Genomic DNA, 57,671 nt, shown 5'->3' on the forward strand with positions numbered 1-57,671 from the left:
GATCCAGAACCATTTAAACCACAAGGTGTACTTGTTTATGCTTTTGGCGCCTATGAGCTATATTGGGATAACATTCTTATTGGTACTAATGGGACGCCTGGTAAAGAAAACAATATTGATAAGATAGGCGAGGTTGATAGGTCCTTTATCATTCCTCATCATTTAGCAAAAAAAGGAGAACATAGCGTAGCATTTAGAGTATCACAAAAATATCATCCAGATAAAGACAGAGGATTTGGCTTGGTTTTCTCAAATTACAAGAACTTAATTCAAGCACCACTTGTATTAACATCAATTACATATATTCTAGCAGGTGCTTTTTTCCTTACTGCTATTTACTTTTTTATACTTTATTTCAATAATCGAAAGTTTTTTCCTGTTCTATTATTTAGCATTTGCTCATTTCTCTTCTTTCTTTTAATCATTATAGAATATGTCAAATTCTATCTCCCCATACATTACAGTGATTTTTATATTAGATTAGAAATTATAGGAGTATTGACCTTTTTGATATCATTTTTGATACCTGTTTATTTTTCTATTCAGTTTTCACTTCCAAAAAGAAAAATACTAGTCCCATTATACTTTCTTTTTTTGATTTTACTTTACTTTCTAAATAGAGGTCATTATGATTTTACTACCAAATTACTAATCGTTAGTATGTGGATAGCATCGGCGGGTATTGTTGGGCATGCTGTTTTTAGAAAAAAATCACAGGCTATCGTTGTACTTACTACTCTATTAATCAATGTTCTATTATACAATTTCTTAGCATATGACATGAGTTTGATACTAAGTTTTACGCTTCTTTTACTTTGTATGTTCTATCTTCTTGCACTACAAATACGAGAACAACGTAAATCGTATGAGCATTCATTACTACAAACCAGTCGATTAAAAAACGAGTTGCTAAAGAAAAAAATACAACCTCATTTTTTAATGAATACACTTACCTCACTAATAGATTGGGTAGAAGAATCACCTGCCAAAGGGGTTAATTTTATAGAGGCTTTGGCAGAAGAATTTAATTTATTAAACCAAATCGAAGACAAAAAACTAATCCCGATCACCCAGGAAATACAACTTTGTAAGAGTTTTTTAAATATCATGAAATATAGAAAAGAAATCGTTTACTCGTGGGATGAAAAGAACATTGATCAAACCAAAAAAATTCCTCCGGCTATAATTCACACTTTAGTCGAAAATGGCATCACACACGGTCTCCCTAATGAACATAATGAAATAAGGTATCGATTTAGTCATGAATCAGATTCTGATAGCACCAAATACATTTTACAAACCATCGCTTCTCTAAGAAAACCTGATAAAAAAATACAAGATGGAACAGGTAATGCGTATATAAAAGCTCGATTAACTGAAAGTTATGATGAAAAATGGCACTTTACCTCCCAAAAAACAACCAATGGGTGGGAAAACACAATAACAATATATCACTAGTTTATGAATATTTTAGTCATTGAAGATGAATCAAGAATAGCTAAAAGAATTTTGAGAATGACTCGAGAATTCTTTTTAAATACGTTAAATGAAATAACACATATAGAGTCATTACAAGAAGGTATAACTTATATACAACATCATAAGGTTGACCTGGTACTCCTAGATCTTAATCTTAATGGAGATAACGGCTTTGATCTTTTAAAAAATACAGTTTCTGAGTCTTTTCATACCATTATTATATCGGCATATAAAGAACAGGCTTTAAAAGCTTTTGAACACGGTGTTTTGGATTTTGTTCCCAAACCTTTTAATAAAGAAAGGTTAGATCTTGCATTTAATCGCGTACTTAATAAGGAAGATATACATACAAAAAACATTAAGTTTTTAGCCGTAAAAAAGCGTGGAGAAATTCAACTCGTTACTATAGAAAACATTATTTATATCAAGGGTGCTGGTATGTATTCAGAACTTGTGCTTACTAATGGAAAAAGCTTTTTACACGACAAATCTCTAGAAAAACTAGAGCAATTGCTTCCAGATACTTTTATTAGATCACATAAATCTTATATTCTAAAAATTGAAGAAATTAATGCTATTAAAATCAGTTCGGGTAGTAAGTACTTTGCAGAGTTAAAAAATGAAGAATTATTACCTATTGGGCGAACGCGATATAAATACTTAAAAGAAAGAATGTTTAAATAAAAAAAGCCTCTTCTGTAGTATAGAAGAGGCTTTATAATATGATTTAAAATAATTAGTTATTCAATGCTTCTGCACCACCAACGATCTCTAAGATCTCATTAGTAATTGCAGCTTGTCTTGCTTTGTTATAAGACAATTTAAGTGCATCTCTAAGCTCTGTAGCATTATCGGTAGCCTTATGCATCGCTGTCATACGCGCACCGTGCTCAGAAGCAAAAGAATCTCTTATAGCCTTATACAATTGTGTCTTTAATGACTTTGGAATTAATTGTTCTACAATTTCTTCTTTAGACGGCTCAAAAATATAGTCAACATTAGTGGCAGTACCACCTTCTATAGGAACAATTGGTAAAAACTGTTCTGTAGTTACCTCTTGCGTTGCAGCATTTTTGAACTTATTATATACGATTACAATCTTATCGTAAGAACCGTTTGTAAAGAACTCCATTAATTCTTCGGCAATAGCAGCTACATTAGCAAAAGTAAGATCATCATACACCTCACTTTTATTAGCTACTACTGTGTGTGTTTTAGAAACTACATCGTTGATTTTTTTACCTATAGTAACAAAATCTACTTGTTTTCCTGCATAGTCATTTTCATACAATCCTTTAACACCTTTAGCAATATTAGTATTAAAAGCACCTGCTAGTCCACGATTAGAAGCAATCCCTACAACCAATACTTTATTTACTTCGCGTTGCTCTGCATAAACACTAGCACTATCTCCTTCTAGAGAAGCACTTAAGCTTTGTAGAAGCTCTGTAAGTTTATCTGCATATGGTCTCATAGCAGTAATCGCCTGCTGTGCCTTGTTCAACTTTGCGGCAGATACCATTTTCATGGCACTTGTGATTTGCATCGTTGAAGATACAGAGGTAATTCTACTACGTAATTCTTTTAAATTAGCCATTTCTTATAATTATGAATTCTGAATTCAGAATTATGAATTTTTATTAAGCTTTATATTTAGCTGAAATCTCCTTACAAGCTGATAATAACACATCTGTTACCTCATCTGTTAATTTTCCAGCTTTTAAAGTATCTAGTGTATCTCTATGCTTAGCATTAAGGTACTCGATAAAATCACCTTCAAATTCTTTGATCTTATTTACAGGAACATCTCTTAATAAGTTCTTAGATCCTGCATAAATAATTGCGATCTGATCTTCTACAGTGTATGGATCATTTTGCGCTTGCTTTAAGATCTCAACATTACGCTTACCTTTTTCAATTACATTCAAGGTAGCTGCATCAAGGTCAGAACCAAACTTAGCAAAAGCTTCTAGTTCACGAAACTGTGCTTGATCCAGTTTTAGCGTACCCGCAACTTTCTTCATTGATTTTATCTGTGCAGATCCTCCAACACGTGATACCGAGATACCTACGTTAATTGCCGGACGTACACCAGAGTTAAATAAATCAGAAGTTAAGAATATCTGACCATCGGTAATCGAAATTACATTGGTTGGGATATATGCAGATACATCACCAGCTTGTGTTTCGATAATTGGTAATGCTGTTAATGATCCACCACCTTTTACTTTATCTTTTAAAGTATCTGGTAAGTCATTCATATCTTTTGCGATACTATCATCAGCAATCACTTTTGCAGCACGCTCTAATAATCTTGAGTGAAGGTAGAAAACATCTCCAGGATACGCCTCACGTCCTGGTGGACGACGTAATAATAAAGATACCTCACGGTATGCTACAGCTTGCTTAGATAAATCATCATAAATGATTAATGCTGGACGACCTGTATCACGGAAATATTCTCCGATCGCAGCTCCTGCAAATGGTGCATATACTTGCATTGGTGCAGGATCAGAAGCGTTTGCTGCTACTATCGTAGTATATGCCATTGCTCCTTTATCTTCTAAAACCTTAGCAATAAGTGCTACTGTAGAAGCTTTTTGCCCTATAGCAACATATATACAATATACTGGCTCACCAGCATCGTAAAATTCTTTTTGATTAAGAATCGTATCAATACAAACTGTTGTTTTACCTGTTTGACGGTCACCGATTACCAACTCACGTTGTCCTCTACCGATAGGTACCATTGCATCGATTGATTTGATCCCTGTTTGAAGAGGTTCTGTTACCGGCTGACGGAAAACTACACCAGGAGCCTTACGCTCTAATGGCATTTCAAAAGTTTCACCTTCAATAGGTCCTTTACCATCGATAGGGTTACCTAAAGTATCCACTACACGACCAACGATTCCTTCTCCTACATTGATAGATGCAATACGTTGTGTACGTTTTACTGTTGCACCCTCTTTAATTTCTGTTGAAGAACCTAAAAGTACTACCCCAACATTATCTTCTTCAAGGTTAAGTACAATACCCTCTAAACCAGATTCAAATTCAACTAACTCTCCATATTGAGCGTTAGACAATCCGTAAACTCTGGCGATACCATCACCTACTTGTAATACAGTACCTACCTCTTCTAATGAAGCTGTTGCCTCAAATCCAGATAATTGTTGTTTTAATATTGCTGAAACTTCAGCAGGATTCACTTCTGCCATTTTATAATAGTTTGTAAGAACAAGTATTAACTACTCTTTCTCTTATTATTAAATTTATATAATTGGTGTAATTATTAATTACTCAACTCTCTTTTTAAATTCGTAAGCTTATTTGCTATACTAGCGTTGTATTGTAAATCTCCTACTCTAAGAATAAATCCACCGATAATACTTTCATCGATTACATTCTCTATAGTAGCCTCATTACCTGTTAACTCTTTTACTTTTGCTTGTACTTTTGCACTTAATCCTTTATCTAAAGGGATGGCCGTAGTCACTGTAGCTACCTGAGTGTTATTTGACTTATCTAATAAAACAATATACTGTTTTGCAACATCACCTAACAGATCAACTCTTTTATTTTCAATCAAAACATCAAAAAGGTTTTGCGTAAGTTCTCCAGTACTTTTAAATATCTCTTTTAAAGAAGCTAGTTTTATTTCACTTTTTATAAGAGGGCTATTTAATACCATTTTGAGCTCTGCGCTATCACTAACGGTAGTGATAATACTTTGCATATCCTTCTGAACATCTTCAGTAGTTTTTTTGTCCTGAGCCAAACTCAAAACTGCTTTAGCATAACGTATTGCTGCTCTACTCATGTTATGATTAGTTTAAAGTAACATCTCCTAACATAGACTCGACTAATTCTAATTGCTTGTCTTTGTTATCTAATTCCTTTCTTACTACTTTCTCTGCAATTTCTACAGAAATTCCCGCTACTTGACTTTTTAGGTCAGCAATCGCGGCTTTCTTTTCGCTTTCGATAGTAGCCTGTGCTTGTGCAACGATTTTATCAGCTTCTGTTTGCGCTTCAGCTTTTGCATCAGCGATTATATTTTCTTTAAGCTGCTTTGCTTCTTTAAGCATACCATCACGTTCTGCTCTTGCTTCATTTAAGATGCGCTCATTATCAGCTTGAAGGTTTTGCATTTCTTTTCTTGCAGACTCTGCAGACTCTAATGCATTTTTAATTCCTTCTTCTCTGTTGTTTACAGCTTCTAAGATAGGTTTCCAAGCAAATTTTCTTAATAATAAAAGTAATCCTACAAAAAGTAGTATCTGCCAGAAAAAAAGACCGAATGAAAAATCGTTTATTAACTTATCCATAATTAATTTATGTTATTTTCTTTATGGTTTAATCTTTAAAAATATAAAACAACAACTGTAACCAACCGTTACAGTTGTTATCATTTGTAATAATGAATTAAGATGCGAATAACGCAGCAAATCCAATACCTTCAATAAGAGCGGCTGCAATAAGCATAGCTGTTTGGATTTTACCAGAAGCTTCTGGTTGACGTGCGATAGCTTCCATCGCTTGTCCACCAATTCTACCGATACCAACTCCAGCACCTATAACAATTAAACCTGCTCCAACAATTCTTGGGATATCCATGATTATATAATTAAAAATTAAACTTCAAATTAACTATTAATGATGTGCCTCTTCATTTGCCATACCAAAGTATAGTGCAGACAACATCGTAAATATATATGCTTGTAATGCAGCTACCAATAATTCTAATATTGATAACGCAAATGCTAAACCAAATGATAATGGACTACCAATCCAACTTTTGAAAATAAATATTAACCCAACAATACTCATAAGTACAACGTGACCTGCAGTCATGTTGGCATACAAACGAATCATTAATGAAAATGGCTTAATGAAAATACCTAGTAATTCTATCGGCGCCAAAACTATCTTCATAAATGTAGGTACACCAGGCATCCAGAAAATATGACCCCAGTAATTTTTATTCGCTGTAAAGTTTGTGATCAAAAAAGTAAGCAATGCCAAACCTAAAGTAACAGCTATGTTACCTGTAACATTAACTGCCAAAGGAGTCATTCCTAATAGATTTAACAACCAAATAAAGAAGAATGTTGTAAGCAAAAAGCTCATATACTTCTTATATTTTTTCTCTCCGATATTTGGGATTGCAATATCATCCCTAACAAAAAGCACTAAAGGCTCTAAGAAACGACCTACTCCTGTAGGGATCCCATTATTTTTCTTGTATGATTTAGCTAAACGACTAAACATAAAAAACATTAGTAAGCCAATTAGTAACATGCTTACTACATTTTTAGTAATCGAAAAGTCTAATGGTTTTGCATTTGTTGCATGATGATGGTCATCATAATTAATAGTACCCGCTGCATCTGTTTTGTAGATTTTAGAATGGTACAATTTGTAGAAGTTACCATCTACTTCAGCAACAGTTTCTCCATGATGAAATTTTGAAGAAGAAAACACCTTTACCCCATTATCCCAAAGAATTACTGGCAAAGGAAAACCATAATGTTTATTTGCTTCTTTATCAGAAAATAATGTAAAATCGTGAGAGTCTTGAAGGTGATGATCTATAAATTCTTTGATCTCAGTTTTTAAATCTCCATTACCTTCTTTTTCAGATTCTTTTGCGGATAAATTTGCAGTGGTAAAAACCAAAGCAAATATCAATAAAATTCTAACTACAGTACGGTTTTGCATTTTCACGGAAAATTTCGGTTCCTAAATTTCGGTGCAAATGTACATAATTATGTTATAATCTTAAACTATATTTAACTAAATAAGTTTGATATTATTAGTTGTTATTTAATTTGTTGATTATCAGTGTATTGTGTATTCTTCAGGATTTTGGAAATATAATAGACTTCTAAGACCACTGAAATCACATACGGAATAAAAAAATCCAGAAAGATCGTTTTATCAATTTCTACTCCTCCCATTTTTGTAATAGCTGCAAAAATCCCAAGTTTAATAAGACTTCCTGCCATAAAAATAAAACCTATTTGGTCTTTAAACTTTTTTCTAAACACAATGATTATAAGAAAAAGTACAATTGTAAAGGCTCCATTAAAAAGATAAGACAGATCTAATATATAGGTATTACTATGAAACGAGAAGTATTGTATAGTTTGGGTATGTATAAAATAACCTACTACTAAAATTCCTATAAATAGTATTAAAAAGCGGGATAAACTCTGAAGTGTTTTACTATCAAAAACGTTGTTCATGTTTCAAAAAAAATACGGGATTAAAGTCGATTTATTTTTTAGAATTATTAATTCTATCGAGTTGTTTAATCACCAAATATAATGAAGCAGCAACCCCAAATAGCACTAACCCCATAGTAAACCATTTTTTTTCTAATTGGTAATATAAATCGAGGTTTTTTCCAGCATAGGCGCACAGAAAAATTGTAGCTCCCATTTGGAATGCTATTCCTGTTAAGGCTATGTACTTTTTAAGCTGATTTTCCTTGCCCTTGTGGTTGTCCTGGTTGTCCTGTTTTTTCACCTGGTTTGCTTAAAGATTTTACACCACCTTTCATAGAACATGATGCATTAAAGTTTGCTCCCGGCTCTACAGCTAACTTACCTACGGTAACTTCGCCTTCTATATGTGCTGTTGGTTTTAAAGATAGTGTGTTTGCAACATTAAGAGTTCCTGAAAATTTACCTTCAAAATCTGCATCTGAACATTCTAACGTTCCTTTTATAAACCCTGAGGATCCTACTACTACTTTTCCTGTAGTTTTAAATGTACCCTCAATGGTGCCTTCTATTCTAAAACCTCCTTCAGAAACAATATCACCTACGATTTTTGTTCCTTCTGAAATTTTGTTTTGATTACGAGAAAAGTCAGTCATATTGCCGTGATCTCTTCCTTTTTTATTGTCTGAAAACATATTCTTAAGGGGGATTAAGTTAATTACTCGGTTTCTTCTGTTTGTGGTTGTTTGTTATATCCTTCAAGATTTTTATGAATCTGAAGTATGCGATAATTAGGAGATGCTACCGTAAAATATTCAGCTTCTACCTTTTTATAATATTTTTTTCTTCTATTCCATTTAGTTAAATCAACACCTCTACTATCTTCGGTTTTTCCTAAACTTAGTAATTCTCCTAGACCTTCAGCTCCTAATCTATCTCTTCTAGTATGTACAACTAAAAATTGTTGATCTTTAGTATATGCATCTAAAGAAACTTTCATTTTATCATATCGAAGTTCTTTGATAATATTCTCTAAATGTTCTTTTAATGCAAGAGCTTGCTCGTTTTCTGCAGTAGAAAAAGTGTACATTAATTTGTGGTTCTTTTCCTCATCTACACCTTCTACAAATACATTATTTTCTATTTGGGGTATTGTTACTTGATAGATTATTTGTGCCTGCTTACCTTCTGGGCTCTGAGGATAATTTAATGCAACATAATTTAAAGCTTCTTTATATGCTTCAAACCCTCTATATCTTCCTATAGCTTGCGCTTTCAATAATTCAAATTTTGGCAAAAATTCATCTTCACCACCATATTTTGTAATTAACTCATCGCTTTTACTAATTACCAGGGCATACTTTTGGTCTCTAAAGTCTTTATACAATCTATTATACACAGCATTAGGACTACTACTATCATCTTGTAGTTCCTCTTCAGGATTCAGCAAAATCTTTGCATATCTAGAATCGCTATGATTTGTAATGATGTTATTTTTAAACTCATCGGCCTTGCTAGTATTACCTTGTAATTGGTAAATCTTGTATAGATTATATTTTGCAGGAATAATCAAACGTTGTTCTGGATCATTTTGTAGTAAATCTTCTAATTTACTTGTTGCCAATCCATATTCTTGGAACTTTTCTTTATAGATTACTCCTAATTGATAATATGCAAAATTAAACTCTGTCTTTAAGCTATCTAACACATTTTGGTCTGTAGGGATTTGTGCTATATATGTCTGCGGATCAAACGCTGGATCACTTTCTATAGAATATTCTTCTTTTCTCTCTTGATCGATATCTGCCACTGCGGCTGGATTAGTAATACTTGAAACTCTCCAGTTATCTTGTAATTCTCGATTTCCAAAAGTTCTTTTAAAAGCCGTTTTACCGTAAGCTACTACAGTTTGATTGTAAAAATAAAATTTAGCTCCTTTACTTGTTTCTTTACCTCTTCTAGCCCCAGTTCCGTTTTGATTAAAACGTTGCTCTGTTGGTAATTGGTTTTTAATCTTAGCAATCTCTTCTGCTTTTTCTGCAGCGATTGCTTCTGCTTTCAAGGCTTCGGTAAATTCTGAGTAGTATGCTATTCTTTCATCTGGTGACATTGCTGCTACAGTAAGAATACTATCGTTTGTTTTTGCAATACCTTCATACAAAATAACGTCATCAAGGTTAACGCGTTTTTTCTTTAATACTCGATATCGTTTAGAATCGACAGTCATACGTTGTAATGTACTGTCATAATATGCTCCAGAAATAGCATACTCCTTATTATCAAAATTAATATTACCTAGCGTATAATAATTTATGGATTCTAAATATTTGTCTTCAGAATTTGTACGCAGTGATTTATTATAATATTCTACCGCTAAATCCATTGAATCTAACGTTTTAAAATAAACTGCTTTTTGATTGTAGATTCTGTCTAAAAAAGGTCTGTTTTCTCGATTTTCTTCAAGATCTGTTAATAGTTCTAAAAACTCTTCTTTATTACCACTATCGTAATCAAAGTTTCGGGATTTAGCCATATGTGCATTGATCAAATATCTTCTAGGTGTTCTTCTGTTAAGATCTATTACTTGATCAAATGCCCAATTTGCACTATCCTTATGTCCTAACTCATTTAACAACTGTCCTTTTATATATAAATAACGACCTTTTTCCTCAAAATTTTTGGTATGAATCGCAGCTTTATTAATAAATGTTACGGCAGAGTCTTTTTGTTTTAAATTAATATATGCTTGTGCCATCATTGATACAGCATCTGCATAATCTTGAGGTTTCATATACTCTTGCTCGATCATCCTGGTAAGATCTTCAATAGCCTTCTCGTTGTTATCTAAACGAAGATTTGCCTTTGCTCTCCATACTTTAGCATGATTGATTGTGTTACTTGTAGGGTATTTATATAGAATATAATTAAAGGCCTCTAGCGCAGGAATAAAACGTTGTTCAAAGTACCTTGATTTTCCTAGAAGTAAGAATGCTTCATCGATTTTAGGGTTACGTTCCCTGTCATCGATCAACATACTATGTTTTTGAATTGCTTTTACTGCTTTTTCTTCTGCCTTGTCAAAATTTTGGTTTAAAACTTCGCTTGGTAATCGAACATCTTCACTAACGATCATTCTTTCTATCGGCAGTACTTCCCAAAAATTATCCTTGTACGTATCAACAATATCTTGCCGACCAAGATCATAGGCTATCCGACCATTATAAAGTGTGTTGTTCTTTGTTGTAACATCATGCCAAGCACGATTTACAAATTTGTCTTTTTTACGAGAACAAGCAAGTGCAACGATTGCTAAAAGCAATACCAACGTGATTTGTGATATTTTTTTCCCCAAAGCCAGATAATTTATATAGTGTGATAACTAAAAAACAAGTTTTTTAGTGTATTTGACCCACAAAAATATTGTGTGAAACGTAAAAATACATTTCTTTCGTTAAAAAACAGGTTGTTAACATCTTTTTCTAAGTTTAAATATGATTTTTATTACGCTTTTTAAAGTTGTTAACAACAACGTCATCACAAAGAATTTCTTTGTTTCCTATTATTTATTACTGGTTCTAAGAAAATATTTAAATTCTAAAACGGTAATATATTACTTATTAAAATGTGCTTCAAGTTCTTTTAGTGTTTGCTCTGAAGTAGTAATATCTTTCACTACTTCACCTTTATCCAAAACGACTATACGTTCGCAAACCTCGGTAACATGCATCAAGTCATGACTAGATACCAGTACAGTAACCTCTGGGTTAGCGGCCAAGTCCTTTATAATCTTTTTTAATCGTATTTGTGTCGTTGGATCTAAATTAGCAAAGGGTTCATCAAGAATAATTACCTCTGGGGTACCAATCAAGGCGGCGATAATCCCTACCTTTTTTTGATTTCCTTTAGAAAGGTCTCTCAAGTACTTTTTTTGTCCTAAAATTTCTCCGTGAAAAAAGTCCTCAAAATCTGATAACAAACCATCAACATCTGCCTTGTTTTGCCCTCTTAATTCTCCTATAAAATAAAAGTATTCCTCTGCTGTTAAATACCCTATCAAAAAAGTTTCATCAATAAATGCAGCAGTAATAGATTTCCAGTCTTCACTCTTGCTCACATTAAATCCGTTATTTTCTATATGCCCTGTACTTGGGTTAATAAGATCTAAAAGTGCACTAAACAAGGTTGTTTTACCCGCACCATTATTGCCTACAAGTCCAAAGCTATTTCCTTTTTGTATTTCTAGGTGCTCTATATTTAGAACTGTATTTCCTGTGTATGTTTTTGTAAGATTATGTACTGTTATCATTATGCTTAGTTTTTTTGTTTATAGGCCGCTATGGTCTTGTACTTTTCTGATCTATAGATTCTTTCGATTTTATTAAAAACTGCATCCTTAAATGCAAATCCTGCCAGGCCGGCAATAGCTACCAGAGCATATCCGGCATAGGGACTATATGCATAATATCCAATAGCATAAAGAATCATAGGCAATGCCATTTTAGGTAAGGATAATAATAGTGTTTTGGTATTAAATGCTTGTTTATCGCCAAATGCCTTCTTGTTACTTGTAAGGTCTATCGGCGTTTTAACATAGGCTCCTGCCCATAATACCACATGAGAATTAACTCCAATATTGTACAACGCTGCTACCAATATTGCCAGATACACATCCCACCCAAAATATAAATATCCTGAGGCTAAAATTGTAGATATCAAGGTTGCAATTACCATTAACCACCATTTAGAAGATAGATATTCTTTGTATCTAATATTTTGACTCATCATTAACGGGTAGTATGAGCTATCCCAACTGGGAACAAATTGTCCAAAACTGAGCAAAAAGCCTCCTGTCACAAAAATTGCCGCAAAGATTTGCCACACTGGACCTTTGTACGTTTCTACGGTACCTGTAAAAAACAGCAATCCATAAAACAAAAACAAAACACTAACCAGGACTGTAGATCTTGCTCTTTTGTTTCTCTTAATAAGCTTAATATCATTTTTAAGAAATGTTGCTGTTTTACCAAATCGATCCAACCAATCCAGGTTCTCTGTTTTTATAGTTTTTGCCTTTGTAGCCAAACCGGCATCTAAATACAAATCTTTTACAAAAGATCTGAAAGAAACCCATAGCAATCCAACAGTAATTACAATCGGTATTGCTACAAAAAATGAAGTATCGTATAAGCCTTGAAAAAATGGTGCGGTATACGTAGTTATATTAAAATAGTCATAGTAGTGCAATCCCCCAAGTACTATCATTATCCCGCCTATAATAAAAATAAGGTTGTCTTTTTTATTAAGAATAATATTTAGAAAGTTATTACCATAAATCAACGCTATTAAACCTAAGTTCCACAACAGTACATTTATGACTGGATATCCGTTACTAATCAATACTATAGAAAACGGTATAAAAAAGAAGGCATGAATTACATTAAAAAACGAAAACACTGTTTTTCCAAATGCAAAAGAAACAATCTTATTTTTTTGAAAAGGCAGTAATAGAAGTGGTTTTATATTAATCACCGGCATTTTTTGAAGCGCATATCTAAACACTAAATCAAATACCAACCAGTATATTAAAAATTTATTTATAGTTTCTAATGGCTCTAAATGAAGCTTTTCTTTAATTAATTTAAAGATAGCGGCACCACCAACTGCAGACATAAAAGCAATCCATAATGCCCAGAATCCCATAAAAAGCTTCATGAAAAGTCCAGAGGTTAAAGATGCAGATCTCCAAAAGGATTTCCATTGTAAAACGATAAAATGCTTGAACATAGTAGAAGGTATTTATACTATTTAGTAATCAAAAGTGAAGTTTTGTTACAAAATAGATTCAGATAAATTTTTCTTAAACGCCTTTTGCTGTTCGCGCATTTACTATTTTTGCAACAAAAAGTAGAACATTCTATATGTTGAATTAATTTCAAAGAAAGTATAGAATACATTAACCTTCTAGTTCAAGAAATTTATACGATAATCAGAATTAGAATTTCATTAATAATTGCATGTCAGATTTTCATAAACTTACCATAAACAAGATTACAAGAGAAACGTCAAAAGCGGTTTCAATAACATTCGAAGTACCATCAAACCTAAAGAATATTTTTTCTTTTTCTGCAGGACAGTATATCACTATTAAGACTGAAATAGCAGGAAAAGAAATCCGTAGAGCTTACTCTATCTGTAGTACTCCTAATAGCGGAGTTCTTAAGGTTGCTGTAAAAGAAATCCCTAATGGTACTTTTTCTTCTATTGCTAATAACCAATTAAAAGAAGGAGATGCCCTAGAAGTACACATTCCAGAGGGTAATTTTTTATTAAACACTTCTCCTGAGGCGAATAAAACTTATGCGGCATTTGCTGCTGGAAGTGGTATTACTCCTGTAATGAGTATGATCAAGGCTGTACTTGAAGAAGAGGAAAATAGTCGTTTTGTTTTAGTTTATGGAAACCAAAATCCAGAAGAAACGATCTTTCTTAATGAACTCTCTAATTTACAAACGAGCTATCCCGATCGCTTCTTTTTAGAGATGGTCTATAGTAGAACCCGAGAAGAAAACGCTCATTTTGGTAGAATCGAAAAGTCTACGATAAACTATGTTATAAAGAATAAATACAAAGATATTTCCTTTTCTGATTTCTATTTATGTGGTCCAGAAGAAATGATCAACACAGTTACCGAAATTTTAATTGAAAATAATATTCAAAAAGACCATATCCATTTTGAATTATTTACCAGTAGTACAGAAACTGTTGAAATTGACGCCGATCTCGACGGAAAAACTCAAATTACTATTTTGGTAGATGATGAGGAGTTTAATTTTGTTATGGATCAGAAAAAAACAATTCTTGATGCTGCTTTGGATGAAGATATAGATGCCCCTTATTCTTGTCAAGGTGGTGTGTGTAGTTCTTGTATATGTAAAGTTACTGCGGGTAGTGCGGTAATGGAAAAAAACAGCATTCTAACCGATGGTGAGATTGCCGAAGGACTAATCCTAGCTTGCCAAGCACATCCTACAAGTGCATCGCTTAAAATTGATTTTGACGACGTATAATTGATTGGTTATATCAATGCATTAATAGTATTAATAACTGTTTCGGGTTTTATACTATCCATTACTTTTTCATATCCCGGCGGAAATTTATTGCCATAAATTGAAGTAGGAATTTGATCATACTTTGCAAGATTAGGTAAGATTGCATTTTCTATCGGCTGCCCAAAAGGCATAAAACCTGCAAAAGGATGTGTAACTCCCCAAAGCGTGATTGTTGGTACACCATACATTGATGCTAAATGTGCATTACCACTATCCATAGATAGCATTGTATCCAAATTACCTATCAATTTTAGCTCTTCTTCAAAAGATAGTTTGCCCACTATATTGGTTACATTTTTGTATTTACTATCGATATTATTAAGGATGTCTGCTTCTTTTTTTCCGCCACCAAATAGGAAAATTTCAAACTGATCCCCTTTGTCCAAGGCATCTATAACCTCAACCATATATTCTAAAGGATATGTTTTACTTTCATATTGCGCAAAGGGAGCAATACCCAACCATTTTTTTGTAGATTGTTGGGTTAGTTCTATAATATTAGAAGTAAGTGATTGCTTTTTAGGAAACTCATGATCATTAAGATCGATAGGATATCCTAATTCTTTAAAAACATCGGCATAGCGCTGGTGTGTGGTTTTTAATTGCTTAAATGCTTTATTTACTGGCCTGGTTAATGCTTTTTTTTCTGATCTTCCTTTATCAACCTGAACAACTTTTATTCCTTTAAAAGAAAACAATGTTTTTAATACGTTTGATCGCAACACATTATGTAAGTCCGCAACAGCAGTAATACCAAGCTTTTGAAGTTCGTTTTGCAATCGTGTAAGTCCAAAAATTCCCTTATGTTTCCCTTCAACATCCGAATGATATACCTCTAGATTATCTATATCCGCAAATATTGGTGCAAAAAACTTTCTGGTGAGTACTGTTAATTTTACATCAGGGTATGCCGCCCTAAAAACTCGTAATACAGGAACGGCCATTGCAACATCACCCATGGCCGATAAACGAATTACAAGAACGTTCGTTTCAGATGTTTCAGAATTACTTTTCGCCACGCAATACGGGGTTTAGTTCATCATCATTATACATTTTCATCTGTTTATAAACTTTCATATACTTATCACCTTTCTCTATATCACTTAACAGTGTATCAATAGCAGTAGAAAGATCAACTCTTTGTTCTAATAATACATTAAGTTTTGTCTGACAAGTAGCTTTATGTTCTTCACTTGCCCCTTCTCTAACTGTTTCCTCATGCATATGATATACTTTTAGGGCTAAAATAGAAAGTCTATCTACTCCCCAAGCTGGGCTCTCTGTATTGATAGTCGCATTGGCTTTCGCTTCTACATCCTTATATTGTTCTAAAAAATAACTATCAATATACTCAACCATATCTGTTCGATCCTGATTAGAAGCATCAATTTTTCTCTTTAAAGTTAGTGCAGCTACAGGGTCAATTTCTGGATCACGAATGATATCTTCATAGTGCCATTGTACCGTATCTATCCAACATTTTCGATACAATAAATGTTCTAATACCTGAGATTTTTGATCATATGGGTTGGTAAATTCCTGATCTACGCTATCAATTACATGATATGTATCTATAACTTCTTTAAAAATAATATTTGCTTTATCGGTAAACATGCATGTTGTTTTTAATATGTACTTCTATTTTCTTTACTATATCTTTCAAAACGATTTCAAGCTCATTTTCTGATTCTAATTCTAGAAACTAATGACTATATAGTATTACTTAAGGGCTACAAAGGTATTATATTTTGTATTAGTAAAGGCATCTAATTAGTATCGCTTTTTCAAATCAAAATCAGAACAATAAAATTGTAAACGGAAGTAATGCAAATACCCAAATATTAATTTCTTTGGCAAGCCAATGATACTCCATCTCCAGATATGTCGATCCCATGATAGCAAGCGGTACAGTAATAAAAAACAATTCTGAAGTATTCTTTTGTTCTGAAATCATCATCACAGCAATGGCAATTACCAGATAGGCTATAATTAACTTTAGTATTGGTTTGACGTTCGTCTTTCTTCGACTAAATTTAATAATATAAATCCCTAGAAAAAAAACAACGCATATTGTCAATATTCCTACAGAAAACAATTGACTTTTGCCAATATAACTCTGAAATGATAATGAAAAAGGTGCTATATAATCCCATATTGAAAAAAAAGAATCATATACCAACAAGGTGTAACAGTTTGCAAAAACAAAGACTGTGCATAACCCAAGCCCTGGAATCATCCAGTTTCGATAGTTTTTAGGTTCAAAATAGAATATTGCTAAAAATAATAGAAGTATAAATCCGATACTCCAAAAATGCGCTACAGAGGCAATCCCTATACACAGTGAAGCATTAAACAAGTTTGCTTTTATAAATTTTCCGTTTCTAAGTTCTAACAAACTTCTTAATCCAAGCAGAATAAATGCACTGGACACAAGCATATGAATATTTGTTAGCCCATTAGGCAACATACTCGTAAAGAATGCATACAATACTATTGTGTACGTTCCTTTTTCTGTGAGCCCCCCTGTTTGAGTAATAAAATTAAGCATAATCATGGGTAATACATAGAACAAAATCCCAATCGAAAACAAAATTATGCTATAAATTTCTGAATCAAAACCTCGCACATAATGCGCCAAAGTATATAGTAAACTCATATACAGAGCTACAACAATATAATTAATAGGTTTAGATTTACTAAAAAAGCTTGATAACACTAGTATTTTTTATATTTTTGCAACAAACTATACCATCGTATGGTTTTGTTATATTGAAGAACTAATTTATATAAGGGTTTAAGATACTATTTTTAAGCTTTTTATAACCCAATCATATCGTGAAATTATGAAAGAATTTTTTGAAGCTATACAATCTCTTTTTGTAGATGGATTATTTTTACCGTTTGATGCATTAAGAGCATTAGAATTAGAAAGCTGGACAATGGCTAATGTTATTAACTGGTTATTTATGGCTATTGGTTTTGTAGCCTTTTTATATTGGATGAAAGAATTGAAAAAGTTTAATGATAATAATGAAGAAAATAGAGATCCTAAGGCACACTCTTTTTTAAAGCCTGACTAAATTTTTATTTCTTTTTATATAAAATTATAAAAACCACATATTAAAAAATATGTGGCTTTTATTATACTTTACTTTTAAAGTATTACAAATCAAAACCAAGATCTTTTCTGTAATACATTTTATCAAAGTGTAGTTTTTTAATATTATCGTATGATTTTTTTAAAGCGTCTTTAAAATTATCATCAAATGAAGTTACCGCTATTACCCTGCCGCCGTTTGTTACTACTTTATCTCCATCTAGTTTTGTTCCTGCATGAAAAACTATAGATTCTGTAATAGTATCAACACCCGTGATTTCTTTTCCTTTTTCATATGCTTCAGGATATCCACCAGAAACTGTCATTACTGTTGTAGCTGTTCTAGGATCAATTTCGAGATTGGCTTTATCCAAAGTTTGCTCAGCAACATGCTTGAATAATGTTACCAAATCAGTTTTTACTCTTGGTAACACTGCTTCTGTTTCTGGATCACCCATACGCACATTATATTCAATAACTTTTGGATCATCTCCTACTTTTATTAATCCGATAAAAATAAAGCCTTTATAATCGATATTTTCTTTTGCCAAACCTTCTACAGTTGGTTTAACAATTTGATTTTCGATCTTATCCATAAAGACGTTATCTGCAAATGGCACTGGTGAGATTGCTCCCATACCTCCTGTGTTAAGACCAGTATCTCCTTCACCAATACGCTTATAATCTTTGGCCGTAGGTAAGGTTAAGTAATTTTCACCATCGGTTAACACAAATACACTAAGCTCGATACCATCAAGAAACTCTTCGATTACAACTTTTTCACTTGCTGCACCAAATTTCTTATTGGTGAGCATATTTTCAAGTTCAGTCTTAGCTTCGTTGATATCTTGTAAAATCAAAACTCCTTTTCCGGCAGCTAAACCATCTGCTTTAAGTACATATGGTGCAGAAAGTGTTTCTAAGAATTTTTTTCCTTGGTCTACTGTTTCTGCCGTAAAACTTTGATATGCTGCTGTGGGTATATTATGTCTAATTAAGAATTCTTTTGCATATTCTTTGCTTCCTTCTAATCTAGCGCCTTCTTTTGAAGGTCCTATCACTGCAATGTTTGTTAATTCCTCGTCTTTTGCAAAGTAATCACTAATCCCTTGCACCAAAGGATCTTCGGGCCCTACAACGACCATTTCTATATTTTTGCTAAGTACTAGTTCTTTAATGGCATCAAAATCGGTAACCGATATAGGCACATTGGTTGCTATAGCAGCAGTACCCGCATTACCAGGTGCTACAAATAGTTGATCACAAAGTTCACTTTCTACAATTTTATAGGCAAATGTATGTTCTCTTCCTCCAGATCCGAGTACTAAAATATTCATGATTGAGTATTGCTTAAATTTTTATGGCATCAAAAATAGTGTATTCGTTTTGGTATCACTACTTCTTTGTCTTAAAAACTTGAGTTCTAACGTAACATTTTCAGAATTGATAGTATAATACCATGACCACATCTACTTCTTGTAGTATTAATCCAGATACTCGTAGTGAGGTTTTACAGAGTTCTTAAACAAAAAACAGCCAGATCTTTATGACCTAACTGTTTTAAATCTATACTCCTGTTATACCTTATTAGCCAAGGTTTAACAAATAATATATCCTTCTATAAATGTTATTGTATTACAGATAAAAACGTAATCCTGCTGAGATATTGATTCTTGACAAGCCTTCTCTATCTCCCGTAGTGTCGACTAGGTCAATAGTAGTAACAACACCATTTTCTTCTACTTCTAATTCATCTAAAGCACCTGTTGTCCACGACGTCAAAAATTCGAGAGCCATATAGTCGGTAAGACCTATATCATATCCTAAATCAACCGACACTCCTATGGTATTTCCTGTGGTTTTAGATAAACGATTTCCGATTGTTTGTTCGTCTTTATAACTAATATAACCAGCTGCGGTACTAAGTAAAAGAGTGTGTTTTTTATTTTTAGATAGGAGTCTTGTCATTAGTGATGGGCCGATAAAATTAATGGAAATTTTATTTTCAAGCCCTCGTCCTACGTCGCCATTGGGAAAAGAAGCTACTAAATTATTTTCTTTTGCAGTACTATAAAAAGAGTTAAATTTTAAACCTAGACCTAAACGTTCTTTTAGAAAGTAATGTGCATCTAATCCAAAGTTTACTCCTGATTTTAATTTTTTAACATGTTTTTTTAAGGTTTCATCCTGAATCCCTGATATTTTGGCCGTTCTAAAAGCAAAACCTGCATTTGCTCCAACATGTAATCGTTTACCTTTATAATTTGATTCTAATTTTGCTTTTGAAGGTATCCCTGAAGTTTTGTAAAAATTCTTCTCGTAAACTTCTATTTCTGAAAGCGGAAGCAATGTTTTTTTAAGGTTTCCATTTTTCATATATCGAAAGTTCACTTTACCTTCTTTAATTTTAGTGATTTTGGCATTGATACTGTCGTTTTGTGAAGTAACAATTAAATCTTGCGCATTAATATGCTGCATAAACACAATTATCATTGTGCTAATCATAATTTTTCTCATAGGTTTTAAGTAAGGTTGTTATTTATTCTTAAGACACAAACCTATTCAATTGTAGTTTCATTTTTTGAAACTGGAATAATAAATGTTTTAGTAATTTTACAATGTTTTCAAAACAAAAAACAGCCAGATCTTAATGACCTAGCTGTTTCAAATTTATAATCTTGTTTATAGTTAAATATCTGATTTAAAATCCAACCACTCTTTTGGAACTTTATGCTTTACATAATAATACCAAGTACGAAACCCTTTATTACTACCATGTTTAACAATAAGTGTATCCCCTTTAACTTCAAATTCTTGTTTACTAAAAGACCCACAATTTATTGTAGAATAACTCATAAAATGATACTTATCTTTTCTATTGAGTACAAATCCTATAATCCCAATATCTGGATTAAATGAACCAGCATTTAATATTCTATTTTGGCCTTTTTTAATAAACGTATAGTATGTCCCATTTGCATGAAATTTATGATAAACATCAGTATTTAAGGATAATGAGTCCGTTTCTGGGCCAAATTTTTCATTTCCTTCGGTATATTTATGATGAATATCCTTATAGATAACATTTGTATCAATACCTACAATGGCGGGATTTATCCTTTTCTTTATATATGATTTATATTTGTTTTTACTTCGTAAACCACCTTCTTGTGTCCCTGTATAATCACACAGAAAAGAACCACAGGAACTAGTAATTATTATTAATAAAATGCTAAAAAATATTCTTACCATAATGTATATGGGTTTGGTGACTGATATTGAAAATAACCCTGCGGTTGTATATCCAATACCTTAAACCACGGTTGATACGAAATAGCTGTATGTGCTACCTTATTTTGTATTGTATGCCTGATTCCTTCAGAATTACGACCAAATCTAAAACCTTTATACGAAACATAGGCAGCTCCCAATCGATATTTGCTAGCACTTTCACCAGAATATTGTCCTCCTGTAAACTCTCCTATTTTCTTTAACTTGTCGCCTTTCCATTTATACTTTGTAAAATCACCGTGTCCAGGTACATCTTTCGTAATACCTTTATCTTTATCACCATTTGGATCTCCTGTAAATAGATTAAAGCCTACAGAATAGTCCTTGTAACTCAAACTCATGGCCGCGGTTCTATATCGATCACTATCTTCTCCTACAAGTGGTTTACCAAGCCCTAGCTTGTTTAACCTATCAAAAGGACTACCATCATTTTCATATCTCAAATTAAAGTCACCATGCCCAATATTTATCCCCGCTACTCTTTGCGAGGTTTCTCCACTTGCAAAAGAAGTAGAGTAAACAGATACTCTAAATTTACCATCATCATACCCTACAGAATATGATCCTCTGTATTCCCAGCCACTATCTCCTGTGCCTTGCGCAGAACCGGCATAGCTTACTCCGAAACCTACAGAAGCATTAAAACTACCGTCTCTATACCCTACTCTAAAATTAGCTCCAAGGCTTACGGCATTTCCAAATGCTATAGAAGGACTTAAACTAAATGAAAAGTCTCCTATCGGAATGGTAATACTAGGCAGAAAGCTTGACAAGACTCCACCTATGAGGGTGAGCCCAAAATTTCCTGCTGCGGTCAACACCGATGCGGGGGCAATAATACCTCCAATTGCTCCTGTGAGGGCTCCTCCTAGAACAGACAAGGCAAAAGAACCCCAGTTCCAGTTCCCTGTTCTTATGGCTTGTACGGCATAACTAATTGCAGCGGTAGCAGCTCCTATAATCGCGCCAATAGCTACTGCAATCCAAACAATTTCACCTGTTGGATCACTTAAAGATAGTGGGTTATTCCATACATATCCGTATCTATTATAACTTTGTGAATTATAAGGGTCTTGCACATAATTATCCGGAGACAAAAACCTTCCCAAATTAGCGTCATACATTCTTCCGTTCATGTGGATAAGCCCCACACTCACAAAGTGTTCATGACCCGTAAACCCACGTCCTAATAATGATTCATATCCAAAATTGGTAGCGCCACTACTAGAAGTATATTTCTCTATATTACCCCAGGCTCCATAGTGAGTTTGTTCTATGATATTGGCATTACTATCTGTTATTGCCATGATACTTCCCAGATGATCTCTATGCAGATAATGATAGGAGTTTATATTTGAAGAACTTCCTTGTTTTTTAACATGTGCCACAGGTGCGGTATATGCATCTCCGGCAATATACGTGATGATTTTTGTACTATTATCATCCTTATTATGTACAATTTCTACAGGAAGTATTGAAGAATATAACTTTTTATAGGTGCGTTGTTCTTTATCTTCATCTAGACCACCATAGTAGGCAACACTTCTTTCCATTGAAGGATTATACTCAAACGTCACCCTTCCTTTATTTTCCTCTAAAACATCAACCGGCTTTTTAAAAGAATTGTAACTTATTTGTTGTAATGCTCTATCTAAATAGTGAGCATCACCTTGATTATTTAATGTTACTTCTTTTAGATTATAACTGCTTGAGTTGGCATATCCATATTTCCCTATATTAGAATTTACATCAATTCTACCTCGAGTATCATAGGATTGCGTATGTTGAATTGCACCACTTATACTAGTAAGACGATCAAAGCTATCGTAGGTAAAATTTTCTTTGCCTGTAAATGCTTTGTTATGTCTATTTAGCAAATTACCTCTTTGCGCATCAAATGTATAATCTATCTCCAGAGCCACGACACCACCTGTTTTATCCTCAAAATCTTTAAATTTTGAAGGTAAACCGTACGCATCATAACTTCTTGTCTTAATAAGACCATTACCCAAACTCATTTGTGTAAATTGCCCACGACCATTAATGGCATCACCTTTCCAGATCAAATCACCAGAATTATAATCGGTAATCATGTACAGCCCTCCCGAGCTAGAATGGTAATGGTTTTTTATTTTTACTTTACTTTCTACACCACTATGTAGGCTTCTGGAGATGTATTCTTCAAAATTAGTTCTACCTTTTGTATCGTAGTTTAAGTTCTTACGATAAATAGCATCATTATTAGTTTCAATTAAACTTGTTAATCGCTTATTACTATCATATTCATATGCATAGATATAACTTTTATTATTTATCAGATCTGTACTATTTACCTTTTTAACTAATTTAGAAGTATTGTCATACTCATAATTAAGTTTTAAATCTGTATTTTCTCCTTTTACATGTTTTTCTAAGGTTTTTCCGAAGGTATCATAACTATAAGTAGTAATTCCCTTTGGAGTTGTTTCTTCTAGAAGCTCACCAAATATATTATGTTTGTATGTATATGTTCCTGATGATGGATCTGAAAGTTTAATTTTTCTACCCCATTCATCGATATCTATTGTTGTAATATACCCCTGATAATTGGTTTGTTTAATTTCCCCATTGGCATGATACGTATAATTTATTGTACCTCCTAAATCAGTAACTTTAACTATATTACCAATCACATCTTTTGTTGAAGTAACAGATTTTACCCCATCATCTACTGTTCGAGATAATTTATTGTAAGTAGATGTAATTACTCTACCTGTTGGTAATTTTTTATTGATTTCTCTTCCGTATCGATCGTATGTATAGCTAGTCCATTGAGATGCTCCACCGCCAATAAAAGGTTCACTTTCTCTTTTCTTTTTTCCGGTTAGATCATATTCTATTACAGTGCTCACCCATTGATTCATTAGGTTTCGCACCCTACCTTGAATTTTCCAACCCAAGCGATTGATATAGGTTTCTTCTCCACCTCCAGAAGAGGTAATCACTTCTCGTTTTGTTCCTCCTCCATAATAACTACTATATTTGGTAGTAATTGTGTTGCCAAGGTAGTCGGTTTCTTTAGTTAATCTATTCCACTTGTCATATTCGAATGCTGTCTTTTGCCCATATGGATTTGTGGTATTTAGCAAATGACCATTTGTATTATCATATGCATGTTTAGTAACCAATCCTTCTACATTGGTTTGCTCAATAATAAAACGCCCACTTACGTCATATTTAAACAATTCTTTACGTGACGCGATCCCTGGACCACTTAGTACTTTCTCGATGATATTTCCAAAGTCATCGTGCTTAAACTTTTCGGTTAGGACACTACTATTATTGGCCTTACTTTGCGTTTCAACTACTAAATTATTTTGATAAATATATTTTTTTTCTGCGCTAAAACGCTCACTCTTCAATGTGGCTGTTTCTTTTTTCTTAACCGGTCTTCCTATATGAAAGTTTTCATTTGCGGCACTTGGATTATTAGCATACTCGACTGTAATTAAATTCGAACCTCCTGGATATGAATTTAAGGTAGAAACAGTATTAAAATACGAATCATGTTCTAATGTTTGCGTAGTAGTTACTCCAGTTAATCCATCAGAGGTAACTATTCGTGTTGGTATGTTTACAAATACTTTTCTATTATTTAATTCTGTACGATAAGTATATAGAGATTTGTTGACAAAACCACTTGACGGTAAAGAAGTTTGTAAACTTTCTGTAGTCCACTGCTGAATTAACGCATTTCGTTTCTTTGGGTCACTAACTGTAGTGGTCCATAATGTACCTACATCTGTGCCCGTCCAATTGGTTCTTGATACTCTTTTAAACCCAATAAATCCTAATCCTTCTGTATTAGAAACTGCTCCATGATATCTAAAACGTTGTGTTTTGGCCATGGGTATACCAGGAACTAATTCGCCTATTTCTTTAACCAGCATAAATGAAGGTGCATTAGCAATATCGACATATGGATACTGGGCGGTTGTACTTTTCGAGTAAATTCCAGAAGAAGTATTACTGTCTAATTTCTCATACGTGATTGAACTGATTAATCCATTATTATTAACTAAATTAAGACTTACATCTGATCGATGATCTTTTTTGATATCGTATGCTTGCACTTTTGATCCACAAATAAATGCATATTCTGAACCTTTTCTGCTACTAGTAATATCAGTATAAACAGGAATTCCGTACTTAGTAATACCATCATTATCTGCCTCGAGATAGTTCGTAAATCTGAAATTAATAGTGTTTGAAGAGGTCATTCCATAATTGGCCACAATACCAACAGCTTGATGTGAATGGCTATCAGAATTTAAAGGAGTAATTGTTTTATGATATATGATATCGGTTTTACCATCATTATTAAAATCTATTGGGGTAAAATTATACTCAAATATTGATCTATCCCCAGGACTTGTTGTAGGGCCATAATTATAGTTTTTCCCTTTATATTTATAATACGATCCACCACCACTAAATTTACTATAGGTTACTTGTATATCTTCATCAAAAATCACATAGTTGTTTCCTGTGGCAATAAAAAACTTCCAAATGCTACTATTGTCTGCTGTAGGAATTACAAAATCGGATTTTCCATCCCCATTATAGTCTCCAGGTAATATAGGGTAATCAAGATCTATGCTAGGATTGCTTTTCTCTAGTATTAATTTTAAAGTGTTATTCTTTAAAAGCTTGTATACATATACTTTTCCTTTCTTATAATGTAAAATATCTGTTTTCCCATCCCCATCAAAATCAGCCGTTGTGAGTCTATCTTTTCTGTCAACTGGATATTTTAACCTCCCAGATTCATGAGAGAAATTACTAGTAACTCTTCTATCTAGATTAATAAAATAAGCATCAGAATAATTATATCTATAATCATCACAAACTGTTTCATACTCATCATATTGTTCATAAGGATCACTAATGTCTTCTTCTCGACAATTTCTAAAATATGTATATGGTTTGCTTATTGCCAAAATATCTGTAATCCCGTCGCCATTAAAATCTCCGCTCAAATAATTCATGGGTACTGCTCTTCCACTATTATAATTTGTAGTTCCTTTAAAGTTAACTCCTCTTTTAGCATGAAATCCAGGTTTTAATAATAGATAATCAAATCCGCTGTAATCTACCGTTGCACTATTTGATATTACATTTTGAGCATTTACTTTAATACCCGATTTTGATTGACTACCTCCATTTACAGGTCTAGTTATTGTTAAATTTTCTGGCTCTTCACTTTCTGATACATATCTAGGGGCATCACTCCAGGTTTTGGTATACTCTAAATTTGCACTATTTCCTAGGCTGAACACTTTAAAATTTATTCCTTTTCGAGTAAGAATTCCTTGATTATTTTTTATTCGATTATTAGCGTCCATTAAAACACTTGTATAAATATCATCAAAATCATCTATTGCCATTTTCCTACCTGTAGCATTAGAGGAACTAAAAATTTTACGAAATACATTTATTTTCTTATCCTCTGTGGTGTGTCTATATTTTTTATAAACAAGAATATCTATTTTACCATCACCATCAAAGTCACCATTAACCATACGATCATCTTCTGCAGAAATGCCGGGAGATATATTAAAAGTTTGATTGATTTTTTCTAAATCGTCTGCTGTACTTTGATAGAAAAATTTAATTGGGGGTAAAGAGACGTAGGACCCATTCTGTTCGATAATACTGCTTAGTCTTTCATAATCCAAAGAGCTATAACTATATACTAAATCATATTTTCGATATAGTTTACCTCCAGATTTAATTTCCACTCTATCTAATATATTATCATTTTTAAATCCAAATCCGCCAACGTATGCTAATTCTCCTCTTTTTTTATCCTTATAAAAAAACTGAATTACATTTGGGGCTGTTTGGTTGACTTGCCCACCATAGGTAATGGTATTTGTCAAAAGTACCCCATTACTACTAGTATATGTATAATTTATGGTGTTTCCTTGAGTATCTTGTGTCTTGGAGATAGACCATTCTAATTTACTATGTGATCCATTATTACCATACCAAAATCTCGAACCATCCGGATTATGTACTACAAAATATGCGGGGCCATATTGAGCTCCGAAAGGCGATGTACCATGAGCAATAATCTTTACATTAGAGTAATTTTCTGTTTCATAAACAGATCCTGCTTTTCCATAGACACCGCTCTTTAAAATTAAACGTTGTCCGTTTAAAACATACCTGTCGTCACTATTGAAATCTACCGGGCCAATAAACGTATCATGAAATACGGTAGAAGAGGTTCTAGTGATAGCAGATAATCCTGTAATATTCCATCCCCAACCGGCAATCCCATCAGAGGATTGATTGCTATAGACTAATCCGACAGAGGGTAGGCTTTCTCCAATTCCAGGAGGCAACTTAAATGGCACTTGATAATTTGCTGCACCTGACAGTGAGACAGATAAACCACCAGTTGATGACAATCCTTGAGCAGAAGAAGTAGCAGTCGATATGTTTTTGTTAGCAACTTCATCAGGACTAGTCTCTAATTTACTTTCATGTAATTCTGTACTTGAATTTTTAAGATTGATGTTCTGTCCAAAAACACTTAAAGCACCTGTTAAAAAGAAGGTTGCGAGTAATAAAATGTACTTTTTCATCTATATAGCGCTGTTATTTTTTAATAATTTTTTTGGTAAGAGAGTTTCCGTCGGTAAGAAAAAATCTTACCACATAAAGGCCGTCTGGCCATGAGGACAAGTCTATTTTAGCCTGGTGGTTTCCCGGTGTATATTTTACATTATATACCTTAGAAGCCACATCAATCAATATGATTTCTTTGATTGTACTACTATATTCTTGATTCCAATTGATTGTTAAAAGTCCTTTGGTAGGATTTGGAAACACCGCTATACTTTTGTCAAATTCTGTAAGCTCGCTTATCTCCTCTTGGATCTCTTCTTTGATTTCTTCCTCTGGAGCTGTTTGTCTTTTGGTATTACAATCTCCATCTTTACAATATTCTCTCTTTACTTGATTACCTGCCATATCATAAGTAAACACTAACTTAGATTGCGAAAATCCGAGTGTTGTAATTAGAAAAATTGATATCCTAAGTATGTTATTCTTCATTTGTTGATGTGTTAAGTAAATTCTCAATTATTTTTTCAAGATCTTTAACTCTTTGAGTCAATGCTGTATTTTGCTGTTGTTCTTTAAGTGTTTTTATTTCTTTTTCTTGTGCTATAGTGTATAAGGTTAACTCTTCTATTTTTTCAAGTAGTTTCATATTCATCGCTCCTAGTTCGATACCATTATTCTCCATAACTTCTGCAGACGGAATATTTGGCAAATGACCTTTTTCTTTGATGTGCTGTTGAACCTCATCGATCGTTAATAACTCATATTCTTTTTTGAACACATAATCTGGTGCAGGCACGCTTAGATCTATCTTTACCTCCTCGGCATGAATTTTTCCTTTTACAGTAAGTCTAGCATCTGGAGTTGCAGTACCAATACCTACATTACCATTAGCGATAATTCTCATGCGCTCATAAAACCCGCTATCATTTCCTTGATTATGAAGCCTAGTTTTAAATACTAAACCTCCTTGATATGTACTTGAATTATTACTTCTTTCATCAACTCCAAGAATTTTGGCTAAACCTATATTGGTAGAAAATTCGATACTAGGACCGCTATTTTTCTTAAAAACAGCACCTTGATTCTTTAGTTTTAACATAGCTGCATTTCCTAAATCTTCGGATTTACTTAGTTCTAATAATACATTAGGATTGTTTGTTCCAATACCAATATTACCATTGGAGGTAATTCTCATGCGTTCATAAAATCCACTATCATTTCCTTGGGTATGAAGTCTCGTTTTAAATACTAAACCTCCTTGATATGTACTTGAATTATTACTTCTTTCATCAACTCCAGCGATCTTTCCTAATCCGATATTGGTTGCAAACTCAATAGCAGGACCATTATTTCCGTCATAAACACCATTATTTGTTTTCAATTTTAATAGTGAATAAGGTTTTTGGGGTTGTGATATATTTTTATTAATAGTTAATATTCCATTAACCGTTTCATCTTGTGCCTTTGCAGTAAGTACAATTGTGAATACAATAATTACTAATATTACTTTTTTCATTTTCTTAATATAGTTTATGAATATTATGCTATCTAGACTCAAGTATTTCAAGTCTTGATTGTAACTCAAGAAGTTTTTTATTTAATAGTTTTAATTCCTTAATCTCTGTTTCCTGCTGAATGGTATACAGGGTTAGCTCTTCAATTTTTTCAAGAAGTTTCATGTTCATAACACCTAGTGCTACTCCATCATTTTCCATAACTTCTGCAGATGGAATATTAGGCAAATGTCCTTTCTCCTGAATGTGTTGTTTAACTTCCTCTATTGACAATAGATTGTAATCGTTTTTGAATACATAATCTGGTGCAGGTACACTTAAATCTATCTTTACTTCTTCGGCATGTATTTGTCCTTTAACAGTAAGTTTAGCGTCTGGAGTTGTAGTACCTATTCCAACTTTACCAGCATTAAAGAAAGTTGGATGTGTTTTGCTAGACGTAATTCTTACTCTTTCTTCTTGAACATTTTCTCCTAAGGCCTGATATAACTCTAAGGTGGATATTAGTTCTCCTTGAGACGATCCACCAGGCTTCATTTCAATTTTATTATGAGCATACGTTCCTGCTGGTGTACCCATTATTAGAGAATGTCTTCTCCAATAGAAATAAGTCTTACCCCACCCTGAATCATATGATTCATTGCTGTATAAATAAAAATCTCCATTTACCTGTAATTTTGAAATCGGGTTTGTAGTTCCTATACCCACATTACCACCATTAAGAAATGAATTACCCGAAGAATGTAGCCTTATTTTTTCTGTATGGCTACTTTCAGAATTTGCAGTATACATTTGAAGTACGGATTGCAATACTCCCCTTGAGGAGCCTCCTGGTTTTAAACGAAAATTGTTATGATTATAACTGCCAGGAATAGTTCCCATAGTCATATTATGGCGTGCCCAATAGATCCCATCATCATCGGGGCCAGAATTAAGGAATATTTTTCCTTTGACTTCTAGTTTTTCTCTAGGAACGGTCGTTCCTATTCCTACATTTCCAACATCATTAATAATCATTCTTGGTGTTGGATTGATAACTTGATTAGCCGTTGTGTTTCTTTTTTCAGTGTAAAAAAGAATTTTACTCCAACTTGCTTGTACACCTGCAAAACCATAGTTATTACTATGCCCAAATGGGGTATACAATTTATTGTGATTAGCCCCTCCTTGTAATAATGCTAAATTAGTTCCAAAAATAGCATTACCTCCAGTAGTACCAGATATACTAGCTCCAAAATTAGAACCAATCGTTACATTCCCTGTGGGAGGATATGTATTTTGAGCGTAAATACTAATCGATGCGATGGATAGAACGATGAGTAAAGATTTCTTCATGTGATTTGTTTCGTTAATTCTTTTCTAATAATTCGTTTAGTATTTTTTCTAATACTTCAATTTTCAAATTTTGGTTTTTAAGAAGTTCTATTTCTTTTTGTTGCGCAATGGTATACAAGGTGAGTTCTTCAATTTTCTCAAGAAGCTTCATATTCATTATACCAAGTTCTACTCCATCATTTTCCATCGTTTTAGCAGATGGGATGTTTGGTAAATGCCCATTTTCTTTGATGTGCTTTTCTACTTCTTTTATTGATAGTAAGCTGTAATCTTTCTTAAATACATAATCTGGTGCAGGAACACTTAAGTCTATTTTTACTTCTTCGGCATGGATGCTTCCTTTTACAGCAAGTCTTGCATCGGGTATAGTCGTTCCGATACCTACATTTCCATTAGTTTTAATAGTAATTTGATCCTTACCGTATCCTGCCATTAAACGTAAATCATGATTACTTTCTGTCCCTAATCTTCCTACTACACCCTTCCAGTTAGCACCGTGCGAAAAGATCCCTGTTTTTACTCCAGCGGTATTACTTGTAGCAAGAATCTTTGAATGACTTGCTCCTCTTACATCTAATGCTCCATGCCAACCCTGAGCATTGCTAGGAGTCTTAGTCCCAATACCAACATTTCCTTTATTATTAATACTAAATAGAGCTTTTGTGACCTTATTACCTGTATTATGAGATAGGCTAGAGGTTAACACATCATGATTTGTAATATTATCTCTTCGATATATCACAAATGTATCTGAGCCACTATAGGGTCTACCTGCAAACCATTCGTTTTGCCCTCCTGTATCGTACATAAACATTCCGAGACCTCTTTGATTAACACTACTTCGTGCTTTAAGTACTAGTCCTGCATTGATAGCACCGGTATGATCTCCTGAGATTGTAAGCTCTGTGGTTCCAGGAGAATCTAGTGTTAATAAACTACTAGGAGTTGTAGTTCCCAGTCCTAGTCTACCTCTAGATGTCAAGGTCATATAATCTAACCATGTTGCACTATTATGTCTTCCTTGAAACTTTAATAAGGTTTGTCCTCCAGGGTCATGATTAATGATTCTATGACCAAATCCAGAACCATAGTTTGAGGAAAACCAAGTGATTGATTTATTTATTCCATAATTAGCGATTAGATTATCAAAATTTTGAGCATTTATGACTGTTACGCTAAGTAGTACTATTATAAAAATGTACTTTTTCATAAGATTGATTGGTTTTGCTTAATTTATATTAATGTCTTTATGACCAGAAATGATACCCCTATATTGAAAATAATTTCAACATACTCATATAGTATTTAATAGTTCACCTGCAATACTAACTATCCTTTGTCTCATTTTTTGAGACAAGTTGGATCGTGTTTTACTCAAATTTTAATTTGATAGAAGAACGAATTTGGCTTTTATTCGTTACTTTTAAAAGGTATATTACGTATAATTCTACTGCTTAAAATGCTTCTTTTTTTAAGTAGTAAGGGAATGACAATAGAGAAAAATACAATCCCATTAAATCTAACTAGCATAGATTCAAAAAACAGAGATATAAAGAGTATTAGAAAAACAGAAAATTCATTTCGACTTCGTCTCATTCTTAGAGCAAGCAAAATAAAAATAGAAATCAAAATTAGAAATCCTATAACTCCCGTTTGAAGAAAAGTTTGTAAAAATTGGTTATGAGCATTGTACTTATTTGTATAGTTACTTACATAGTTTAACTCTTCATATTTTTTCATCAAAACATCATTAGTATCTCCTATACCATAACCCAACAATGGTGCTTCTTGTATTAGTTTTATACTGGCATCCCAAGTTAACAATCTAGATTTTTCTACGGTAGTATTATCGATTTTTGTGTTTTGAATGGTATTCTCTGATACATTCTTATAAAAAACAAATACTCTAGGGTTCTGTAAAAAAACTATCAATCCCAATACAAAAAGTATTGAGATTGTATACTTTTTGCTTTTTTCAGAAATGTTAAAAATCAATAGCAAACACATAATTCCTAAAATAAGATATGCTGCTATAGAAGCTAATAAGAAAAGATAAAGAAACAATACAACAACGATAAACACTTGCAGTTTGGATTGTAGCTTATTTTTAAGGTAATAACTCAATACCAGTAAAATGTACAATGACACATAGTTAGAGTTAACCAATCCCGAGAACTCTACTCTTATAAAATAGTTCCAAGCATTATTTAGAGCTCCTAATAGTATCGATACACCTTCTGGAGAAGCTTTAAACGATTCAAAATTAGCCTTAAGAATTGGGGAGATGTCACAAAAAGAATAAAAAAGGTTTATAAAAAAAGACACCATTAATCCTAACAATAGAAAATCAAAAAGTTTTTTTACTGTGGATGCGTCTTCTTTAACAAAAAGGAAGATAATAGGGAAAAATAACAAGGATAATGATCTTTGTAATAACTCTATTCCATCTGAAATGTTATCTGTATAAATTAAGCTAATCGCCATGATCATAAAATACAAAGGAAAGAGTAATACTTCTTTATTATCGAAAACTATTTTCCTTTTAGTCCTTATTATATTAATTAGACCAAGAATAATTGATATTATAAAAAAAGGGGTCGGTAAATTAATTCCTAATGGTAATAGAAAAAAAGCAATGTATAAACTATTCCAAAAGGTAGCTAATACAAGATTATTTTCTTCCCTGTAAAACATACTGGTAAAACTAGCTACGATTTTACTTAAGTTCATATTTGAAAGACTATCTAATTACCTCTAATTAAAAATGAAATTAAAAGGAGTTTATTTTATTGATCATTGCGCATTTGATATATTAGTATTAATATGCCTTCTCTTCTCCTTTTATAGCATTTAATGCTGTAAGAACAACAATCTTAATATCCAATAGTAATGACCAGCTCTCGACATAAAATATATCATATTTCACTCGATTAACGATATCTTTTTTAGTCTCTATTTCTCCTCTAAAACCGCTTATTTGAGCCAAACCAGTTATTCCAGGCTTTACAAAGTGACGTACCATAAATTTATCTACCTTCTGCGCAAACTCTTCATTATGCTTAACCATATGCGGTCTAGGTCCCACTACAGACATATCACCTTTAAGGACATTTATAAACTGTGGTAATTCATCAATGCTGGTTCTTCGAATAAACTTTCCAACCTTAGTCACTCTAGCATCGCCACGTGTAGCTTGATTAGCACTTGTACTTGGTTTCATGGATCGGTATTTATAGCAATAAAACTCTCTATAATCTAATCCATTGCGAAGCTGTTTAAAAAATATTGGTCCTTTTGATTCTATTTGAATAAGCAACCCAATAAGAGGAGTTAGCCATGATAGGATACATATTAGGACAAATAATGACAATAATATATCGAAAGCTCTCTTTGTAAATTTATTTATAGAGTCATCCAACGGTATTTCGCGAAATGATAATACAGGTATATATTCGTAATAATTAAATATTAATTTTTTGGTAAAAATATCTTTGTTATCTGGAATGAATTTCAGGACTTTCAAATTGTTTTCCGTGAAATTCACTATCGAACGTAATTGTTCATTTGATAACTCTGCGATAGAACAGTACACCTCATCAATTTCGTTCTCGACTATATAATAAAAACAATTATCTAGATCAAAATCTTCGCCTTTTACGCCAAATTTCCTTTGAAATCTATATCCAAATTCTGGCTTATCATTAAATATTTTTATTAATTGATGTGTATTTTTATTATCCCCAATTACCACTACTTTTCTAATATTTCCTCCAAAGATTTTTCGATACTTAGATAATAAGTAAATTAAAACGAACTTAGTAAAAGTAATTAAACCTATTAAGGCTATAAAATACTTTGCTAGCTCTAATCTACTTATAAGGGGTTGTTTAAAAAAGCCGATAAACGCATATAAAACGAGTGCAAAAATTAAAAACTGACGAATTAACGAAGCTAGAATTTGAATAACCCGCGAAAAACGTTTTACATCATAAAACTTATTTTTTATAGAAAGAATAATCCATAAAGCCGATATATATATCGAAAACAAGAGCTTATGCTTTATATTAATTTCAAAGAATATTATTGTGAAATTTAATATAAGTAAATCAACCAAACAGAAAAGAGGCTTTATGTATCCTGAATATCTACCTATTCTATTACTCATGTAGTGTTTAATTACTTTTTTGAAAAATCTCTATGTTCACTTTTTTTGAGTTCTTCTTCTGAAAACTCTTTGAAATAATCTAATGTCCTCTTCATCCCTTTATTTCTATCAAATTTTGGTTCCCATCCTATTATCTCTTTTGCTTTAGAAATATCTGGTTGTCTTTGAAGTGGATCATTAGTCGGTAAGTCTTTATAAATTATCTTTTGCTTAGTTCCTGTAAGTTTTATAATCTCTTTTGCAAAATCCTTAATAGTAATTTCATCAGGATTTCCAATATTAACAGGATATACATAATCGCTAAAAAGGAGTCTATAAATACCTTCTACTAAATCATCTACATAACAAAAAGAACGTGTTTGCAATCCTTCTCCAAAAACCGTTAAATCTTCACCTCGTAAAGCTTGGCCAATAAATGCAGGAACTACTCTCCCATCATTTAATCTCATTCTGGGCCCGTAGGTATTAAAAATTCTAACTATTCTAGTTTCTAATCCATGATACGTATGATATGCCATGGTAATTGACTCTTGAAAGCGTTTTGCCTCGTCATAAACTCCTCTTGGTCCTATAGTGTTCACATTACCATAGTAATCCTCGGTTTGAGGATGTACTAACGGGTCTCCGTATACTTCGCTGGTGGATGCAATCAAAATTCTTGCTTTTTTTTCTTTGGCTAAACCTAGTAGATTATGTGTTCCTAAAGATCCAACTTTTAACGTCTGAATTGGAATTTTTAAATAATCAATAGGGCTCGCGGGAGAAGCAAAATGCAGGATATAATCTAATTTTCCTGGCACATGCACAAATTTTGAAACATCATGGTTATAAAATTCGAAAGTCTCTAATTTAAAAAGGTGTTCTAAATTTTTAAGATCTCCAGTAATAAGATTATCCATTGCAATGACATAAAAACCTTCTTTTATAAACCGATCACATAGGTGAGATCCTAGAAAACCTGCTGCTCCTGTAATTAGAACTTTTTGCATGCCTATAATTTAATGTCTTTTCTTCCTATAGAGAAGTAAGTAATTTGTTCCTTTTCTATATCCTGAATATCGTAAAGGTTTCTACCATCAAAGATAACGTTATTAACCAATTTATTTCTTATTTTATTAAAATCAGGTGTTCTAAATATACTCCACTCTGTACAAATGATTAATGCGTCTGCATCTTGCAATGCATCATACATAGAACTTGCAAAATTAATCTTATCCCCCAATTTATTTTTCACATTTGTCATTGCCTCAGGGTCAAATGCATTAATTTTTGATCCTTCATCTAACAAATTATTAATAATTTCAATTGATGGTGCTTCTCTTATATCATCAGTTTCTGGTTTAAAAGCTAACCCCCATATCGCGAAAGTTTTCCCCTTGAGATCGCCTTGAAAATATTTATTTATCTTAGGTAAGAGCGCTTGTTTTTGATTTTTGTTTACCCTAATTACAGCATCAAGAATTTCAAAATCATAAGACACCTCTTTTCCAGAATTATGAAGAGCCTTAACATCTTTAGGAAAACAAGACCCCCCATAACCAATACCTGGAAATAAGAAACGTTTTCCTATCCGAGAATCTGTGCCAATACCTATTCTCACTTTATCGACATCTGCACCTACCTTTTCACAATAGTTAGCAATTTCGTTCATAAAAGTAATTCTTGTAGCTAAAAACGCATTTGCGGCATACTTAGTTAATTCAGCAGACTTTTCGTCCATTACAATAATAGGATTACCAGACCTTACAAAGGGTTTATATAACTTTCTCATTAACTCTGTAGCCTTTTCAGAACTTGAGCCGATTACAATTCTTTCTGGTTTTAAAAAATCATCTACAGCAAAACCTTCCCTTAAAAACTCAGGATTTGACACTACATCAAATTTGCATCCAGAGTGTTTTTCAATAACTTCTCTCACCTTTTCTGTCGTTCCAACTGGCACGGTACTTTTATCAACAATTACTTTATACTCCGTGATTAATTTACCTATTTGATCTGCTACTTCTAAAACAAATGAGAGATCAGCTGCTCCACTACCATTATCTGGTGTTGGTAGTGCTAAAAAAATAATTTCGCCATGATTTAACCCTTCTTCTAAAGAAGTTGAAAACTGTAATCGATTTGCTTTAATATTTCTTTCAAAAAGAACGTCAAGGTGTGGTTCATAAATTGGAACTTCACCGCTACTCATTTTTTTAATCTTTTCTTCGTCAATATCAACACATACTACTTCGTTACCTGTTTCTGCTAAACAAGTTCCTGTAACTAAGCCGACATAACCGGTTCCGATTACTGATATTTTCATATTATTTTGAATTTATTCAATAAAGTTTCTATTCTCGATAAACCATTCTATAGTTTTTCTTACTCCTTTATGAATATTAACTTGGGGGTTAAAATCAAAATCTTCTTTAAGCCTTTCTATATTTGCTGTTAAATTGTTTATATCTCCTCTCCAACTCTTACCTGTATAATTAATTCTAGGACTAATTTCGTAAACGTTACAAATTAATTCAACCAATTCCTTTATGGAAATAGGGTTTCCTCCAGCAATATTATACACATTGTTATTCGATTTTTCGTTATCCAGAGCCTTAAAAAACACTTCTGCAGTATCGCTTACATATGCGTAATCTCTAATCTGGGCTCCTGTTCCGAGTACTTCCAAGTTTTCTTTATCATTTTTCAACTTCTTGATTAAATCAAACAATACATATCTAGGTTGTCTAGGACCATAAGTATTAAATATCCTAAAAGCCGTAAAAGGCAGATCATATGTCTTTGAATAAGCTCGTGCAAGCTGCTCTCCATATAACTTACTTACTCCATAATTTGAAATTGGACCTAATACATGTTTTTCATCAATTGGTGTATAAATAGGTTCCCCGTACACGGCTGCCGTACTTGCGTATACAACCTTTTTAACATTATAATCTTTTGATAAATTCAGAATATTAAAAGAGCCTAATGCATTTGAGTTAAAATCAACTGATGGATATACATCAGATAGTGGCACATTTCCGTTCGCAGCCAAATGAATAACATAGTATGGTGAATACTTTTCGAAAACTACTTTCATCTGCATATAGTTACTTACATCACCATATTCGTAAATTACCTTTTCATTTTTAAAAAACGGCGGACTAAAGTTTGATCCCAACAAGTTGTCAATTACAATTACTTTATAAAGTCCACTATCTACTATTTTATCTACTACATGAGAACCAATAAATCCTGCACCACCAGTTACTATTATATTTTTCATTTTATTTTTTTACAAGTTTCAAATATTGTTTAGCTCCATTAATAAGGTCGTAATCTTTAATAATATTTTTACAGTTATTTTTATAGAAATCTCTATTATTTATGATTTTTTCTATAGCCGTTGATAAATCCTCTGGACCAGAAGCTACTTCTCCTACCTTATTTTCTTCAACAAAATATCTACCGTAATTCTCAGTATAATTAATAGTTACAATAGGTAATTCAGATGATACGGCTTCAATAAAAGATTTTGGGAGCCCTTCTCTTTCAGATGGAAGGATTAAAAATTTTGCTTTAGATAGTAACTCATATTTTTCATTATCTTCTATATACCCCAAAAATGATACTACACTATTATCCTTATATGCTGATTGAAGGTTTTTCAGAATAGATCCCCCCCCTGCTATTTTTAATTTTAAGTTAGTATTGTTCTTTCTATTATATTCTATAACAGATGATACTGCCAACTCTGGATGCTTATGTGATTCTACCCTACCGATAAATAAACCAAATTCTTCTTCTGATTTTGAAAAATAATACTTTTCTGTTTGTACTAAACTGGGAATTAAAACGGTTCTAGATTTGTCTTTTAAATATTGATCTACTTCTTCTTTAAGATATTTACTTATACATACAATTTTATTAGTAGATCTAAGTAGTCTTTTATTAATAATTTTCCAAATTATTGATTTTCTGAACTCTACGAAATCCAAAACTGTAAAAACCGTTTTGGAATTATAAAGAATTGCAGTTAAAAAAGAAAACTGGTCAAAAATAATCATATCTCCCTCATTATTTTTTAAATATTTCTTTGCTAAGAAAGAAAATTTCAAATATGTGGAGAGTTTTCTGCCAAAAACTCCGTTTTTATAATACCCTGAATCTTTGACAATCCTATTAATTATTATTCCATTAGATAATTCTTCACGTAAAGGAAGACTCTCTTCATGAGCAACAGTAAAAACTTCTACCTCATGTCCATCTATTAAGAAGCATTCCAACAACTCATAGAACCTAAACTGCTGTCCCCCGGTTTGAGGATAAAAGATATCTATTACTAAATTAATTTTCATGTTATCTGCATTTATTACTAAAACAAATTAGGATTGGTCTAAACAGTATAGTCATTTTTAGTAAATAATGATTACAACAACCCTTTCTATCTTTTTATTATTATTTTGCAAAGCTATGCTGAATTTAATTTAAAAAAAAAATTAACCCGCTTTTGTTAAACAAATAATTTTATAAATACATTTCTTTTATTAACAATTTAAAATAAGTATACAAAAAATATAACTGTTGTGATAAAATAAAACAACGAGATTATTATACTTGAGTTTATAAAGAGAATATTTCTCTTTCTCAAATTAAAGTATTGTAATATTACGGCCAAATAAATGGTTGAAAAATGCAAAAACACTAATAATTTAAAAACTAAAATATCCCTTAGAAGATAAAATAATAGTCCTATCGAAATTAATAGTACAATAAAATATTTATTATTTATAGATGCTAAGTTTTCTCTATCGATAATACTTGAATTCAAAGAAATTGCTATCCACATTACCATTTGAACAGAAAGAATAAAGTATACTCCTTTATGTTCTTGATAGGTTTCTGAAAAGAAATTTGAAATATGTGGAAGTATTAATGGTGATACCATAAAAAGGACTACAGAAAAAATGAAAATGAAAATGAAAAAAAAACTATAATATTTGTCTAGTATTAAAGAATCAATTGTGTAAATTTTCTTAAAATATACTATATATATTATTTGATATATCATTACCACTGCCGCTGATATTCTATAATAATACCCATAAACCCCAACCAATGTATAATCATCAAAAAAGTGTTCAACTAAAATTCTTCCTGAAACAATGACTAAAAAGATTAATGTACTTGAGATTAATAAATGATAACTGAATTTTATTATTTCTAGGTACTTCTGAAATATCTGTCCATTCTTTGTTTTTATAATTACATAAATTGCATAGATTACATAAATTATTGCATATCCCACAATTAAAGAATTCACTGTCTGAAGTGAAACTGATACTAGGTTTATTTTTGCGGCCAAAAAATAAACTGTTAATACCAAATAAATACCTGTATCGAATAATACAGCTTTCAATATTAATTCTTTACTTTTTAAAACAGATGAATAATACAACTGGTTTGCTAATACAAAAGCAATATTTACAGCTAAATAATAAACAAAAGGGATATTAAAAATGAAGTAAATAAATTGGTTAACAATAAACACTAAAACTAAACTTATTGGATGTATTACAAAACCACTTTTAAGATTTAATTCTTTCCTTTTGAGTATAAAATAAGGGTAAGCACCTGGTACACCTAAGCTTATGAAAGCACTAATGATCATAGCAACTGAACCAAGAGACCACTCTAACATCCCAAAATCGTTGGTTGGTAGTATATCAGCAAGTAAGATTGGTATTATAAATGCTAATCCTTTGGTACCTATGAAAATAATTCCAAACAGTGCGTAATCTCTAATAAATTTGAATAGTCCTTTCACGGTTTTTATACACTAAAAATTTTTTCATACTTATAAAAAAAAGCAATGAAAAACACTGAAAAGGCCACTCCATGATGTCTTACGAAAAATGATTCGGTTAAACATACAATAGAAATATATAATGTGACATAAAACATCATATATGACTTATGATCCAAACTTAATTTATAAAATATAAAGATTAACCCTAAAATCGTTATTCCTCCTAAAAAACCCACCTTTAAATATTCTTCGATATATTGATTATGGGTATTAAAAACAGATTTGACACCCGCCTTAAAGTTTATCAATTTGTATTTTTTTAATAATTCTTGTTTATAATCTCCTGTTCCCACTCCAAATATAGGATTCTCTTTTATTATAGAAAAAGCTAAGTATGAAATCAGCATTCTATGCTCTACAGTGTTTTTAGTTTCTGTAATTCTATTCTTTGTGATTATTACTTCCATGTCAAAATCAAATGTTCTAAAAAAAGCACTTGATTTCTGATTAAGCCTTGGGCTCAGATAAATTCCCGAAACAACACTAACTAAAACTAAAACAACTATAAAACTTTTAATATACTTTGCCTTTTCTTTAAGTTCTACAAATACAAAAAACATCAACGCGATAAATAACACCAATAATGCTACTCTACTTGATGATATAAACAAAAAATATAAAAAGAATGGTATTAACAACAAATTAAAAGCTCTATTCCTATTTTTATAGGCCTCACTAATACTAATAATAGTAGCTAGATAAATCATAGCTCCAAGATACGTTTGACTTATCCCTACTTTATAAAATGCAAAACTTGACATCGAGTGTAATGATCTTCCAAATTCAAACTTTTGCAAAAGTGCATAGTAACAAAGCGCAAAAATAACTGCAATTTGAAATATCATTACTACTAACTTTATTTTATTTTTACTTATAGGTTCCGAAACAAGCACTATTGGTAATACTAAAAAAGGAATACATGTGGTAATACGTTTTAGACCTTCATCTATATTTTCTGTATATATCATTCCGATACACTGAACTAAAAAGTAAAGGATCATAGCCAAAACCAATTTATTTTTTAATTGGTTTTTTATTTTATTTTTTAAATTTTCCTGTTTATCCAATACAAAAAATACCACTATCCCTATTAGCAATATTGAATTAAGATTAAAAGTAATTGGTAATGTTACCAAAAAAACTGACAATAAAAATGTGTATATATTTTCTCTTGACAATAATTTCATCATTAATTTAAACTTTTAACTATTATATTCGTAAGCTCATGGTCAAATATAGGGAGGGAATCTATGTTATTATAATGAATATTAATATTGTCAATAACAGTAGAGCTTTTTATATTTCCTTCGTCTAATTTGAGTGCTAAGTTATCATTATCTTTATTGTTTATTATTATTTCTTTAAAATCGCAACCATTACATCTATTAATCCACAATCCGCACATAATTAATTCTTCACCTGCCGAAGTATCTTCAATTGGTTTCATGAATTTAGTAGTTCCAGTTGCATAATCTTTGATATGAATATAATTAAATTTATGATCACTACCTGTAATATATGCTCCATTACGATCAGAACTATTTACTATTAAACTATCAATACGAACATTTTTCGGGTTATCATTCCAACCATAAATCTGCATAGCGGCACTTGTATACTGATAATAGGACTCTCCAGATCCTAATCCATCAATTATAACTTTATTAAAAAAAATATCTTCGACTCCCTGGTATATATTACATCCTCTACTTTCTTTTTTATCCCAACTCAAAATTGTATCTGTTTTAACAATCATTTCATCTATACGAATCATTCTCGATTTTCTAACAAAGAATCGAGAATATGAAGTAACTTTTCCCAAAAATATGATATTAGAAGATTCTTTCTTTAGATTTTCATTAATTCGAATTTCACCTGCAAAACTAGCATTATCAAATTGTAATCGTAATTGTTCTCTTCCTTCCAGCACCAAATTCGTTTTATAATACCCTTCTGGAAAAATAATTTCAACACCTCCTTCTGCCAAATCAATTACAGTTTCCAGTGCATTTTTATTTGATTTTGGATTCATCCCTATTCTCTCGTTTGGAAAAACGCCATATCTTCTAACATCTCCTATTTTATATGTATCAAATAGGACATATTTTGCTTCATCAATTAATTTCTTAGGAGTACTTTCAAAATTTATATTCTTAGTGTTTTCATTTTTTAAACATGAGTTAAAGGAATAGAGAATCACTAAAAACAGGACTACTTTACTTTTCATATACATCATCTAAGGTATCAAAATCTGTAACTTTTATTAACCTGTTTCTAACTTCATTTATATCCTTTTCAACATGTCTTAATCGTTGAGACATATACATACCTTTTTCGATAAGATTTTTGGTAACAGCTGAATTCCCCCCCACAGTTACACCATCTCCAATTAAAACTCCGGGATTAAAAATACATCTCGATCCAATATATACATTATTCCCAACTTTAATTTCCCCATCAACCCTAATTCTTTCTGCACCACTTTGACCGTGAACATAACCATGCGTCCACATTTGCGAACCCGAACCAGCTAGGATAGAAAAATCACCAAAAATAATATCTCGTGTTACATCTATATAATGTCTTGTAGTTAATTTTGTTAATTCTCCCAACTCAAGTCTTGCCTCTCCATAGGTAATACCAATAGCAGATCTTTTAATAAAATTTAAATTCCCTATCGCTCCTCTTTTCTTAAAAACACAGCTTAGGGGGCCTTTTATTACATTTAATTTCCCTATGTAACCTTCATCCTCTATTGTAAGGTTCTTTATATATATAAAATTGAAATGGCCTATCGTAACTTTAGGCCCTAATATTAATTTATCTACACATAGAAATACAAAACCTATTTTAGCGCTCCAAGCAATTTGATGACCCAAAAGTTTTAGACATAAATTTGCCATTTTCCAAGGGAACAAACAACACAGTATTGTCAAAAATTTCTTCATATTTTAAGTAAAAGTATTTATTTAATAATTCTAAAATATTTATAACCGCCTCCTTTATGTTTTAAAATAATCTTACTAGTTAATATCCTAAAAAACCAAGCAAAGAGAAGAAAAGCTACAATATTATAAATGCCCTGAGCCACAACAATAAAGTTAACAACTAGCATGAAAAAATTGATAACTAAAAAATAAAAAAATAACGGTAAATATTGAACTTTACCCTTTAGTATTTTTTTGAATACATTTTTTTGATAAACACCCAAAAAAAACATGAAAAATATCGAAAACCATCCAAAATCAACATACAAAGGTCCAAAAAAAGTGATATAAACCGCAATTCTAGGAGGGCTATTTTGAATTTTTTTTAAATCAAAATTTGTTCTAAAAATTATATTCGAAAACTTTGCAAGTATATTAAAAGTATATGCCCCAAAATGAAATTTTTCTTTGTAATTTTTTCTTAAAAAAGAAAACTCATATACACCATGAATATAATATTGCACAAAATTAAGAGAAAACGTTTTTAAAGATTGTGACAATTCATTTTTAGTATGTACTATTCTTTCTACTGCTTCTTCTTTAGGTTGTAACGTAAAATTATAACCTGCATTTGTCAATATATGTTTAACTGCTCTATCTCTAGTAATCGTATATTCTTTTGTTCTATCGATAAACATATTAAAAGAATATATTCCAAGTAAAAATATTCCTGTACCAATCAATAGAATCTGTTTTAAATTTAACCTTATTTTTTTAAAATATCTTAAATATATTACTAATAGTAGAATAACAACAAAAATACCAGATCTCGATCCAGTACTTAAAAATTCATATATAGTAACTAAAAAAAGAAAAAGACATATGATGTATAACTTTATTCTTTTTTCACCTATACTATAATATAAAAACAATGGTAAAAAACTAAATGGGTTAATAATAGCAGAGATAATACTAATAATTGATGGTCCCTTTTGTGATAATAGCATTCTGTTATCAGATACACTATTGGAAATAGAAATCTCACGCAAATAAAACTTATCAAAAAATTTTAATAAGAGTCCAAAGATTGCTATAATTAATACTACTTTAAGTACTTTCTTAAGAATATTTTGGTCATAAAAGAATAGCTTTTCATTATTGATGCTTACACTATCTGTTTTGAACAAAAAATATCCTAAAAAAAAGAAAATATAATTAATAACGATAAAAAAAATGGACAAAAAATCTAAATTGTGATTTACTTTAAAAGAAGTTGTGATAAATAAAAATAACCAAAATACTATACCATAAACGGTAATTTTATATGGGCTTAGTTTTAATAGAAAACTTTTATTTATATAATTCATAAAATTAATATAAGGATAGAATCACCTTATAAAGGTTAATTGCAAAGTTCGACATCTATATAAGAGTAACACATTTTAATTTTGACAATTCCCATTAACCATAACAGGTAAAACACGATGGATTATAGACATTTAACATAACTGAATATTCTCCAGAATCTATTTGATTATTTGCAAATAGATCAGTAAACTTACCGTACCTTGAATAGAATGTGATAAGTTCTCATCATCATTTTCACAACTAAAGATTAACACCGATAAGAAAATATATTTTCATTTGTAAAATACTAGATTTCTGAAAGAACCTTTTCAAAAGCATTTATAACCTTTTCAGTATTTCGATCACTAATAACATTAACATTGGTATATGGATCTGTTAATAACCCCTTAAAGCTTGTTTTATTAATCTTATTAATAAAATCAATTTTCTCATCTAAATCTATTTCTTCAAATTTATTATTACGTACTCTCTTTATTATTTCATTTAAATGTTCTAATGAATTAATAAATTTGCAATTCTTAGCTTCGTTATTTATTGTTTCTACTAAAGTAACAACCGGTTTGTTAGCTAATACACTTTCAATAGCTACAGTACCCGTTACTGTAATTATTAAATCCGAATTATTAAAAGCATGTTCCATGCTCACGCTATGATGTAATGCTCGTATATTTTTACAATTCGAAACAACACGTAACAAATCTTTGTTGAGCTCATAATTAGATTTTGGATTAGGCTTAATGAATAAAATAGCATCATCAGGTATAGTCTCTGAAATTGATCTTATTAACTTAGATTGATCTTTATATTTTCTTCCCCATACATCCAAATTTGCTTCTGGTTGCATTTGAAGTGGATATAGGATGGCAAACTTACTATCTTTTTCTACTCTAGAATAAGAACTAAGGTCCCATTTTTCAATATTCCTTTTCTTTTCTTTTTCTAGATTTAGTTTGATAAATGGATTGGGAATATTATACTTATCTCCTTTATAGTAAGAAGCTATTTTTTTAATTTTATCAAGGCTCTTTTCTCTCTTTGATTTAGCAATATTTTTCATATAATCTGGACGAATCGTTTTATTTACAATTACGTCTATAATCTCTATCGCCTCTTCCCTTTCTAAAATTTCACCACTACCAGAAAAAGGATCTAATGTATCATATTTATAAAAAGAAAATCTCCCCACAGGGTATCTGCAGGTTACTGGGTTTAAAAATAAAATATTTTGCTCCTTGCAATTTCCAATGGTTAATAATTCATGAAATGCAGTTGCCTCACCAAAAACAATATTTGGTTTTACTTCATCAAGTATCTCTTTTATCTTACTATTGTAGTAATAAAAATACTCAATCCCTTTTTTCTTAAAAAAACTAACTTGTCTATCTGAAACAATTGCTTCTTCAATATACTCTATCTGTTTCTCTCCCCTATTTACAAAATTGTTTTTAGGATATGGAATATTAAAGATTTTAGCTTTTTTCATAGTAGGTGCAAAATCTTTATTTTGAATAAGCCAAAAAATTTCGTGATCTTTTTTCAATAACTCGATTGCTATTTTTTCAAAAAAAAATGTTTTGTACCTATTTTCTATAAACAATATTCTCATTTACTATTTTTTAATAATTGTTCTGCAATTAACCAATCGAATCTTGTATCTATGTCAACAGAATCCTCTTTTTTCATTATATAAGCGTAGGACCTATCAGAATAATATTCTTTCATCTTTATCAACTCTCTACTAAACACATAGACTGCACCGTTAGGAAAGTATGACATTCTATGATCTTGTCTGTTTTTTAGCTGATTATTCTCGTCAAAAATCTCGTCAAAACTACCATTTTCATTAATATATTTATGCCAACTAATTGGATGATGCTCTTGACAGTAACTCAAAATAGAATCTGCTCTTTTTTTAAAAAACAAATCAATCGCTTCATCGATATGTATTGATGTTCTCAAAGGGCTTGTTGGTTGTAAAACAACGAATTCGTTTATTTCAATTTTTTCATCCTCGCATATTTTATCTAATGTATAATTATATACATCAATTGCCTTTGCATCATCTGTTGCCAAATGATTTGGCCTCATAAACGGGCATTCTAATCCGTTTTTAATCGCGATATTAGCAATTCCTTCATCATCTGTACTTATAATTGCTCGAGTAATACTTTTAGACTTTAAAGCAGCTTCTGCAGTATAGGCTAAAAGGGGCTTGCCGTTTAATTCTTTAATATTTTTACCAGGTAATCCTTTTGATCCACCTCGTGCAGGTATAATTGCTAGCATAAAATATTTAATTACGATATATGTTTAACGAAGTCTTGTGCTTGTTTATAATCCAGAGGTTTTCCAATATCAATCCAATACCCAAAAATTGGTTTATGAATTAATCTTTTTTCACTATTAATTATTTTCTCCATCAGATCAGTAATATCAAAAAATTCGTTATGTGGTATTTCCTTTATCAATTCTTTTTTAAAAAGGTAAACACCTGCATTTGAATGATATATATAAGATGGCTTTTCTTTAAAGTTCTTAACAAAAGGTCCATTGGTCTCAAATACAGCATAAGGTACATCAACTTTATATTCAGTTGAAGCAACTGCCATATCTGCATTTTCATTAATCAATCCAAGATATAAATCTTCAAAATCTACATTAGTAAATAAATCACTATTCATAAGTAAAATATTTTCTGTGCTAAAATTTTCGACTAATGATAATGCCCCTGCTGTACCTAATGGTTTATCCTCCCATACATATTCTATAGAAATTCCTTTTGACGTACCATCTCCAAAATATTCCTCGATCTGTTCTCCTAAATATTTAACTGATATATATATTTTATTAATCCCATACTTAATTAACCTATCTATATTATGCTCTATGATAGGTTTGTCACCTAAAGTTAACATTGGTTTTGGAACTCTATCGGTCAATGGACTCAATCTTTTTCCTCGTCCACCTGCCATTATCATGCATTCAACAGGTAATAATGATTTTGTTTTATCTAGATCTATTATCCTCGTTAACTCATTTTTTTTATTGAGAACAGGAAGGATTTTTAACTTTTTCTGTCGGTATTGATTTAGATTTGGCGAAGAACTATCATTAGTTGTGAATACAAAATTTTTATTACAAACGGCATCTACTGTTTCATTTAAATCTTCACTTTTGACAATTGCCCTTCTTATATCCCCATCGGTTAATGAACCTATTACTTCATTATCATCATTCTTCACAAACAATATTAGCCTACTAACATCAGTTATCGAGTTCAACTGATTTAAAGCTTGAATGATAGTTTTATCTCTATGAATTAAAATATTATTATTGTCCATTTTATTATAAATATTCCCATTTCAAAACTTCATCTTCCCCTATATCCTGATTAATTTTTCTTCCAATTACAAAATCAATTTGGTCTGGAGGTATTTGATTTCCAGGTCTTTTAGCCGTTAAATCTTCTTTTGTTAATAAATGTCCCTTATTAAGGCTTTGTTTAACAACTAAACTTCTTCTAAATTTAAGTTTTTTAGACTCTTCAGCCTCAGAAACTGTTCTTTTATAATTGCCCAAAGCTTTATTAATATGCTGAGATCCTTCACAAATAACACTTAATTCACTAGGGTCAGCAGATATTTCATGATCCCAACCAGGCAATTCTTTATCTAATGTAAAATGTTTTTCAATAATACAAACTCCTAATGCTACTGATGCCAAAGGGATCGAGGTACCAATAGTATGATCCGAGAAACCAACTGGTAGCCCAAATGTTTTCTGTAACATCGTAATATTATTCAAATGTATATCTTGATAATCAGGCGGGTATATAGATATACAATGCAAAAGAATAACCTCTTTATTCCCTACTTCATTACAGACAGCAACCGCTTTCTCAATTTCACTTAAATTTGCCATACCAGTAGAAATTATGATAGGCTTTTTCTTTGAAGCAACATAGCGAATAAAATCCAGATTGTTAATATCCATGGATGCAATCTTGAAAAATGGCACTCCTAGATCATCTAACAAATCTGCTTCTCCAGTCGAAAAAGGAGACGATGCAAATTGAATAGAATGCGAATCGCAAAATTCTTTAAGTTCTTTATGTTGATCGTTAGTCAGTGTATATTTATTAACCATTTCTCTTAAAGAACCAAAATGTTTCTTAGGGGAATCATTATATACTCGATTTCTATCATACTCTTCTTTACTCACTAACGAATCTGGAGTCCAAGATTGAAATTTCACGCAATGTGCCCCACATTGTTTAGCAGAAAGAATCATCTCTTTTGCTAAATCCATATCCCCATTATGATTTGCTCCAATTTCGGCTATGATATATGGTGCTCCAAAATTTTGAACATGATTTCTGTTATCAATTTTTATTTTATTCATTTCTTCTTTTATAAAGTTACCTCTTCAAACCAAAACAGTTTGTTTTTATTTGTATTAATTTTATCGAGATGATTATCGAGATGATTATTGTCATTTAAAATCAATTCTCCAAATCTTTCATGTTCAACCACTTTTTTCTCGCATATTCTTATTCCGTGCAATTTACAAAAATCATAAACTTTAGATTTTATATTATATAATTTTTTAAGTGACTCTCTACCTATTTTATTTGACAAACCTAATGTGTTTTGATCATGTTGCCTATAAAAGGTTTCTTCATTTGAAAAACCAACCAAGAGCTTAGGGGTTATATTAAATAATTGTAAAAATAATATCCAATCAAACGCTGGAATTGAAATATCAATTTTTAATACAAAGCCCTTTAAAATATGTGTTCTCATTGCTGAATTACCTAAGCCCAAAACATTATAATTACTTAAAAAGTCAAAGTCTACCTTCAATTTACCATTAACAAAGCGCTCATTCCAGAAATTTCTATGTTTAATATTGCCAGCATCGTTTATTATGGAAAGATCATTAAAAACTATATCATAACTTTTTTCTTTAATCATTTTGTATGATTCAAAAATTCTATTTTTAGAAAACATGTCGTCTGTGTCTCCAAAAACTATTAATTCATATTTGGCCTCTTTTATGTAATTCAAAATTTCTGACCTAATAAGAACTGGTATTTTAGATTTTGGATTTTTAATCTCAAATCTCAAATTATATTTTTGTAGTCTTTTTAACAAATCATCATTCGCACAACCATCATTAAATAGTAATAAATCAAATTTTTTAAATGTTTGTTTATCCAAAGACTCTAAGAATGAATCAAAGTACTTTAAATTATTTGGGAAAATCACCGAGACAAATGCTACAATATTATTCATGAGTACATATAAATAATTAGAGTTCTGCTTAAAAGCACCTCTTATTTATTAAATTTTTTTGCAGGAACACCAAATACAATTTGATTATCTCCAACATCCTTGGTGACCAAAGAAGATGCTCCAACAGTAGAATTATTTCCTATTTTTTTGTACTGTAAAATCGTTGCCGCCACACCTAATAAATTACAACTCCCTATTTCTACGCCTCCAGAAATGTTAACAGTTGGATTAATTACATTATAACTATTAATAAAAACATCATGCCCAATTGTAGTTGAAAGATTGAAAATATTAAAATTTTCTATTCTTATTTGTGTTGTAAAAATAACACCAGCCGTTACAATGTTACCAATACCAAAAGTTACGTTTTCTTTATCAAAAACTACTGAAGGATGTATCAAATTAGGAAAATGAAAGTTCTTAAACTTATTAGTTAATTTGTCAATTAATTTTGGCTCTCCTACTCCAATTGCAAGGGATGGAGGAGTCTCAAATTTCAAAATCAAAAATTCTTCCTCTGAAAGGATTGGAATACTTTTTTCCTTGAATATTAAAGAATCACTTGATTCAATATCAATAAAACCTTTAACATTATATTTATTTATTTCTTTAATCAAAAAATAAACTTCTTTGGCGAAACCACCTGAGCCTAATATGTATATATCTTTCATAATTCTAAATACTTATTTTAAAAAACCGATCAATCTTAATAACACAGGGTCAAGAATTAAAATTTACCAAATATTAATTAAGTCAACAATTTCATATTAACTTATACTATATCCGCCATCTATTATTATATCAGTACCAGTAACCCATCTCGAAGAGTTTGACAACAAATATATACATAAAGAAGCTACATCATTAGGTGTTCCAATACCTAATGGATGCTTATTAATAATATCTTGACTACTTTGTTCAGAAATAGAGGCAAATAGCTTGTCGGTCATTTCTGTCATTACTAATCCTGGAGAAATAGAGTTAACTCTTATATTTTTATCTGCTAACTCTAAAGCCAAAGGTTTAATCATATTCTTGACTGCTGCCTTGGATCCACAATATGCTATCTTCCCTTTTTCTCCTAAAGACCCCATTACCGAACTTAAAAAAATGATACTGCCTTTTGAACTAAAGTTCTTTTTGTTCGAAAAATGTTTTGTTAACTCTATTCCGGAAAAAACATTAATTTTAAATGTTTCTTCTAAATTTTTATATGACAACACCTTTAAAGGAACCGTAGATTCGACCCCAGCAGAATTTACTAAACCATCTATCTTACCATTTTCTGTAACTATTCTTGAAACTAAAGACTTTATTTCGGAAAAATTTAACAAATCAAATGTGTAATAGCTATGTCCTATTCCTTCCAACTTATTAAACGTTTCAATCAATCTATCCTCATTTCGGCCAATTAGTACAACTCGTCCTCCTGCTTTACTTATTGCTATTGAAGTACATTTCCCTATTCCAGAAGATGCTCCTGTAACAACAATAGTTTTTTCTTTTAATGAAAACATTGTGTCCATAATTTAGGATAAACTATCTTCTCCAATAAGATCAATAATATTTTTAACCGAAGTAATACTTTTAAGCTCCTCACCTGTTTTTTGAATGTCGAAGTTTTCATCCAAAAAGGTAATTAAACTTAACAAATTAAGAGAATCTATCTCTCCAATTACAGTTGTTTCCGTTAACGTAAAATCCAGTTCTAGTAATTCTTGCAACTCTTCAAAAAAATCTTGTTTATTCATCCTTATTTAAATTTCTATTATAGTACTACCCCATGAATAACCAACTCCAAAACCTGCCAAAAGAACCTTGTCCCCTTTTTTCACATAACCTTTTGACAACGATCTCTTCAATGCAATGGGTATTGTATTTGAAACTGTGTTCCCTGTATCTTCTAAATCTATGTAAAATTTACTATCTGGAATTTTATTTTTTTTCTTAAGATATTCAAGCATAAACTTATTAGCTTGATGAAAAATAGTGTATGATAAATCATTAACATCCAATCCATTACTAATCAAAGTGCGTTTCACTAATAGCGGAATGTTTTTAATTGTAAAATTAAATATTTCAGGGCCATTCATATACAAATCGTTATTTGTATAATGATTATCAGTTCCATATTTTTTTATTTCAGGATCAATTTCTTTTACATTTTTAACCCCTCCATTTCTAACTATTAAATTTTCTGCGCCACTACCATCGGTTCCTAATTCAAAATTAAATAGTTTATTTATTTTTGAATTTGAGATTATTGTTGCACTTCCTGCATCTCCAAAAATAGTTCTATTTCCTCTATCGTTTTTATTAATTAATTTCGAATATGTTTCTCCTGTTAATAACAAAACTTTTGTCGCAATACCCGCTTCTATTAAACCTTTTGCTACAGCAAGACCATAAATATAACCTGAACAACCCAAATTAAAATCTAATGCTCCGATGTTCTTTTTTAATCCCAATTTATCTTGCAATATACATGCAGAAGTAGGTAATAAATAATCTGGAGTTTGCGTGCAAAAAAGTAAAAAATCAATATTAGCCTTATCAACTTTTTCGAGAAGTTTAATTGCTGCATTATATGCTAAATCTAAAGATGTTTGGTTTTCTGAGGCTATAGAACGTGATCGAATTCCTATTTTTTCTATCTTATCTAAGTCCGTATTTGGAAACTCTTTTTTTAAATCTTCATTGGAAAAAACCTCTTCCGGTAAATAATATTCTACATGAGTAATTTCACACCCCATATTTATACATTTTTAAAACAAATAATTTTGTGTCAATTTTTAAACAATAACACTACTTGGAATATTAACAACTCGTTCTTCAAGCCATTCAGCATTATCAAGGTTACCAGTCACTGCATCTTTAAACATTGTTAAATTATTCATTAATTTCCAAATAGGCCTAGTCATTACTCCTTTTTCGTTAGTTTCTTTCAGAAAATCGTTTCTTTCGTTCAGGTTTTCTAACAAAACAGCATTTAACCAATAGTTAGAAATTGAATCTTTTGGTTCTTTAATATATTTTAAAGATAAATCTTTAAAATATACTTCATATTTATGCGATAATATTCTTTTCTTTTCTAAGATAAACGATAATTCTTCCATTTGAGCACATCCCAACGCAGCATTAATATTAGGTAAGCGATAATTATATCCTATCATGTCATGCATATAATCCCAAGCATGCGGTATTTTTGCTGTGGTTGTGATATGTTTTGCTCTCTTAGCAATATCGGCATCATTAGTTACTAACATTCCTCCACCACCTGTTGTAATTGTTTTATTACCATTAAAGCTAAAAGTACCCATCGCACCAAAAGTTCCTGTATGCTTTCCTTTGTAATAACTTCCTAGTGATTCTGCAGCATCTTCCACTACTGTAATATTAAACTTATTACAAACTGATATGATTTCATCAATTCTTGCTGATAACCCAAAGGTATGCATAGGAACTACAGCTTTTATTCTTCTTTTGGTCGTTTTATTAATACATTCTCCATTTATCAACTCTGCATTATTTGATAAAAAATGCTCTAATTTTTCTGGAGACAAGCCAAGCGTTTCTTTATCTACATCCACAAAAACAGGTTGTCCTCCAATATAACTAATTGCGTTAGCAGTCGCAATAAAGGTTAATGGTTGCGTTATTACCTCATCATTATAGTCCACGCCGGCAAGTAATAAAGCTATATGAAGTGCTGCCGTTCCATTTGAAGTAGCTATAGCATGTTTTGCTCCAGTAAATCTGGCAACTTCAGCTTCGAATTGATCCACAAATTTTCCTACACTAGAAACAAATGTGGAATCAATACAGTCGTTTAGATATTTTTTCTCATTACCTATAAATATTGGTGCATGAAGAGGAATAAACTCTTCTGAATTAAATGTTTTTCGAGCAAAGGATATGAATTCTTGATACATAAATTTACATTTTACTATCTAAATACTTACCTGTTTCTTTATGTCCAAAATCAGGTATCATTTTGAAAAAAAGATCAACAATATCTTTCTTATCCCATTTCTTGTTTTGTTTTAAATTTTGAATACTATTGGTAAAGAAATTTAGGGCCTCATTATCAAAATTTAGCTCATTTTTAATGATTCCAAGATTTTGAAATCTGTTAAGGTCTAATGTTTCTTTACTGGTAAAAAATTCTTCAAAGTCTTTTTCTCCTGTAGTATCGCTCGAGGAAAACAAACAAGGCCATTTTCCTTGACTTGGTAATGTTTCAACAAGAGCTCTTGCTTCTTCTTCATCTTTACACAAATATGGTTCGTACCCCAGTTCTTTAAGGTACTTGATTGCTATATCTGCAAATGAGATTAAATGAAGGTTTTCACTTAGTTTAGGGAAAAAAATATCTCTATTTTCTCCAAAAATACAAGACATCAAGCAAAGCTCTCCTGACTCTTTAGGTATCACAAAATATCTTTTAATGTCATTTGGAGCAACAATAGGTTGTCTTTTCTTTATTCTCTGATCGAACCCGTGTAGTAAAGATCCATCTGAAAATGCAACATTAGCAAAACGTGCAGTAGAAATTTTAATATCTTTACTTCGTCTTGTTAAATACATTTCCATTATTCGCTTAGATGCCCCCATCATATTTACAGGGTTGGCTGCTTTATCGGTAGATACACAAAAGTATTTTTTAGCTCCTTTTTCAATTGCTTGAAGCAATGTTTTATCTGTATTAAAAATATTTACATCGATCATTCTCATTAATGTAAATGGATCTTTTTCGCTTCTTACGTGTTTAAGTGCGGACAAATTAAGAATGTAATCGTATTTTCCATCTGCTTCTATAAAAGCATCATACTCAAGTGATCCAATATCTAAAGCGAAAGTCTTAAATTCTCCATCTATATATCCAAAAGAACTTCTAATGTCTCTAACTAATTCTACCAGATTATTTTCACTAATATCGACTACATGTAATTTCTTTGGGTTTCTTTTAAAGATTTCCTTGGTAACAGCTTGTCCTATAGAACCTGCTCCGCCAATAACTAGAAAAGATGATGAAGAAATAATACTTTTTAATTCAGTTTCTTTTTCAGTTATATCATAAGAAAATAGTTCTTCTTTCCTTCCTATTAGTTTTAATATATCCATTTAAAACAACGTTAATTATATTATTTCAAGTTTTTTTGATTCTAGAGTAATGATTCATCATTATTCTCCACTAATTTATGCAACTTCTTAATCTCTTGACTTTTTTCTTTAGACAAAAGTACTATACAATCATCTGTTTCTACAACAATTATATCTGACACCCCTAAGCTGTATACTTTCTTATTTCCCAAATAAAATGTTCCTTCGGTTGAGATTCCTCCTACTTCACTTATACAATCGATACTATTTTGATTCTTTTGATTGAAATTAATTAAGGCATCAAAAGTACCTAAATCGGTCCACTCAAAATTAGACGGGACAGTTTTGATTTTATCACTTTTTTCAAAAACAGCGTAATCTACACTTTCATCAGGTATCGCTATCATTGCATCTATGTCTATGATTTGATTTTCTATAGAATTTATAGCTTTTACACTTGTTTCAAAAATATCTTTTCTGTATTTTCTTAGTTCCTCTAAAAAAACTCCTGCTTTAAAACAGAACATTCCACTATTCCATAAAAAGTTACCTGCCTTAATAAAGTCCGTTGCAGTTTTCTGATCTGGTTTCTCTCTGAAACTTACAACATCTTCATCATTATGTTCTATATAACCAAAACCCGTTTCTGGAGCTTCTGGTTTAATCCCGAAAGTTACCAGATAATCTTCTTTAGCCAGCTCAACAGCCCTACCAAAACATGCTCTATACGTCTCGTTATTAGTTATCATGTGATCACATGGGGTTACAAATAATATGTCTTCAGGGTTTACCGCCAATGACGCTAAAGCAATAGCAGGGGCAGTATTACGCCCTATTGGTTCAATAATTACTTGTTTAAAATTCTGAGACGTCTCTTTTATCTGTCGATTAGCCTCTTTTATTTGATCCTTATTTGTCAACAATAAGAAGTCATTTACAAGTTCTTTATTTCTATCGATTGTATGCTGAAACAACGATAGGTTATTAAAAATTTTCAAAAATTGTTTTGGGTTATTTTTTCTTGAAAGTGGCCATAACCTGGTTCCAGAACCTCCACTTAATACTACATTAAAAATCTTACTCATTCTAAGGGAGTTTTACTTAATATAAACCTATAAAAGTTTTAAATTGATTCTTATAATTTCTATATGATTTATTGCGCTAGGAAGTAATTTCATAAGGTTCATTTATGATGATACTATACGTCTGTTCAGAATTACTTTTATAATGATAATTTAATGCATCCAACGCAAATTCTGTATGTAATTTTTTTTCCTTTATCTTAATCATCTTTGTTATACCAATCATATAAATGGTATAATCTATGATGTTTGTTGTATTTCTGAAACAAAAGCATCTCTAATAGTTTTCAGCCTTAATAAAAAATCTATCTATTTTATTTGCCTTACTTTCATCGAGCAATTTGCTAATTTTCAAGCATTAAGAAATCCTAAAAATCTCTCAAAATTGGTTTAAATCTTAGGTAAGTATAAATTAGTTTTTTATTAATTTTTTTAGAGACAATTTCCAATTAAGAATTTCTAAATTAAAATATTGTAACGACTTTACTTTACTCAAAATACTATACCCAGGCCTATCTGCAAAAATAACGTAATTATCTGTTTTTTCAAGTTTTATTGTATCAAGTTTACCTGAAAGTTTTAAAATTTCTTTAGCAAAGTCAAACCAAGTTGTTTCTCCTAAGTTACTATAGTGAAAAACCCCATAATCTGAAGTCTCTACCTCTATTAGAAAGAGAATAAACTTAACTAAATCATTTGCGTTTGTAGGAGTTCCTATTTCTGATGTAGTTATAGTTAATTGTGATTCTGATTCTAATTTTTTTAAAATTGTTTTAAAAAAATTGTGTCCAAATTCTGAGTATAACCAAGATGTACGTATAATAAAATATTTGTCCAAAATTTCTTGAATATATTTCTCCCCGGCTAATTTAGACTTACCATATTCGTTGATTGGATTAGTTACATCGTCTTCATTGTAAGGAGTTTTTTTCTTTCCATCAAAAACGTAATCAGTTGAAATATGAACTAAAGTCATATTTGTTTCTTTGCATACTTCTGCTATGTTTTTAACTCCCTGAGCATTCACCAAAAAAGCTTTCTTGGGTTCTTTTTCTGCCTGCTCGACATTTGTATAAGCTGCACAATTAATTATAAAATCAAAACTCTTATTTGAGAAGAAGTTTTGAATTTGTTGTTTTTGTGTAATATCTAACTCTTTTGAATTTGCGAAATAGAAATGTAGCTCTCTATAATCTCGTTCAATATTTTTAATG

52 protein-coding genes (2 of these 52 cut by a window edge) are annotated in these 57,671 nt (G+C 31.4%); 4 read left to right on the forward strand and 48 right to left on the reverse strand.

Annotated elements, in window-relative coordinates:
• Positions 1-1,458, forward strand: partial view of a histidine kinase gene (locus AWE51_RS08645; RefSeq protein WP_066312242.1) — the 3' portion only. The gene continues 222 nt to the left of window position 1, outside the view; the window shows 1,458 of its 1,680 coding nt (coding positions 223-1,680); the start codon falls outside the window, past its left edge; its stop codon occupies positions 1,456-1,458.
• A gap of 3 nt (positions 1,459-1,461) precedes the next feature.
• Positions 1,462-2,163 (forward strand): LytR/AlgR family response regulator transcription factor, encoded by a 702-nt coding sequence (locus AWE51_RS08650; protein WP_066312247.1) that lies wholly within the window; start codon positions 1,462-1,464, stop codon positions 2,161-2,163.
• A gap of 52 nt (positions 2,164-2,215) precedes the next feature.
• On the opposite strand, the gene atpG is transcribed toward AWE51_RS08650, so the two are convergent.
• From atpG to AWE51_RS08705, 12 genes are all read right to left on the reverse strand, one after another.
• Positions 2,216-3,076: an ATP synthase F1 subunit gamma gene (gene atpG / locus AWE51_RS08655; RefSeq protein ID WP_066312248.1), complete on the reverse strand. Its 861-nt coding sequence runs from the start codon at positions 3,074-3,076 to the stop codon at positions 2,216-2,218.
• 43 nt (positions 3,077-3,119) lie between these two features.
• Positions 3,120-4,700 carry a F0F1 ATP synthase subunit alpha gene (gene atpA, locus AWE51_RS08660; protein WP_066312251.1) on the reverse strand — a complete coding sequence of 527 codons (1,581 nt, stop codon included), beginning with the start codon at positions 4,698-4,700 and terminating at the stop codon, positions 3,120-3,122.
• A 74-nt stretch (positions 4,701-4,774) separates the two neighbouring features.
• Complete coding sequence (gene atpH, locus AWE51_RS08665; RefSeq protein ID WP_066312253.1) at positions 4,775-5,302, reverse strand: ATP synthase F1 subunit delta; 528 nt, start codon at positions 5,300-5,302, stop codon at positions 4,775-4,777.
• A 7-nt stretch (positions 5,303-5,309) separates the two neighbouring features.
• Positions 5,310-5,810, reverse strand: a complete 501-nt coding sequence (locus tag AWE51_RS08670) for a F0F1 ATP synthase subunit B (protein WP_066312255.1) — start codon at positions 5,808-5,810, stop codon at positions 5,310-5,312.
• Between the two features lie 97 nt (positions 5,811-5,907).
• Entirely contained in the window at positions 5,908-6,099 is a 192-nt protein-coding gene (atpE, locus tag AWE51_RS08675) for an ATP synthase F0 subunit C (RefSeq protein ID WP_066312258.1), read from the reverse strand.
• Between the two features lie 36 nt (positions 6,100-6,135).
• The gene (gene atpB / locus AWE51_RS08680) at positions 6,136-7,203 is read right to left on the reverse strand and encodes a F0F1 ATP synthase subunit A (RefSeq protein WP_066312261.1); all 1,068 of its coding nucleotides are present in this window, start codon (positions 7,201-7,203) and stop codon (positions 6,136-6,138) included.
• A gap of 101 nt (positions 7,204-7,304) precedes the next feature.
• Complete coding sequence (locus AWE51_RS08685) at positions 7,305-7,730, reverse strand: DUF6168 family protein (RefSeq protein WP_066312264.1); 426 nt, start codon at positions 7,728-7,730, stop codon at positions 7,305-7,307.
• A gap of 31 nt (positions 7,731-7,761) precedes the next feature.
• Positions 7,762-8,013: an AtpZ/AtpI family protein gene (locus AWE51_RS26095; protein WP_262482901.1), complete on the reverse strand. Its 252-nt coding sequence runs from the start codon at positions 8,011-8,013 to the stop codon at positions 7,762-7,764.
• Positions 7,961-8,404, reverse strand: coding sequence for a bactofilin family protein (locus tag AWE51_RS08690; protein ID WP_066312266.1), 444 nt, complete (start codon positions 8,402-8,404; stop codon positions 7,961-7,963). The genes AWE51_RS26095 and AWE51_RS08690 overlap by 53 nt, the downstream gene beginning before the upstream one ends.
• A 23-nt stretch (positions 8,405-8,427) precedes the next feature.
• Positions 8,428-11,061 carry a type IX secretion system periplasmic lipoprotein PorW/SprE gene (porW, locus tag AWE51_RS08695; protein WP_232517367.1) on the reverse strand — a complete coding sequence of 878 codons (2,634 nt, stop codon included), beginning with the start codon at positions 11,059-11,061 and terminating at the stop codon, positions 8,428-8,430.
• Positions 11,062-11,319: 258 nt separating this feature from the next.
• Entirely contained in the window at positions 11,320-12,015 is a 696-nt protein-coding gene (locus AWE51_RS08700; RefSeq protein WP_066312269.1) for an ABC transporter ATP-binding protein, read from the reverse strand.
• Positions 12,016-12,020: 5 nt separating this feature from the next.
• Positions 12,021-13,493 (reverse strand): DUF5687 family protein, encoded by a 1,473-nt coding sequence (locus AWE51_RS08705; protein ID WP_066312272.1) that lies wholly within the window; start codon positions 13,491-13,493, stop codon positions 12,021-12,023.
• A 230-nt stretch (positions 13,494-13,723) separates the two neighbouring features.
• Here AWE51_RS08705 and AWE51_RS08710 point away from each other — a divergent pair, with 230 nt between their 5' ends.
• Positions 13,724-14,776 carry a ferredoxin--NADP reductase gene (locus AWE51_RS08710; RefSeq protein WP_066312274.1) on the forward strand — a complete coding sequence of 351 codons (1,053 nt, stop codon included), beginning with the start codon at positions 13,724-13,726 and terminating at the stop codon, positions 14,774-14,776.
• Positions 14,777-14,784: 8 nt separating this feature from the next.
• Here the strand turns inward: AWE51_RS08710 and AWE51_RS08715 are convergent, their stop codons facing one another.
• The 3 genes from AWE51_RS08715 to AWE51_RS08725 form a co-directional block, all read right to left on the reverse strand.
• Positions 14,785-15,837, reverse strand: a complete 1,053-nt coding sequence (locus AWE51_RS08715) for a glycosyltransferase family 9 protein (protein ID WP_232517368.1) — start codon at positions 15,835-15,837, stop codon at positions 14,785-14,787.
• Positions 15,824-16,432, reverse strand: coding sequence for a DUF4254 domain-containing protein (locus tag AWE51_RS08720; protein WP_066312277.1), 609 nt, complete (start codon positions 16,430-16,432; stop codon positions 15,824-15,826). Before AWE51_RS08720 ends, AWE51_RS08715 begins: the two co-directional genes overlap by 14 nt.
• Positions 16,433-16,613: 181 nt before the next feature.
• Complete coding sequence (locus AWE51_RS08725) at positions 16,614-17,534, reverse strand: DUF6427 family protein (RefSeq protein ID WP_262482902.1); 921 nt, start codon at positions 17,532-17,534, stop codon at positions 16,614-16,616.
• A 127-nt stretch (positions 17,535-17,661) separates the two neighbouring features.
• Between AWE51_RS08725 and AWE51_RS08730 the strand changes: the two genes are divergently transcribed.
• Positions 17,662-17,898: a DUF6341 family protein gene (locus tag AWE51_RS08730; protein WP_066312283.1), complete on the forward strand. Its 237-nt coding sequence runs from the start codon at positions 17,662-17,664 to the stop codon at positions 17,896-17,898.
• Between the two features lie 82 nt (positions 17,899-17,980).
• On the opposite strand, the gene purD is transcribed toward AWE51_RS08730, so the two are convergent.
• The 33 genes from purD to rfbD all read right to left on the reverse strand — a co-directional run.
• The gene (gene purD, locus AWE51_RS08735; protein WP_066312286.1) at positions 17,981-19,252 is read right to left on the reverse strand and encodes a phosphoribosylamine--glycine ligase; all 1,272 of its coding nucleotides are present in this window, start codon (positions 19,250-19,252) and stop codon (positions 17,981-17,983) included.
• A 298-nt stretch (positions 19,253-19,550) separates the two neighbouring features.
• Complete coding sequence (locus tag AWE51_RS08740; protein ID WP_066312287.1) at positions 19,551-20,432, reverse strand: hypothetical protein; 882 nt, start codon at positions 20,430-20,432, stop codon at positions 19,551-19,553.
• Between the two features lie 171 nt (positions 20,433-20,603).
• A complete protein-coding gene (locus tag AWE51_RS08745) occupies positions 20,604-21,167 on the reverse strand; it encodes a hypothetical protein (protein ID WP_066312288.1) in 564 nt (187 codons plus the stop codon).
• Positions 21,161-27,838: a polymorphic toxin type 23 domain-containing protein gene (locus AWE51_RS08750; protein ID WP_066312297.1), complete on the reverse strand. Its 6,678-nt coding sequence runs from the start codon at positions 27,836-27,838 to the stop codon at positions 21,161-21,163. The genes AWE51_RS08745 and AWE51_RS08750 overlap by 7 nt, the downstream gene beginning before the upstream one ends.
• 13 nt (positions 27,839-27,851) lie before the next feature.
• Positions 27,852-28,310, reverse strand: coding sequence for a T9SS type A sorting domain-containing protein (locus tag AWE51_RS08755; RefSeq protein ID WP_066312299.1), 459 nt, complete (start codon positions 28,308-28,310; stop codon positions 27,852-27,854).
• On the reverse strand, positions 28,300-29,337 hold the full coding sequence (locus AWE51_RS08760) for a tail fiber protein (RefSeq protein ID WP_066312300.1): 1,038 nt from the start codon (positions 29,335-29,337) through the stop codon (positions 28,300-28,302). The genes AWE51_RS08755 and AWE51_RS08760 overlap by 11 nt, the downstream gene beginning before the upstream one ends.
• A gap of 28 nt (positions 29,338-29,365) precedes the next feature.
• Positions 29,366-30,670 carry a tail fiber protein gene (locus AWE51_RS08765; RefSeq protein WP_066312301.1) on the reverse strand — a complete coding sequence of 435 codons (1,305 nt, stop codon included), beginning with the start codon at positions 30,668-30,670 and terminating at the stop codon, positions 29,366-29,368.
• Between the two features lie 13 nt (positions 30,671-30,683).
• Entirely contained in the window at positions 30,684-31,880 is a 1,197-nt protein-coding gene (locus AWE51_RS08770; RefSeq protein ID WP_066312302.1) for a tail fiber protein, read from the reverse strand.
• A 200-nt stretch (positions 31,881-32,080) separates the two neighbouring features.
• Complete coding sequence (locus AWE51_RS08775) at positions 32,081-33,400, reverse strand: O-antigen ligase family protein (RefSeq protein WP_066312310.1); 1,320 nt, start codon at positions 33,398-33,400, stop codon at positions 32,081-32,083.
• 88 nt (positions 33,401-33,488) lie between these two features.
• Positions 33,489-34,835, reverse strand: a complete 1,347-nt coding sequence (locus AWE51_RS08780) for an exopolysaccharide biosynthesis polyprenyl glycosylphosphotransferase (protein WP_066312311.1) — start codon at positions 34,833-34,835, stop codon at positions 33,489-33,491.
• 11 nt (positions 34,836-34,846) lie between these two features.
• A complete protein-coding gene (locus tag AWE51_RS08785) occupies positions 34,847-35,824 on the reverse strand; it encodes a UDP-glucuronic acid decarboxylase family protein (RefSeq protein WP_066312312.1) in 978 nt (325 codons plus the stop codon).
• Positions 35,825-35,826: 2 nt separating this feature from the next.
• The gene (locus AWE51_RS08790; protein WP_066312313.1) at positions 35,827-37,140 is read right to left on the reverse strand and encodes a UDP-glucose dehydrogenase family protein; all 1,314 of its coding nucleotides are present in this window, start codon (positions 37,138-37,140) and stop codon (positions 35,827-35,829) included.
• Between the two features lie 12 nt (positions 37,141-37,152).
• Positions 37,153-38,100: an NAD-dependent epimerase/dehydratase family protein gene (locus AWE51_RS08795; protein ID WP_066312317.1), complete on the reverse strand. Its 948-nt coding sequence runs from the start codon at positions 38,098-38,100 to the stop codon at positions 37,153-37,155.
• 1 nt (position 38,101) lies between these two features.
• Positions 38,102-39,172, reverse strand: coding sequence for a glycosyltransferase family 4 protein (locus AWE51_RS08800; RefSeq protein ID WP_066312319.1), 1,071 nt, complete (start codon positions 39,170-39,172; stop codon positions 38,102-38,104).
• A 197-nt stretch (positions 39,173-39,369) separates the two neighbouring features.
• Complete coding sequence (locus AWE51_RS08805; protein ID WP_066312321.1) at positions 39,370-40,641, reverse strand: polysaccharide biosynthesis protein; 1,272 nt, start codon at positions 40,639-40,641, stop codon at positions 39,370-39,372.
• A gap of 5 nt (positions 40,642-40,646) precedes the next feature.
• Positions 40,647-41,873, reverse strand: a complete 1,227-nt coding sequence (locus tag AWE51_RS08810) for an O-antigen ligase family protein (protein ID WP_066312326.1) — start codon at positions 41,871-41,873, stop codon at positions 40,647-40,649.
• On the reverse strand, positions 41,873-42,910 hold the full coding sequence (locus AWE51_RS08815) for a hypothetical protein (protein WP_157766048.1): 1,038 nt from the start codon (positions 42,908-42,910) through the stop codon (positions 41,873-41,875). The genes AWE51_RS08810 and AWE51_RS08815 overlap by 1 nt, the downstream gene beginning before the upstream one ends.
• Entirely contained in the window at positions 42,900-43,631 is a 732-nt protein-coding gene (locus tag AWE51_RS08820) for an acyltransferase (protein ID WP_066312332.1), read from the reverse strand. The genes AWE51_RS08815 and AWE51_RS08820 overlap by 11 nt, the downstream gene beginning before the upstream one ends.
• Before the next feature lie 17 nt (positions 43,632-43,648).
• Positions 43,649-44,977, reverse strand: coding sequence for an O-antigen polymerase (locus tag AWE51_RS08825; RefSeq protein ID WP_066312334.1), 1,329 nt, complete (start codon positions 44,975-44,977; stop codon positions 43,649-43,651).
• 287 nt (positions 44,978-45,264) lie between these two features.
• Positions 45,265-46,575 carry a capsular polysaccharide export protein, LipB/KpsS family gene (locus AWE51_RS08830; RefSeq protein ID WP_157766049.1) on the reverse strand — a complete coding sequence of 437 codons (1,311 nt, stop codon included), beginning with the start codon at positions 46,573-46,575 and terminating at the stop codon, positions 45,265-45,267.
• A gap of 5 nt (positions 46,576-46,580) precedes the next feature.
• Positions 46,581-47,264 carry an acylneuraminate cytidylyltransferase family protein gene (locus AWE51_RS08835; RefSeq protein ID WP_066312344.1) on the reverse strand — a complete coding sequence of 228 codons (684 nt, stop codon included), beginning with the start codon at positions 47,262-47,264 and terminating at the stop codon, positions 46,581-46,583.
• Positions 47,265-47,275: 11 nt separating this feature from the next.
• Entirely contained in the window at positions 47,276-48,319 is a 1,044-nt protein-coding gene (locus AWE51_RS08840; RefSeq protein ID WP_066312347.1) for a nucleotidyltransferase family protein, read from the reverse strand.
• A 4-nt stretch (positions 48,320-48,323) separates the two neighbouring features.
• Positions 48,324-49,379, reverse strand: coding sequence for an N-acetylneuraminate synthase family protein (locus tag AWE51_RS08845; RefSeq protein ID WP_066312349.1), 1,056 nt, complete (start codon positions 49,377-49,379; stop codon positions 48,324-48,326).
• A gap of 8 nt (positions 49,380-49,387) precedes the next feature.
• The gene (locus tag AWE51_RS08850) at positions 49,388-50,272 is read right to left on the reverse strand and encodes a glycosyltransferase family 2 protein (RefSeq protein ID WP_066312352.1); all 885 of its coding nucleotides are present in this window, start codon (positions 50,270-50,272) and stop codon (positions 49,388-49,390) included.
• Between the two features lie 41 nt (positions 50,273-50,313).
• Positions 50,314-50,943, reverse strand: coding sequence for an acetyltransferase (locus tag AWE51_RS08855; protein WP_066312355.1), 630 nt, complete (start codon positions 50,941-50,943; stop codon positions 50,314-50,316).
• Between the two features lie 96 nt (positions 50,944-51,039).
• Complete coding sequence (locus tag AWE51_RS08860; RefSeq protein WP_082832371.1) at positions 51,040-51,798, reverse strand: SDR family NAD(P)-dependent oxidoreductase; 759 nt, start codon at positions 51,796-51,798, stop codon at positions 51,040-51,042.
• Positions 51,799-51,801: 3 nt separating this feature from the next.
• Positions 51,802-52,023: an acyl carrier protein gene (locus AWE51_RS08865; RefSeq protein WP_066312360.1), complete on the reverse strand. Its 222-nt coding sequence runs from the start codon at positions 52,021-52,023 to the stop codon at positions 51,802-51,804.
• A gap of 6 nt (positions 52,024-52,029) precedes the next feature.
• On the reverse strand, positions 52,030-53,025 hold the full coding sequence (locus AWE51_RS08870; RefSeq protein WP_066312363.1) for a 3-oxoacyl-ACP synthase III family protein: 996 nt from the start codon (positions 53,023-53,025) through the stop codon (positions 52,030-52,032).
• Between the two features lie 39 nt (positions 53,026-53,064).
• A complete protein-coding gene (locus AWE51_RS08875; protein ID WP_066312366.1) occupies positions 53,065-54,204 on the reverse strand; it encodes a LegC family aminotransferase in 1,140 nt (379 codons plus the stop codon).
• A 4-nt stretch (positions 54,205-54,208) separates the two neighbouring features.
• On the reverse strand, positions 54,209-55,396 hold the full coding sequence (locus tag AWE51_RS08880) for a UDP-N-acetylglucosamine 4,6-dehydratase (protein ID WP_066312371.1): 1,188 nt from the start codon (positions 55,394-55,396) through the stop codon (positions 54,209-54,211).
• A 41-nt stretch (positions 55,397-55,437) separates the two neighbouring features.
• Positions 55,438-56,460 (reverse strand): mannose-1-phosphate guanylyltransferase, encoded by a 1,023-nt coding sequence (locus tag AWE51_RS08885; protein WP_066312374.1) that lies wholly within the window; start codon positions 56,458-56,460, stop codon positions 55,438-55,440.
• A 76-nt stretch (positions 56,461-56,536) separates the two neighbouring features.
• Positions 56,537-56,683: a hypothetical protein gene (locus tag AWE51_RS26425; protein WP_157766050.1), complete on the reverse strand. Its 147-nt coding sequence runs from the start codon at positions 56,681-56,683 to the stop codon at positions 56,537-56,539.
• A gap of 186 nt (positions 56,684-56,869) precedes the next feature.
• Positions 56,870-57,671: the 3' portion of a dTDP-4-dehydrorhamnose reductase gene (gene rfbD, locus AWE51_RS08890; protein ID WP_198403807.1), read on the reverse strand. 65 nt of this gene lie beyond the right edge of the window; only the last 802 of its 867 coding nucleotides appear in the window; its start codon lies beyond the right edge, outside the window; the stop codon is at positions 56,870-56,872.

It is taken from the genome of Aquimarina aggregata, from assembly GCF_001632745.1.
GTDB classification, from domain to species: domain Bacteria; phylum Bacteroidota; class Bacteroidia; order Flavobacteriales; family Flavobacteriaceae; genus Aquimarina; species Aquimarina aggregata.

Coding starts and splice junctions, on each gene's coding strand:
- atpH (WP_066312253.1), bottom strand. CDS start 5,302: ATGAGTAGAGCAGCAATACGTTATGCTAAAGCAGTTTTGAGTTTGGCT.
- AWE51_RS08730 (WP_066312283.1), top strand. CDS start 17,662: ATGAAAGAATTTTTTGAAGCTATACAATCTCTTTTTGTAGATGGATTA.
- AWE51_RS08685 (WP_066312264.1), bottom strand. CDS start 7,730: ATGAACAACGTTTTTGATAGTAAAACACTTCAGAGTTTATCCCGCTTT.
- atpA (WP_066312251.1), bottom strand. CDS start 4,700: ATGGCAGAAGTGAATCCTGCTGAAGTTTCAGCAATATTAAAACAACAA.
- AWE51_RS08690 (WP_066312266.1), bottom strand. CDS start 8,404: ATGTTTTCAGACAATAAAAAAGGAAGAGATCACGGCAATATGACTGAC.
- AWE51_RS08760 (WP_066312300.1), bottom strand. CDS start 29,337: ATGAAAAAAGTAATATTAGTAATTATTGTATTCACAATTGTACTTACT.
- AWE51_RS08705 (WP_066312272.1), bottom strand. CDS start 13,493: ATGTTCAAGCATTTTATCGTTTTACAATGGAAATCCTTTTGGAGATCT.
- AWE51_RS08835 (WP_066312344.1), bottom strand. CDS start 47,264: ATGCTAGCAATTATACCTGCACGAGGTGGATCAAAAGGATTACCTGGT.
- AWE51_RS08795 (WP_066312317.1), bottom strand. CDS start 38,100: ATGAAAAATATAATAGTAACTGGTGGTGCAGGATTTATTGGTTCTCAT.
- AWE51_RS08820 (WP_066312332.1), bottom strand. CDS start 43,631: ATGAAGAAATTTTTGACAATACTGTGTTGTTTGTTCCCTTGGAAAATG.
- atpE (WP_066312258.1), bottom strand. CDS start 6,099: ATGGATATCCCAAGAATTGTTGGAGCAGGTTTAATTGTTATAGGTGCT.
- AWE51_RS08815 (WP_157766048.1), bottom strand. CDS start 42,910: ATGAAAAGTAAAGTAGTCCTGTTTTTAGTGATTCTCTATTCCTTTAAC.
- AWE51_RS08810 (WP_066312326.1), bottom strand. CDS start 41,873: ATGATGAAATTATTGTCAAGAGAAAATATATACACATTTTTATTGTCA.
- AWE51_RS08840 (WP_066312347.1), bottom strand. CDS start 48,319: ATGGACAATAATAATATTTTAATTCATAGAGATAAAACTATCATTCAA.
- AWE51_RS08775 (WP_066312310.1), bottom strand. CDS start 33,400: ATGAACTTAAGTAAAATCGTAGCTAGTTTTACCAGTATGTTTTACAGG.
- AWE51_RS08785 (WP_066312312.1), bottom strand. CDS start 35,824: ATGCAAAAAGTTCTAATTACAGGAGCAGCAGGTTTTCTAGGATCTCAC.
- AWE51_RS08885 (WP_066312374.1), bottom strand. CDS start 56,460: ATGAGTAAGATTTTTAATGTAGTATTAAGTGGAGGTTCTGGAACCAGG.
- AWE51_RS08870 (WP_066312363.1), bottom strand. CDS start 53,025: ATGGGGTGTGAAATTACTCATGTAGAATATTATTTACCGGAAGAGGTT.
- AWE51_RS08875 (WP_066312366.1), bottom strand. CDS start 54,204: ATGTATCAAGAATTCATATCCTTTGCTCGAAAAACATTTAATTCAGAA.
- AWE51_RS08880 (WP_066312371.1), bottom strand. CDS start 55,396: ATGGATATATTAAAACTAATAGGAAGGAAAGAAGAACTATTTTCTTAT.
- AWE51_RS08700 (WP_066312269.1), bottom strand. CDS start 12,015: ATGATAACAGTACATAATCTTACAAAAACATACACAGGAAATACAGTT.
- AWE51_RS08765 (WP_066312301.1), bottom strand. CDS start 30,670: ATGAAGAAATCTTTACTCATCGTTCTATCCATCGCATCGATTAGTATT.
- AWE51_RS08740 (WP_066312287.1), bottom strand. CDS start 20,432: ATGAGAAAAATTATGATTAGCACAATGATAATTGTGTTTATGCAGCAT.
- AWE51_RS08720 (WP_066312277.1), bottom strand. CDS start 16,432: ATGTTTACCGATAAAGCAAATATTATTTTTAAAGAAGTTATAGATACA.
- AWE51_RS08845 (WP_066312349.1), bottom strand. CDS start 49,379: ATGAATAAAATAAAAATTGATAACAGAAATCATGTTCAAAATTTTGGA.
- AWE51_RS08650 (WP_066312247.1), top strand. CDS start 1,462: ATGAATATTTTAGTCATTGAAGATGAATCAAGAATAGCTAAAAGAATT.
- AWE51_RS08755 (WP_066312299.1), bottom strand. CDS start 28,310: ATGAAGAATAACATACTTAGGATATCAATTTTTCTAATTACAACACTC.
- AWE51_RS26425 (WP_157766050.1), bottom strand. CDS start 56,683: ATGATTGGTATAACAAAGATGATTAAGATAAAGGAAAAAAAATTACAT.
- AWE51_RS08745 (WP_066312288.1), bottom strand. CDS start 21,167: ATGGTAAGAATATTTTTTAGCATTTTATTAATAATAATTACTAGTTCC.
- AWE51_RS08750 (WP_066312297.1), bottom strand. CDS start 27,838: ATGAAAAAGTACATTTTATTACTCGCAACCTTCTTTTTAACAGGTGCT.
- AWE51_RS08670 (WP_066312255.1), bottom strand. CDS start 5,810: ATGGATAAGTTAATAAACGATTTTTCATTCGGTCTTTTTTTCTGGCAG.
- AWE51_RS08865 (WP_066312360.1), bottom strand. CDS start 52,023: ATGAATAAACAAGATTTTTTTGAAGAGTTGCAAGAATTACTAGAACTG.
- AWE51_RS08825 (WP_066312334.1), bottom strand. CDS start 44,977: ATGAATTATATAAATAAAAGTTTTCTATTAAAACTAAGCCCATATAAA.
- AWE51_RS08710 (WP_066312274.1), top strand. CDS start 13,724: ATGTCAGATTTTCATAAACTTACCATAAACAAGATTACAAGAGAAACG.
- AWE51_RS08790 (WP_066312313.1), bottom strand. CDS start 37,140: ATGAAAATATCAGTAATCGGAACCGGTTATGTCGGCTTAGTTACAGGA.
- purD (WP_066312286.1), bottom strand. CDS start 19,252: ATGAATATTTTAGTACTCGGATCTGGAGGAAGAGAACATACATTTGCC.
- AWE51_RS08855 (WP_066312355.1), bottom strand. CDS start 50,943: ATGAAAGATATATACATATTAGGCTCAGGTGGTTTCGCCAAAGAAGTT.
- AWE51_RS08850 (WP_066312352.1), bottom strand. CDS start 50,272: ATGAATAATATTGTAGCATTTGTCTCGGTGATTTTCCCAAATAATTTA.
- AWE51_RS08780 (WP_066312311.1), bottom strand. CDS start 34,835: ATGAGTAATAGAATAGGTAGATATTCAGGATACATAAAGCCTCTTTTC.
- atpB (WP_066312261.1), bottom strand. CDS start 7,203: ATGCAAAACCGTACTGTAGTTAGAATTTTATTGATATTTGCTTTGGTT.
- atpG (WP_066312248.1), bottom strand. CDS start 3,076: ATGGCTAATTTAAAAGAATTACGTAGTAGAATTACCTCTGTATCTTCA.
- AWE51_RS08770 (WP_066312302.1), bottom strand. CDS start 31,880: ATGAAAAAGTACATTTTTATAATAGTACTACTTAGCGTAACAGTCATA.
- AWE51_RS08860 (WP_082832371.1), bottom strand. CDS start 51,798: ATGGACACAATGTTTTCATTAAAAGAAAAAACTATTGTTGTTACAGGA.
- AWE51_RS08800 (WP_066312319.1), bottom strand. CDS start 39,172: ATGAAAATTAATTTAGTAATAGATATCTTTTATCCTCAAACCGGGGGA.